This is a genomic window from Photorhabdus noenieputensis (assembly GCF_018448935.1).
Lineage (GTDB): Bacteria > Pseudomonadota > Gammaproteobacteria > Enterobacterales > Enterobacteriaceae > Photorhabdus > Photorhabdus noenieputensis.
Map to the genome: position 1 here is coordinate 1 of NZ_RCWC01000033.1, position 57,671 is coordinate 57,671.

General features: G+C 41.4%; 49 protein-coding genes (1 of these 49 running past the window's edge). 30 read left to right on the forward strand and 19 right to left on the reverse strand.

Annotation, left to right across the window (positions count from 1 at the left end):
- Positions 1-649: 649 nt before the first annotated feature.
- A complete protein-coding gene (locus EAE91_RS18410; RefSeq protein WP_214089755.1) occupies positions 650-1,219 on the forward strand; it encodes a hypothetical protein in 570 nt (189 codons plus the stop codon).
- Positions 1,220-1,484: 265 nt separating this feature from the next.
- Here the strand turns inward: EAE91_RS18410 and iclR are convergent, their stop codons facing one another.
- A complete protein-coding gene (iclR, locus tag EAE91_RS18415; protein ID WP_214089756.1) occupies positions 1,485-2,315 on the reverse strand; it encodes a glyoxylate bypass operon transcriptional repressor IclR in 831 nt (276 codons plus the stop codon).
- Between the two features lie 876 nt (positions 2,316-3,191).
- Between iclR and EAE91_RS18420 the strand changes: the two genes are divergently transcribed.
- The 7 genes from EAE91_RS18420 (at position 3,192) to EAE91_RS18450 (ending at position 12,289) form a co-directional block, all read left to right on the forward strand.
- Complete coding sequence (locus EAE91_RS18420) at positions 3,192-4,691, forward strand: M28 family metallopeptidase (RefSeq protein ID WP_214089757.1); 1,500 nt, start codon at positions 3,192-3,194, stop codon at positions 4,689-4,691.
- 664 nt (positions 4,692-5,355) lie between these two features.
- A complete protein-coding gene (locus EAE91_RS18425) occupies positions 5,356-6,192 on the forward strand; it encodes an alpha/beta fold hydrolase (protein ID WP_214089758.1) in 837 nt (278 codons plus the stop codon).
- Positions 6,185-6,568 (forward strand): hypothetical protein, encoded by a 384-nt coding sequence (locus EAE91_RS18430; protein WP_214089759.1) that lies wholly within the window; start codon positions 6,185-6,187, stop codon positions 6,566-6,568. Before EAE91_RS18425 ends, EAE91_RS18430 begins: the two co-directional genes overlap by 8 nt.
- 47 nt (positions 6,569-6,615) lie before the next feature.
- Complete coding sequence (locus tag EAE91_RS18435) at positions 6,616-7,512, forward strand: hypothetical protein (RefSeq protein ID WP_214089760.1); 897 nt, start codon at positions 6,616-6,618, stop codon at positions 7,510-7,512.
- 50 nt (positions 7,513-7,562) lie between these two features.
- The gene (locus EAE91_RS18440; RefSeq protein WP_214089761.1) at positions 7,563-8,609 is read left to right on the forward strand and encodes an acyl-CoA dehydrogenase middle domain-containing protein; all 1,047 of its coding nucleotides are present in this window, start codon (positions 7,563-7,565) and stop codon (positions 8,607-8,609) included.
- Between the two features lie 91 nt (positions 8,610-8,700).
- Positions 8,701-11,268 carry an aminotransferase class III-fold pyridoxal phosphate-dependent enzyme gene (locus EAE91_RS18445; protein WP_214089762.1) on the forward strand — a complete coding sequence of 856 codons (2,568 nt, stop codon included), beginning with the start codon at positions 8,701-8,703 and terminating at the stop codon, positions 11,266-11,268.
- Complete coding sequence (locus EAE91_RS18450) at positions 11,252-12,289, forward strand: DUF2156 domain-containing protein (RefSeq protein ID WP_214089763.1); 1,038 nt, start codon at positions 11,252-11,254, stop codon at positions 12,287-12,289. The genes EAE91_RS18445 and EAE91_RS18450 overlap by 17 nt, the downstream gene beginning before the upstream one ends.
- 156 nt (positions 12,290-12,445) lie before the next feature.
- Here EAE91_RS18450 and lysC read toward each other — a convergent pair whose 3' ends face one another.
- Positions 12,446-13,831 carry a lysine-sensitive aspartokinase 3 gene (gene lysC / locus EAE91_RS18455; protein ID WP_214089764.1) on the reverse strand — a complete coding sequence of 462 codons (1,386 nt, stop codon included), beginning with the start codon at positions 13,829-13,831 and terminating at the stop codon, positions 12,446-12,448.
- 298 nt (positions 13,832-14,129) lie between these two features.
- Here lysC and pgi point away from each other — a divergent pair, with 298 nt between their 5' ends.
- The 3 genes from pgi to ubiA all read left to right on the forward strand — a co-directional run bounded on the left by pgi (position 14,130) and on the right by ubiA (position 17,484).
- On the forward strand, positions 14,130-15,776 hold the full coding sequence (gene pgi, locus EAE91_RS18460; RefSeq protein ID WP_214089765.1) for a glucose-6-phosphate isomerase: 1,647 nt from the start codon (positions 14,130-14,132) through the stop codon (positions 15,774-15,776).
- 313 nt (positions 15,777-16,089) lie between these two features.
- Entirely contained in the window at positions 16,090-16,602 is a 513-nt protein-coding gene (ubiC, locus tag EAE91_RS18465) for a chorismate lyase (protein ID WP_214089766.1), read from the forward strand.
- 27 nt (positions 16,603-16,629) lie between these two features.
- On the forward strand, positions 16,630-17,484 hold the full coding sequence (gene ubiA, locus EAE91_RS18470) for a 4-hydroxybenzoate octaprenyltransferase (RefSeq protein WP_214089767.1): 855 nt from the start codon (positions 16,630-16,632) through the stop codon (positions 17,482-17,484).
- Positions 17,485-17,536: 52 nt separating this feature from the next.
- Here ubiA and plsB read toward each other — a convergent pair whose 3' ends face one another.
- Entirely contained in the window at positions 17,537-19,993 is a 2,457-nt protein-coding gene (gene plsB / locus EAE91_RS18475) for a glycerol-3-phosphate 1-O-acyltransferase PlsB (RefSeq protein WP_214089768.1), read from the reverse strand.
- Between the two features lie 129 nt (positions 19,994-20,122).
- Between plsB and EAE91_RS18480 the strand changes: the two genes are divergently transcribed.
- Both EAE91_RS18480 and lexA read left to right on the forward strand, forming a co-directional pair.
- Positions 20,123-20,494: a diacylglycerol kinase gene (locus EAE91_RS18480; protein ID WP_214089769.1), complete on the forward strand. Its 372-nt coding sequence runs from the start codon at positions 20,123-20,125 to the stop codon at positions 20,492-20,494.
- Between the two features lie 119 nt (positions 20,495-20,613).
- Positions 20,614-21,219 (forward strand): transcriptional repressor LexA, encoded by a 606-nt coding sequence (lexA, locus tag EAE91_RS18485; RefSeq protein ID WP_214055115.1) that lies wholly within the window; start codon positions 20,614-20,616, stop codon positions 21,217-21,219.
- A 155-nt stretch (positions 21,220-21,374) separates the two neighbouring features.
- On the opposite strand, the gene zur is transcribed toward lexA, so the two are convergent.
- Positions 21,375-21,884 carry a zinc uptake transcriptional repressor Zur gene (zur, locus tag EAE91_RS18490; RefSeq protein ID WP_214089770.1) on the reverse strand — a complete coding sequence of 170 codons (510 nt, stop codon included), beginning with the start codon at positions 21,882-21,884 and terminating at the stop codon, positions 21,375-21,377.
- 219 nt (positions 21,885-22,103) lie between these two features.
- Between zur and EAE91_RS18495 the strand changes: the two genes are divergently transcribed.
- Positions 22,104-23,246, forward strand: coding sequence for a DUF1266 domain-containing protein (locus EAE91_RS18495; RefSeq protein ID WP_214089771.1), 1,143 nt, complete (start codon positions 22,104-22,106; stop codon positions 23,244-23,246).
- A 221-nt stretch (positions 23,247-23,467) separates the two neighbouring features.
- On the opposite strand, the gene EAE91_RS18500 is transcribed toward EAE91_RS18495, so the two are convergent.
- Positions 23,468-24,658, reverse strand: a complete 1,191-nt coding sequence (locus EAE91_RS18500) for a lactate oxidase (protein WP_244868926.1) — start codon at positions 24,656-24,658, stop codon at positions 23,468-23,470.
- 497 nt (positions 24,659-25,155) lie between these two features.
- Between EAE91_RS18500 and EAE91_RS18505 the strand changes: the two genes are divergently transcribed.
- The 7 genes from EAE91_RS18505 (at position 25,156) to EAE91_RS18535 (ending at position 30,947) form a co-directional block, all read left to right on the forward strand.
- On the forward strand, positions 25,156-25,992 hold the full coding sequence (locus tag EAE91_RS18505; protein WP_214089772.1) for a gp53-like domain-containing protein: 837 nt from the start codon (positions 25,156-25,158) through the stop codon (positions 25,990-25,992).
- 2 nt (positions 25,993-25,994) lie between these two features.
- Positions 25,995-26,420, forward strand: a complete 426-nt coding sequence (locus tag EAE91_RS18510; RefSeq protein ID WP_214089773.1) for a tail fiber assembly protein — start codon at positions 25,995-25,997, stop codon at positions 26,418-26,420.
- Between the two features lie 164 nt (positions 26,421-26,584).
- Positions 26,585-27,163 carry a VOC family protein gene (locus EAE91_RS18515; protein WP_244868927.1) on the forward strand — a complete coding sequence of 193 codons (579 nt, stop codon included), beginning with the start codon at positions 26,585-26,587 and terminating at the stop codon, positions 27,161-27,163.
- Positions 27,164-27,189: 26 nt separating this feature from the next.
- Positions 27,190-27,462 (forward strand): NadS family protein, encoded by a 273-nt coding sequence (gene nadS / locus EAE91_RS18520; RefSeq protein ID WP_280520292.1) that lies wholly within the window; start codon positions 27,190-27,192, stop codon positions 27,460-27,462.
- Positions 27,463-27,912: 450 nt separating this feature from the next.
- The gene (gene dusA / locus EAE91_RS18525) at positions 27,913-28,950 is read left to right on the forward strand and encodes a tRNA dihydrouridine(20/20a) synthase DusA (RefSeq protein ID WP_214089776.1); all 1,038 of its coding nucleotides are present in this window, start codon (positions 27,913-27,915) and stop codon (positions 28,948-28,950) included.
- Positions 28,951-29,536: 586 nt separating this feature from the next.
- Positions 29,537-30,592 carry an N-acetyltransferase gene (locus EAE91_RS18530; protein WP_214089801.1) on the forward strand — a complete coding sequence of 352 codons (1,056 nt, stop codon included), beginning with the start codon at positions 29,537-29,539 and terminating at the stop codon, positions 30,590-30,592.
- On the forward strand, positions 30,570-30,947 hold the full coding sequence (locus EAE91_RS18535; protein WP_214089777.1) for an ASCH domain-containing protein: 378 nt from the start codon (positions 30,570-30,572) through the stop codon (positions 30,945-30,947). Before EAE91_RS18530 ends, EAE91_RS18535 begins: the two co-directional genes overlap by 23 nt.
- A 206-nt stretch (positions 30,948-31,153) precedes the next feature.
- On the opposite strand, the gene EAE91_RS18540 is transcribed toward EAE91_RS18535, so the two are convergent.
- Entirely contained in the window at positions 31,154-32,137 is a 984-nt protein-coding gene (locus EAE91_RS18540; RefSeq protein WP_214089778.1) for a quinone oxidoreductase, read from the reverse strand.
- Between the two features lie 169 nt (positions 32,138-32,306).
- On the opposite strand from EAE91_RS18540, the gene dnaB reads away from it, so the two are divergent.
- The 4 genes from dnaB to EAE91_RS24760 all read left to right on the forward strand — a co-directional run bounded on the left by dnaB (position 32,307) and on the right by EAE91_RS24760 (position 36,553).
- A complete protein-coding gene (dnaB, locus tag EAE91_RS18545) occupies positions 32,307-33,716 on the forward strand; it encodes a replicative DNA helicase (protein ID WP_011148449.1) in 1,410 nt (469 codons plus the stop codon).
- A gap of 39 nt (positions 33,717-33,755) precedes the next feature.
- Complete coding sequence (alr, locus tag EAE91_RS18550; protein ID WP_214089779.1) at positions 33,756-34,835, forward strand: alanine racemase; 1,080 nt, start codon at positions 33,756-33,758, stop codon at positions 34,833-34,835.
- 53 nt (positions 34,836-34,888) lie between these two features.
- A complete protein-coding gene (locus EAE91_RS18555; protein ID WP_214089780.1) occupies positions 34,889-36,088 on the forward strand; it encodes an amino acid aminotransferase in 1,200 nt (399 codons plus the stop codon).
- Positions 36,089-36,508: 420 nt separating this feature from the next.
- On the forward strand, positions 36,509-36,553 hold the full coding sequence (locus EAE91_RS24760; RefSeq protein WP_339919359.1) for a hypothetical protein: 45 nt from the start codon (positions 36,509-36,511) through the stop codon (positions 36,551-36,553).
- A gap of 164 nt (positions 36,554-36,717) precedes the next feature.
- On the opposite strand, the gene EAE91_RS18560 is transcribed toward EAE91_RS24760, so the two are convergent.
- Both EAE91_RS18560 and EAE91_RS18565 read right to left on the reverse strand, forming a co-directional pair.
- Positions 36,718-37,125: a type II toxin-antitoxin system HicB family antitoxin gene (locus EAE91_RS18560; RefSeq protein ID WP_214089781.1), complete on the reverse strand. Its 408-nt coding sequence runs from the start codon at positions 37,123-37,125 to the stop codon at positions 36,718-36,720.
- A 51-nt stretch (positions 37,126-37,176) separates the two neighbouring features.
- Positions 37,177-37,353 (reverse strand): type II toxin-antitoxin system HicA family toxin, encoded by a 177-nt coding sequence (locus EAE91_RS18565; protein WP_036778089.1) that lies wholly within the window; start codon positions 37,351-37,353, stop codon positions 37,177-37,179.
- Between the two features lie 565 nt (positions 37,354-37,918).
- On the opposite strand from EAE91_RS18565, the gene EAE91_RS18570 reads away from it, so the two are divergent.
- Positions 37,919-39,010 carry a PfkB family carbohydrate kinase gene (locus EAE91_RS18570; RefSeq protein WP_214089782.1) on the forward strand — a complete coding sequence of 364 codons (1,092 nt, stop codon included), beginning with the start codon at positions 37,919-37,921 and terminating at the stop codon, positions 39,008-39,010.
- A complete protein-coding gene (locus EAE91_RS18575) occupies positions 39,007-39,969 on the forward strand; it encodes a pseudouridine-5'-phosphate glycosidase (RefSeq protein WP_214089783.1) in 963 nt (320 codons plus the stop codon). The genes EAE91_RS18570 and EAE91_RS18575 overlap by 4 nt, the downstream gene beginning before the upstream one ends.
- Positions 39,970-40,014: 45 nt before the next feature.
- Here the strand turns inward: EAE91_RS18575 and uvrA are convergent, their stop codons facing one another.
- Complete coding sequence (gene uvrA, locus EAE91_RS18580) at positions 40,015-42,843, reverse strand: excinuclease ABC subunit UvrA (protein WP_214089784.1); 2,829 nt, start codon at positions 42,841-42,843, stop codon at positions 40,015-40,017.
- Positions 42,844-43,079: 236 nt separating this feature from the next.
- On the opposite strand from uvrA, the gene EAE91_RS18585 reads away from it, so the two are divergent.
- Positions 43,080-43,613: a single-stranded DNA-binding protein gene (locus tag EAE91_RS18585; RefSeq protein WP_214089785.1), complete on the forward strand. Its 534-nt coding sequence runs from the start codon at positions 43,080-43,082 to the stop codon at positions 43,611-43,613.
- Positions 43,614-43,852: 239 nt separating this feature from the next.
- Here the strand turns inward: EAE91_RS18585 and crtB are convergent, their stop codons facing one another.
- The 10 genes from crtB to EAE91_RS18635 all read right to left on the reverse strand — a co-directional run bounded on the left by crtB (position 43,853) and on the right by EAE91_RS18635 (position 55,489).
- Positions 43,853-44,779, reverse strand: a complete 927-nt coding sequence (gene crtB / locus EAE91_RS18590) for a 15-cis-phytoene synthase CrtB (RefSeq protein ID WP_214089786.1) — start codon at positions 44,777-44,779, stop codon at positions 43,853-43,855.
- A complete protein-coding gene (locus EAE91_RS18595; RefSeq protein ID WP_214089787.1) occupies positions 44,776-46,257 on the reverse strand; it encodes a phytoene desaturase in 1,482 nt (493 codons plus the stop codon). The genes crtB and EAE91_RS18595 overlap by 4 nt, the downstream gene beginning before the upstream one ends.
- Positions 46,250-47,425: a lycopene beta-cyclase CrtY gene (gene crtY, locus EAE91_RS18600; RefSeq protein ID WP_214089788.1), complete on the reverse strand. Its 1,176-nt coding sequence runs from the start codon at positions 47,423-47,425 to the stop codon at positions 46,250-46,252. Before crtY ends, EAE91_RS18595 begins: the two co-directional genes overlap by 8 nt.
- A 111-nt stretch (positions 47,426-47,536) precedes the next feature.
- Complete coding sequence (gene fni / locus EAE91_RS18605) at positions 47,537-48,568, reverse strand: type 2 isopentenyl-diphosphate Delta-isomerase (protein ID WP_214089789.1); 1,032 nt, start codon at positions 48,566-48,568, stop codon at positions 47,537-47,539.
- A 22-nt stretch (positions 48,569-48,590) separates the two neighbouring features.
- Positions 48,591-49,493 carry a polyprenyl synthetase family protein gene (locus EAE91_RS18610; protein WP_214089790.1) on the reverse strand — a complete coding sequence of 301 codons (903 nt, stop codon included), beginning with the start codon at positions 49,491-49,493 and terminating at the stop codon, positions 48,591-48,593.
- An 83-nt stretch (positions 49,494-49,576) separates the two neighbouring features.
- Entirely contained in the window at positions 49,577-51,004 is a 1,428-nt protein-coding gene (locus EAE91_RS18615) for a carotenoid oxygenase family protein (protein ID WP_214089791.1), read from the reverse strand.
- A 484-nt stretch (positions 51,005-51,488) separates the two neighbouring features.
- A complete protein-coding gene (locus EAE91_RS18620; RefSeq protein WP_214089792.1) occupies positions 51,489-51,818 on the reverse strand; it encodes a hypothetical protein in 330 nt (109 codons plus the stop codon).
- Between the two features lie 836 nt (positions 51,819-52,654).
- Positions 52,655-53,503: an S-formylglutathione hydrolase gene (gene fghA, locus EAE91_RS18625; RefSeq protein WP_214089793.1), complete on the reverse strand. Its 849-nt coding sequence runs from the start codon at positions 53,501-53,503 to the stop codon at positions 52,655-52,657.
- A 120-nt stretch (positions 53,504-53,623) separates the two neighbouring features.
- Entirely contained in the window at positions 53,624-54,733 is a 1,110-nt protein-coding gene (locus EAE91_RS18630; RefSeq protein WP_214089802.1) for an S-(hydroxymethyl)glutathione dehydrogenase/class III alcohol dehydrogenase, read from the reverse strand.
- A gap of 501 nt (positions 54,734-55,234) precedes the next feature.
- Positions 55,235-55,489, reverse strand: coding sequence for a hypothetical protein (locus tag EAE91_RS18635; protein WP_244868928.1), 255 nt, complete (start codon positions 55,487-55,489; stop codon positions 55,235-55,237).
- A 591-nt stretch (positions 55,490-56,080) separates the two neighbouring features.
- Here EAE91_RS18635 and dndB point away from each other — a divergent pair.
- Positions 56,081-57,166: a DNA sulfur modification protein DndB gene (dndB, locus tag EAE91_RS18640; protein WP_214089794.1), complete on the forward strand. Its 1,086-nt coding sequence runs from the start codon at positions 56,081-56,083 to the stop codon at positions 57,164-57,166.
- A protein-coding gene (gene dndC / locus EAE91_RS18645; protein ID WP_214089795.1) for a DNA phosphorothioation system sulfurtransferase DndC crosses the window boundary here: on the forward strand, positions 57,163-57,671 show its beginning. Its footprint extends 1,114 nt past the window's final position; only the first 509 of its 1,623 coding nucleotides appear in the window; it begins with the start codon at positions 57,163-57,165; the stop codon falls past the right edge of the window. The genes dndB and dndC overlap by 4 nt, the downstream gene beginning before the upstream one ends.

Sequence of the window (57,671 nt, forward strand, 5' to 3'; positions counted from 1 at the left end):
CCCAGAACATCCCATTCATCACACTGCGGTGTTCAACATGTGGACGTCCTGCCTGCCCTGAACGTACAGGGGGCAAACAAGATTCTATCAATATCCAAGCATCATCAGAAATGTCGTAACGTGCCACCATTTTGTTCCTGCATCGAAATCAATCAGATAATAATACTATTAATTGATATTAAGGGACACAGCCTAGATAGAAACTTACTCTATTGCCAAAGTTTCAGCCTGATTTTATTGGGAATTGGCGATTACTGTTAGAGATCGCCATTTTCACCAATAGCTAATATTATTATCCTCATTAAATTATTTCTCTAAATTAAATATAAATTCATTCCTATTTTTCTTGTACGGGGTATGAATATTCCTAATAAAAATAAACTTGGGATTCAATATAATATATATTTATTATTAGGAAGGCATAATTGGAATGTGAGTTAAAAACATATATTTAATGGTTTCTTTAAGAAATAAAAATAGATCCACTTATTTGTGGAGGTTCTATAATTTTATAGAGTTTGGGAGTCAAGGGTTTTTAGCCATGACTAGTGGTTGTAAAAATAATTGATATTTTTGACTCGTAATTAAATACATGAAAATTCTCATATAACAAACATATAACTTTACGAAAATATTTAAGGATATAATCATGGCTAGTGTAATTTTGTACGGCGATAGTATTCATATTAAAAACAATTTTAATAATGGAAATGGTGGTTATCTGGACACTAATGGTTATGCAACCGCGCAAGGCGCAAAATATAACGTATACACGGCTACTTCGCCGAACCGCGCTCCGGGTACAGGTACGGGTACATGGCAAATTTTGTCTGCGAGCGGAAAAAGTGTAGGGCAAGAGATTTATAGTGGTGAAATTGTGTTTCTTTTCAATCTTTACCAGAATAATGGGGGATATCTCGGCACTAATGGTTATGCGCCATCACCTGAACTCTACAATGTTTATACGGCGGATAAAGCAGCACGCCCGGTTGAGACCCTGACATGGTACATTTTTTCAGATACAACCAGTGGATATGATGGTAAAGTTCGTGAAGGTGATGTTATCCGTTTTCTGAATGGTTATAATAGCGTACGTGGAGGATTTCTCGATACTTGTTTCAATGCTACTGTTCCTGGCGAATTATATAATGTATATACTTCACGTCTTTCTAATCGAGGCAATGGAACAGGTACTTGGAATTTATCAAAAGTGATTTAATCAGAATAATATTCATCGATTAGTGTTCCATTAACTAATCCTTCTATATATGTAAGAGTCCGGAAATATAGTTATTTTCGGATTCTTTATCTGATTTTTCATTGATATTATTTCTAAACGGGCTAAATAATTTCGTTGTTATTCTATTATATTGCCGATAATATTTTCAGCGGGATGATAAACTAAGTTAAATTTATTGGTTTGAAAAGACAGGGCACGAAAAAATCAATGCCCTGAGAAGAATATGATAATTTAAGAAAGAGAATTAACGAATACCGCCATATTCTTTATTGATCTCTTTGGCTGCACGGATCACCAAAGCACCAAGTTCAGTGATACGATCATCAGTGATCCGTGAGACTGGTCCGGAAATGGAAATAGCCGCAAAAGCTTGGTGATGCTCATCATAAATACAGGCAGCGATACAGCGCAGACCTAAAGCATGCTCTTCATCATCGAACGAATACCCTTGTTTACGTGCGTGCTCCAGATTTTCTTTTAAACTCGAAGGGGTTGTCTTGGTATATTGAGTGTAAGAATGAAGCCCTTTCTTATGCAGTAATTGAACCAGTTGGTTATCTGATAATGTTGAAAGAAATGCTTTGCCAGCACCGGAAGCGTGCATAGGCAATTTACCTCCGATAGGGGCGGACATTCTCATCAATGCATTACACTGTACCTGATCGACAATAACCGCTTCATATTCACTGTGATCAAGAATGGCTAAATTGACGGTTTCACCGGAATCTTCCATCAAGCGGCGGAGGATCGGGTGAATGAGTGCCAATAAATTTCGGCTCTGTAAGAAACTGCTGCCGACAATAAAAGTGTGTGAACCGATAACCCACAACCCTAAATCGCCAATCTGACGGACAAAACCGTGCTGTTGCAAGGTGGTCAAGAGGCGGTGAGTGGTGGAATTTGGTAATCCGGCTTGTTGGGCTAAATCAGTTAGGGCGATACCACCGGGTGACTCGGAAATATATTCCAAAAGAGTCAAGCCGCGACTTAATGACTGTACTTGCCCGTTAGCAACAGCATTATTCGCCGTAATCTTAGTCTTTTTTGTTTTTTTACTGGTAACGGCAGTGCTCATCGAAATACCCTCTGAATAATAAGATGGAATTCATTTTCATTTCTCATTATGGACGATAAACCTGAAAAACACTCATCCGATGTGTGGAAAATGCTACCTATCATTGAGATTTAAAGAAATCTCAAGATATTGCCCAGAATCGGCAACGCTGGTTTGGGACTTGTAGCAAATATGAGCCGGATATACAGAAGTGGCGAATGGTCAGTAATCGCATATTTTAGTTACCTGCTGATTGCTGCTTTTCCGGGTTTGTATTTCTTATCGCTTCGTGAGTTTATGATAGTTAATTCACTATAAATATACAATATTATTAATATTAAGATGGTTTCCTCTCTATAGATATATACCCGCCATCTTTCAAGTTGCTTCTTTGTTGGCTGCACTCACTCACCCCGGTCACATAGTTATCTATGCTCCCGAGGATTCGCTCCCTTGCTGCCGCGATGCATCTTGAAATCCATAGGGTATAAAGATCTAACATTATTGGTTTAGTGCGATATAAATTGCTAAAATTTTGTGAGTATTTTCTGTATGTGAGATTGAATTCCTGTTATCCAGGTAATCTTCGTGGGATGGAATAATAGATATTTTTAGGAATTAGCTAATTATATTAATAGTTTCTCAACATAGAAAATGTGTAAATAATACCTTGGGGTATTTATAGGAAATATGATTTTTATCTAACTATTTTTTGATTATATAATTATAAAAGAGCGTCTGTTATTGTTATAAATAATGTTTTATATTGTTTTAAATTAGCCTGAATTATTATAATTAATTTTTTATATTTTTATTTTAATTGTGAAAATATAAAAAAACATTATTAATTATATCAACGATAATATTTTGTTATTATTGTAGGAATGGGAGAATTGAATGAAACGTATTTTTTTGATTGTCTGTTTTTTAGCAGCTTTAATTGTTGCAATTATTCAGGGTATCGGTTTGGTACTTCCTGATAAAGTCCCTGTTGAATATTTCAAAGAAAGTGGATTTAAGAATGTGATGAGAACACTCGGTGTTATTGCCGCGGAACCTCATCCTGCGGCTTCAACACGGCAAGCGTTAGTTCGGGATTACCTGATTAACGAAATGAATGATATGGGATATAGCGTCACTGAACAGACATTTCATTACAAGGCGGATGATTTAGCCTCTCGACAGAAGAGAATATATTCAGGCTTCAGTAGTCAACAACGTCGAGCTTTTGATAAAGAGTTTGCCAGGGTAAATACAGGCAACTTTGCAAAACAAGTGGCGGATCAATCAGAATTAACCGGAACGAATCTTATCGCAAAGTTGGAGGTTCCTTCGCCAAAAGGAACTTTATTATTCGTTTCGCATTATGACAGTGTTAGGACTGCGCCAGGAGCCAGTGATAATGGTATGGCCGTCGCTTCGGTACTCCAGTTAATGCGGGATCTTGCTGAAAGAACGGATATAAAAAACAACGTTATATTCTTATTCTCTGATGCTGAAGAGTTGGGATTACTCGGTGCGTATCACTTTGTTAAGAATATTAATGAGATCGCTACTCAACCAATAGATGTTGTTTTTAATTTTGATGCTCGGGGAAATAATGGCGTGCCACTGTTATTTGAGACATCAGCAAAAAATCTTGCTCTTATTGCAGAATGGAATCGGAGCGCTTATAAGCCAGTAGCTTTTTCATTTAGTCCCATTGTGTACCGAATGTTGCAGAATAACACAGATTTTAGCGTCTTTCTGGATCGAGGGTTTACTGGGATGAATTTTGCTACGATCTTGGGTTACGAGCATTACCACCGTATGAGTGATACTGTTGAGAATCTTAGCCTCGGAACTTTGTGGCGATATCAGCGAACGGTTCGGGATTTGGGAGCGCATTTTGTAGTAAAAGATGAGATTAACCTGTTTAAAGAAAGTGTAGATGCAGTTTATTTTCCTGTTCCCTATATTGGGCTTATTATCATGTCTGTATTTGCCGCTTTCGCTACAGGTATTTTAACATTTTTACTCTCTATCTCATTAGCGATAAGAAATATATGGTTTTCATCTTCACCCCGAACGGTATCAAATATCCAGAGCATTTTAAGGATACTCGCTGGATTATTTAGCCTTATCGCAGCATTAATTGTACCTACTGCATCTTATCTTATTACGTTACCTGTTTTGTTGTTTTTATTAACGGATTTGATGTTGCGGGAGTTCAATAAATTTAGCGTTGCATTGATTTTATTAATTATCTGTACCTACATTACATCTATTCTCTATGTTCCAATTATATACCTTGTTGCTATCGGATTACATGCTCCGATAGTGGGTAGTATTATCGCTCTTCTGCCAATACTTATTTTAGGATCTGGTATAGTCGGTTTTTGGAAACGAATAGCTTAATTATATACAATTAGTCTTTATAATTAAAACTAATATAAAACCAGTCGTAGAATAAAAGAATAGAATGGCTGGTTAATTTCATTAATTAAATAGTGGTAATGATATAATTCATGGATATTAATAATATCGCCATGTAAAATATATATAAAAATAATATAAACGAATTTATGAAAATAATGTTGGGAAATGATTTTTTGAATTGATTCATAAATAAATTTCATTTTTCTTATTTATTCTTTAAACTAAGATTATCTCTTTCTGCTATTAACTGTTTGTTTTATATGTTTATAGCTTTATGTCAATATTGTTTCATGTAAATTCAATACATTTAAAATTGATATTTTATTATTAACTTATCACTTATTTATTAATATTTAAATGGTATGATTTATATTTGAAACTAAATTTTTCTAATGTGTAAAATAATTTTTCCAGAAAATAATTTGTAAAATAATATATGTTCCTTGATTTATCCATAGCCTGTTACTAAGAAAGTATAAGGGGGATTTTATATTGGTTAATAACAAATTAGAAAATCACTAATAGCTCGGCGAGATGGACAACTATTTGACATCTATCGCATATTAAAACATAAAATTTTTTTGCGGATTTATCGCTAATGCCAGTCACTGGAGCGTGATGTAGTTGTTGAGAGCATATAGATATGAAAAATAATATTAACGGTAATCATTTTAAAGTGGCTGGTAATTTTCTCTGTAATTATAAAGTTTATCAGGGAAATAGTCATGGCAGAGTTATTATATTGTTACCTGCTATTGGGGTGGAAATCAGGAAATATGAAACTCTAATACAGCAACTGGTAAACGAGGGTTTTCAGGTTGTTACTGCTGATATGCCAGGCTATGGAGACAGTCAACCTAAACCAAGTCGAGAAAATGACTATAACTATTCCGATCTGTTGCGGGATTATCTGCCGGCAATGCTAGACAAGGCTGTTGAATTAAATAGCAATGAAATTCCTATTGTCTTTGGTCACAGTCTTGGCGGGCATATTGCGACACTCTTTGCCTGCTCAACTGACAGACCATTTTCTCTGTTTTGTGTGGCAACTGGGAACGTGTGGTATAAGAATTGGCAAGGAATGGGGAGGGTACAGATAATAACAGCAGCGATTATTTTTAATGTTTTGACTGCGTTATATGGTTATCTCCCTGGGAAAAAGATTGGTTTTGGTATAAGAGAAGCTAAGGGATTAATGCGGGATTGGGCCAGAACTGCTTGTACGGGAAATTATCATCATGTCCGTGCTTATAAGGGTAAGGAGAATAAAAATTTATCTAAGGCTGTTTATATCTGTTTTAAAGGAGATGATTGGGCTCCGTTGAAGTCCACTCAAGTATTAGCAAGTCTTATACCTAACGCAGAAGTTAGGGAAATAACTTTATCTTTCAAAGGTAATCCTCATAGCGCCTGGATTAAACAGCCAGGAGATGTTATTGCAATCATGAAAAGAGAAATAATGGAGAATAGCGATGATTAATACATTGAAAATTCTGCGTTGGGAGTTTCTAGGATTGTTTTTTATCAGTTTATTTCTGACCTGGCAGCTTGAAAGTTATATAAATTGGTGGCAATTTATTTTGTTATTTTTTCTGATTGATATTATTGGTTATTACCCAGGGCGGATCTGGAGTTTGCTAAATAAAAAAGAAACTCCTCCTTCAGCTTTTTATACCATTTATAATATTTGCCACAATGTATTCACACTCAGTGTGATTAGTTTGCTTTGGATCTGGTTCTTTAAGGACAATTACAGTGTGATTGCACTCTTTGTCCATATCTGCCTGGATCGTGGTGTACTGGGAAATTTTCCTAAGTTATCTATTAATATATTTAAGCAACCCACTGTTCATTGAAATAGATCATTGTAGAGAGATAACTTACTTAGAGAGGCATTTATATTATGAGTTTAATTAAACAGGCATCAGAAATAGAGATGCAGGCAAAAGATTGGGGCTTGGATGAATGGTTTACTGAGCAGATAAATGTTGAACAAAGAAAAAGAACCGATTATGCCAATGATCCTAAATTAACCTATTTGCCGGGCGATTTACGGGAGTCTCTGATCAGGGAACTCTCTTTTAAATCGATTTCGGAATATGAAGCAACGAAAGCATTATTGTTACTCGCAGATAAGGCACCTGACAATATCAACTTCGACTATATGTTGACTCAGATATTTGATGAAGGTAGACATGCTAAATTATTCAGAGAACATCTGGTCAGAATAGGCTTTGCGGATATCGACAATGTGGCTGGAAAGATGGAAAGCCTCTTACGAGGAAAAATGACCAATATGTTGGAGACATTGAGAACCTATTTTGATAAGTGGGTGGTGTTGAGAAATGATTATATTGCAGGCGTGCTAATCATTACTGTCGTGCTAGAAGGCGTGCTTGCACCAACTTCTGAGCTTAGTGAGATCAAGTGGCGACCTTTTGATATTGCGGCGGCTGAGACCCAGGCCAGAGCTAATGCTGATGAATTAAGACATCTGACGGTGTGTGCAAATATCGTCAAGATGGCGCTCGAAAATGATAGTTCTCTAAAGCCATCGGCTCTTGAGTGTATAGAAGAAGGATTGGCGTTATGGAACCAAGTATCTGTTGATGATTTGTTTGTAGAGCGTGAAATGTTCTATCAACGGGGTATGCAGAACCATTTGCGCTTGATTGAAGGTTATGAATTGGTGCCTGGGATGTTGTTGTCCGATTCTACGGTGGAGTCTCGCCTTGAACTATCTCATTCCTTAGTTGAACAGATGCAGCAGTCACGCCTTAAATATATGGGCTTAGCGTAGATATTGGCCTTATTCAGCAGGTTGTTTGAATAGGCTAAGGAGAATTAAAAATGACAAATATTGTTGAAGAACTCAGGAAGAATAGTGGGAAATACCAACATTTGACACCAGATAGATTGAAAAGATTGTTATTAGGTTCTGAGGCCGCCTCACAATGCCTGCGTTTGATGGCTCAATCCAGTATGGATGGGCTTTATCAAGTGGGTAATACTATCCGTGAAGCTTCTGCGTGGCTTCCCGCTGTTGGGATTGCCTTAACAATGCATAATCATATTGTACTGGCTTGCAGTAAATTTCCTGACATATTCGAAGACAGCAACGTATTATTGAATGAAGTGATGGCATCAAAAGCGTTGGTTGCTTCTGCTTTTGCTGAGGGGCTACCTGGAACGAATATTTTTACACCATCACTTAAAATGCATGCAAAAGGGGGAACGCTGTTTGTTAATGGTTCGAAGAAGCCTTGTTCTCTATCTTCGATTGCCGACTATTATGTGTTATCAGTCAGCGATACTGATCATGATAATGAGATGAGAGTCGTGCTGATTTCTAAATCGGCGCAGAATCTTAAGGTTATTCCTTTTTGGAAATTGGGAATTTTAACTGAAAGTGATAATCAAGAAATCAAATTTTTGGATGCCGAAGTATCACCTAAACGACTTTCTCATTATAAGGGAATTGAACAACAGATGGTGCTTTCCTACGGTTTATCACTATTTAATTATTTTGCTGCAAATGCTTATTCTGGAATTCTTGATGGGCTTACTCACTTTATTCCTGAGAAAGTAGTAGAACAGCAGCCCATTAAATATAATCTGACTCAAGCTAATTATAAAATTAATGTTATTCTCGATCAGATGTTGATCATTGCCTTTTATGCTAGCCAGGATGAAAATGCCGTCCATAAGATTCTCGCGTTACGTTATACCTTGGAAAAGATCCTTGAGGAAACTGCCAGTTTCATATTCCGATGTTGTGGTGGGATTAAAGTAATGACAACACCAGAAATTATGAATTTCTATTTGGCAGTACAGTTATTCAAATTTCATCCGATAGGAGAATTCCAAATGATTAACCAGATCATGCAACAAGATTAATTACTTTTTAGAATCACCTATTTATAACTCAAGGACTTTTCCGTGCTGTTTACAGCATGATTTTGTGCACCTAAAAAAAAGAGAGAAAACTATGTTTGTTAATCAATATCGTGAGAATTTATTAAACTCTGTGGGCCTTGAACTGGACATTAAGTCTGCTCAAGATAACCGGCTTACATTATCGGACGGCCGGGTTGTTAAGGATTTTTTGGCTCAATATGGTGCACTGCCATTTGGGCATAACCCTGATTTCGCTATCGCTGAAATTAATAGATTCACTGAAAATAAAGAGCCTATCTTCTTTCAGCCTAATATTCACAAAAAGGTACGGCTATTAGCTGAAATGCTTGCAGAGCAAATAGATAAGGAAAAATATACCCACTGTACTTTTACTAACAGTGGTGCTGAAACAGTAGAAGCTGCGATTAAATTTACCCGTCTGTTTACTGGCAGAAAGCGTATTCTGAGTTTGCATCGCAGTTTTCACGGTAAAACCTATTCGGCATTATCCGCTACGGGATCACATCGGTTTAAAGCCGATTTCATTTACGATGATAAATTATATGAGCAGGTTGATAGTGAAGATTTGGATGAAATAAAAAGAAAACTGGAGAGCCGGGAATTTGCCGCATTTATCATTGAACCGGTGCAGGGAGAAGGTGGAATGAAAGTCATTCCACCAGATACGTTGTCCAGTATTTTGGCACTGTGTAAAAAAAATGGCACATTGTCAGTATTTGATGAAGTTCAGACGGGTATCGGTAGGCTTGGGGCATTCTGTGCGGCCACACTCTACGCTTTGAAACCGGATGTGATCCTGTTTTCCAAGGCGTTAGGGGCCGGTATCTCGCCGATTGGTGCGATGTTGTATTCAGAGGAGCTTTATTTATCCGAGTTCGATAGGAAACATAGCTCTACTTTTGCCAATAACGTCTTGGCCGCAACGATGGGAATTGCTGTTATTGAGCATCTGACTAAAGATGACGGTAAGGCGTTAACCCATGTTCAAGAAGTCAGCCATTATGTTGATGAATGTCTTGAACAGTTGTCTGCTAAATACCCGAAGCATTTTTACTGGCAAGGAACTGGGTTGATGCGTGGTCTTGAAATACAGGACAGCAAAGCGGCTTCCAATATCTTTATCAATTTCAGTCAAAGAAGCGGTGGTCTGGCTTATATCATTTGTAGTTTCTTATTGAAATATTATGGCCTTTTCACCATGCCGTTAATGTCTCGCCCTTGTTCTGTACGTTTTGAACCACCGCTTAACGTTTCCAAAGAGGATATTAAGACGTTTTTCACGGCTTTTGATGAGGTATGTCAACTGGTTCAGAATGGACGATATGACATTCTTTTCTCACACTTGATAGACATACCTGTTGCGAATCTCCCTCCATCTTCGGTGAGTTACCCAATTTCAAGGAACAATAATATTGCTCGGATTAAAGCGCCTATCTCTGGATTGGTGGAGGGTAAGAAATTCGCTTTCTTGATGCATACTACTTCGGTCAATGAGCTTGCTCACACTTATTGCCTGTCAATAAAGGAGAATTACACACTGGAGCAGCAGAAACAGCTCAGTGACTGGATCATGCAGGTTTCCTCGATTGATTTTAATCCTGATGTCGCTATTGAATTTGGTGTTGAAAGTTCAGCGGCATATGCCAATGGTATGCTCCTTTTCTCACCTATCAGTCCCGAAGATATGATGGCATTATCAGCGAAAGAAAGAGCGGTATTGATGAAGGAGTATCTTGATGTGGCAGAGAGAAATGGCGCTGAAATCGTCGGCTTAGGTGCTTATACCTCGGTTATTACTAACGGTGGTAATAGCTTGGTGAATAATCGGCAAGGCCGGATATTGACTAATGGCAACTCTCTGACAGCGGTGGCGGTGATTGAGGGGATACGCTCAATGTTGACGGAAAATGCATCCCGGCAAACATTGGCGGTAGTGGGTGCCAGAGGCTCCGTAGGCAGGCTTTCAGTCACTGGCTTAGCGCATAACTTTGGCCGGATTATCTTGGTTAGTCGTCCTAATAAAGCGCGCGTATTGCTCTCTGAACTGACCAAAGCGCTTCTCTCCGCGGTGTTAAGAACGCATGATGTTATTCAGCCAGATTCGGTTATGGATAAGATGAGAAAATGGCTTTTCAAACAAAATCCGGGGGTGACAGATGCACAAGTATTACATCAGCAAGTTCTTGAGGTCGTTGGTACCTTTGGTTTGGAAGCAATAGAGAGTTATGAGCACTCCTTGAGTCAGGCGGATTTTATCGTTTCGGCAACGAGTGAAGGTAAGCCTTTCTTGAATACGCATTACTTGAAAGATTCCGCTATCGTTTTTGATGCGGCCAGACCTTTTGATTTCATTCGGGATGGCAATCGTCAAATTTACGAGGGAGGATTGGTCTATCAGCCTGAAAAAGTGACTTACAGTGATTGCAACGTGATCGATGTACCTGCGGGGGTAAACCTTGCCTGTTTATCAGAAACGATCGCTGTGGCGCTTGAAGGGGTGAGTGTTCATCAAAGCATCGGTAAATCTATTGATTACAATGATGCATTGGCGATTCGGGATATCGCCAGAAAGCATGGGTTCATCCCTGTCCAGTATTCCCGAAATAATCAAGGTGAGCGTTATGAGCATGTTGCTTGATGCTCCTCAGATTATTGCCACCGGGAACGCTCAGGATGTTCTTGGCAACAGTCATCTCAGAAAAATGCTTTGTTATGCAAAGCACCCATTGAGTAGCCTGTTGTTCAATAGTGAAACATATTGGTTTACTAATCAAAAGGGGGCTATTGGTTTCTTTCAGGACAAAAATCTGCATATGTGTGTAGGCGGTATTTTGGCTCCTGGCGAAGAACGAGCTGCACTTTTGCACTCTTTTCTCAACTTCACCAGAGAAAAGCGGGCTTTCCCGGTTTTTCTGCACGGTGATGAGAGCGATTTTGTATTGTTGAAAAATAATGGCTTTTCTGTGAATCAGCTTGGAGCGAGTTATTCATTGAGTCTTGATGGATATGATATGAAAGGCAAACGGTTTCAACAGCTTAGAAATAAAATCAGTAAATCCAGAAGAACGGGGATTTCCGTTCGAGAGATCTGCTCGCAAGAGGAATATTATCGATTTAAACCACAACTAGAACATATTAATCAGCTTTGGTTGAAAGAAAAACACGCGAAAGCCCTGAAAAAATTGGTGATTGATTTCAACACCGTAGAAGTGAGTTCAGGCGAGCATAGAGTCTATATTGCAACACAGGGAGAACAAATTCAGGCATATATTGTTTACAGTTACACTTGGGGGGAGACATCGGGATGGTTTCATAACCTATCTCGAAAAAAACCGGATATACCCGACGGCACTATGCAATTTATTAATGAAACTGCGATTAATGACTTCCTGAAAGAGGGCGTAGTTTCCTACCTTCATTTGGGCTTCACCCCTTTGGTGGAATTCGGTGAGGAGGGATATATTAATGACTCAGCAATCTTTTATAAAGTTGCTAAGTGGTTGTCATCAAAAGGCGGCATTGTTTATCCTGCTGCTTCGCAACGTCAATATAAAATGAGCTGGCGGCCGTCGTTGATTGAACCGGAATATATTGCTTTCCCCAGAGGAAAGGCCATGAAAGCATTATGGTCAACATTGCGAACGACTAATAGTATCTAAGTTATAAAAAGTCTGCTTTTAATGCTAGGTAACAGGTGATCAGTCGGGGCTAAAAATACCGGCCTGATCACCTATCATAGCTAATATTGCTTATTTACTGATATATTTCCATGGTAAATCTATTTTCACTAAGCGAGGTATTAACTACCTGAAAAATTATACTTGCTCAAACAAACGCTGATGAAGCGTTTGAACAATTTGTTCTGCATCTTTGCCTTGAACAAGCAAGCACAGGTTATGGTTACTGGCACCATGACTGATCATGCGGAGATTGAATCTTTCCAGCACGCTAAAAACCTTTTTTCCTAATCCGTTGGTTTGAGAAAGCTGATTACCAATAATTGCCACCAGCGCCAGATCTTCTTCCACTTCAACCCGACACAGTGTCGAAAGTTCCGTCATCAGTGCATTGGTCAGCAGGCTACCGTTTGTGCTAGTGGAGCCAGTCGTGTCGAGTGTTAATGCCACATTGACTTCGGAGGTGGTGATCAAATCCACTGAGATATTATGGCGTGACAGAATAGTAAATATTTCGGCCAAAAATCCCTGTGCGTGCAGCATTTTCAGGCTGTGTAATGTCAGTAACGTCTGTTTCTGGCGCAGGGTGATAGCGCGGAACTGTGGTGGGGCTTCGGTAGTATCACAGACTAGCGTGCCGCCGGCCTGTGGGTTTTTACTGGAACCAACAAATACTGGAATGCCACAGCGAATAGCAGGAAACAGTGTTGCAGGATGTAGGATTTTGGCACCAAATGTTGCCATCTCCGCCGCTTCATCAAAGGCAATCTTATCAATTCGTTGGGCGGTTGGAACAACTCGCGGGTCAGTGGTGTAAATGCCCGGAACATCTGTCCAGATATCAACGCGTTTCAGGCCAAGGGCTTCTCCTAAGAGTGCCGCAGTATAATCGCTGCCACCGCGCCCCAGTGTAGTGGTGCGACCGTTCTCTTCACACCCAATAAAACCTTGGGTGACAATCAGGGTATTTTTTAGCTGTGGTAAGAGATGTTCTGTTGCCAACGATTGAAGTTGTTCATGGTTTGGTTCTGCACGGCCAAAACTATCGTCGGTATACATCACTTTACGTATATCAAACCATTCGACATCTTTACCACGCTGGCGAAGCAATTCGGTAAACAATCGTGTGGACATCAGTTCACCGTGGCTGACTAATTCATCTGTCAGAGCCGCAGAGGTTGCCAGAGATGCAGCTTTAGCAAGGGTTTTAATATTTTCCAGTAGATGATTAATCTCTTGACGAATCGTATCGGATTCATGCAAGCGATCAATAATTGCGTATTGAATGGTGTGAATCTGTTTCAAGTAGTCAGCCCGCTTATCTGCATTGCAGCCTTCCGCTAATGTAACTAGTAAGTTGGTTATACCGGCAGAAGCAGATAGCACAACCACGCGTACTGCTTTATTTGCCAGTACGATATCTGCACTGTTATTCATGGCATCGAAATTTGCCACGCTGGTACCACCAAATTTTGCGACTACATGCCCGCCAATTTCTGGGCATTGGGATGAAACAGCACTCATTGCGATAACCTTCTGTTAACTGGATAGTCTTTTAGAAATATCGAGTTAACGGGTTTGAGTCAACGGAGTGAAGAGTGACATCAATATCTTTCATGACGCGATGAGAATCATAAAATAAATTGAGGATAGTAGAGAGAGGCAATTATTTTTTATACACCTCAGTAAATAGAACTAGAAAAACCTAATCGTTTTGACCAATATCAGCGATTAAAGGAAAAGAGGCTCGAATCATAGAATTACAGGTTACAATCTTTCTTTACTCCCAATTAATTACAGTCAGTTGATAGAGAGCATAGCTATGAAAAATATCAATCCTAGTCAAACCTTAGCTTGGAAAGCGTTAGAACAGCATTTTGCGCAGATAAAGGATATTCACATACGTGAATTGTTTGAACAGGAGCCAAATCGTTTTGCTAAGTTCTCAGCGACATTCGATGACCAGATCCTGGTAGATTTTTCAAAAAATCGCATCACAACGGAGACATTAGAAAAATTACAGGCGCTTGCTAAAGAGACGGATGTTGCCGAGGCTATTCGCAGTATGTTTTCTGGTGAGAAAATTAACCGCACGGAAGATCGCGCTGTACTGCATATTGCGTTACGTAATCGCAGCAACACCCCGATTGTGGTTGATGGGGAAGATGTTATGCAGCAGGTCAACGCGGTGTTGGCAAAAATGAAAGATTTCAGTGAGCGCGTGATTAATGGCGAGTGGAAAGGTTATACCGGTAAGGTGATTACTGATGTTGTGAATATCGGCATCGGTGGTTCGGATCTTGGCCCTTATATGGTGACGGAAGCGCTGAAACCTTATAAGAATCACTTGAATATGCATTTTGTTTCCAATGTTGATGGAACCCATATTGCGGAGACCTTGAAAGTACTTAACCCGGAAACGACGCTGTTTCTCATTGCTTCCAAGACGTTCACTACTCAGGAAACGATGACCAATGCTCACTCTGCCCGTGACTGGTTCCTAAAAAGTGCGGGTGATGAAGGACATATTGCAAAGCATTTTGCAGCGCTTTCCACAAATGAACAGGAAGTTAAGCAATTTGGTATTGATACCAAAAATATGTTTGAGTTTTGGGATTGGGTTGGCGGCCGTTATTCATTGTGGTCAGCGATTGGTTTGTCTATTGCGCTCTCTGTCGGGTTTGAAAATTTTGAACAATTGCTTAGTGGGGCACACGCAATGGATCAGCATGTTGCCAATACTCCATTTGAGCAGAATATTCCTGTATTGCTGGCGTTAATTGGTATTTGGTACAACAATTTCTTTGGCGCAGAAACTGAAGCGATTCTGCCATACGATCAGTACATGCATCGCTTTGCTGCCTATTTTCAGCAAGGCAATATGGAATCCAATGGTAAATATATCGATCGCAATGGTCATCCAGTGGATTACCAAACCGGCCCAATCATCTGGGGAGAGCCTGGAACAAATGGTCAGCACGCGTTCTATCAGCTTATTCATCAGGGAACTAAATTGATCCCCTGCGATTTTATTGCGCCAGCCATCAGCCATAACCCATTGAGTGACCATCACAGCAAATTGTTATCTAACTTTTTTGCTCAAACAGAAGCATTAGCCTTTGGTAAATCTCGTGAGCAGGTGGATGCTGAATTTGTCGCCAGTGGTAAAACTGCGGTTGAAGTTGAACATGTTGCGCCATTTAAAGTATTTGAAGGAAATCGCCCGACTAATTCTATTCTGTTACGTGAAATTACCCCATTTAGTTTGGGGGCGTTGATTGCCATGTATGAACATAAAATATTTGTACAAGGCGCGATTCTCAACATCTTTACTTTTGATCAGTGGGGAGTTGAATTAGGTAAGCAATTGGCTAACCGTATTTTGCCAGAACTTAAGGATGATAATAGGGTTGTCAGCCACGATAGTTCGACAAATGGGTTGATTAATCGTTTTAAAGCATGGCGTTAGTCACTTATTCTGAGTCAGGTATTTAATCGATATAGGCGAACTATGTTCATCATAATTCGCTTATTTTTAGTCAACAATATTTATAGAGTCTGTTATACCCGTCATCTTTCAAGTTGCCTCTTTGTTGGCTGCACTTGCTCACCCCGGTCACATCGTTATCTATGCTCCCGGGGATTCGCTCCCTTGCCGTCGCGATGCATCTTGAAATCCATAGGGTATATAACTTTTTATTCTGTATACCTACAACGTGGTATTCTCTACGGTCATCAATTGTACTGTCGGATAAAAGAAATTTGTCCTAATGGAAAATCGTATGTTAACTGACTCAATATTAACAACGGAGCCTATTCAGTGGCTTTCGGTGGATTCGCCCATTTTGTCTGATGAGGTTTTAGACTGGTTGATGGAATTGGGCTCAATGACCCGCCGTTTTGAGCAATATTGTAACCGTGTGTGTATCATACCATTCAGAGAATGCTTTATTACCGAAGAACAATTTTCTGATGAAAGTAAGTGTTTGCCAACGAGTCAAAGATATTGGCTGCGTGAGATCGTACTGTGCGGTGATAATATCCCCTGGCTATTGGGGCGAACGTTAATCCCTGAAGCAACATTAACCGGCCCTGATGAAAGTTTGGTTGATTTAGGAACAGTCCCACTGGGACGGTATCTTTTTAGTGGTAATAAATTGACGCGGGACTATATTCATGTAGGGCAGCAGGGGAACCGTTGGGCAAGACGATCATTGCTGAGGTTATCAGGCAAGCCATTATTATTAACCGAAGTCTTTTTACCTGAATCACCTGTATATAAAGGTAAAATTTAAAAGGGGGAAACAGAAGTGGCGGGAAGTATGGCGCAAAGTAAATGGCTGGCCTATTGCCGTTTAATGCGTATTAATAAGCCTATTGGTGCATTGCTGTTGTTGTGGCCGACTTTCTGGGCCTTGTGGATGGCCGGTAAAGGTATCCCGGACATGCATATATTATTGGTCTTTACTGCCGGTGTGTTTCTGATGCGTGCGGCAGGGTGTGCAATCAACGATTTTGCTGATAGAAAATTTGATGGTTATGTCGAACGCACAAAAACACGTCCCCTGCCGAGTGGTGCTATCAGCGAAAAAGAGGGTAAGATCCTGTTTGTCGTGTTGGCGTTGATTTCTTTCGGGCTAGTGTTGACCTTGAATAAAATGGCGATCGGGTTATCAGTTGTCGGGTTGGCTCTGGCTTGGTTTTACCCCTTTGTTAAACGGTTTAGTCATCTTCCGCAGTTTGTGTTAGGGGCAGCTTACGGTTGGGCCATTCCTATGGGATTTGCTGCGGTTAGTGAGTCCTTACCACTAGAGTGTTGGTTATTATTCCTGATTAATATCTTCTGGTCAGTTATTTATGATACACAATATGCAATGGTCGATCGAAACGATGATATAAAAATTGGCGTTAAGTCCACTGCTATCCTGTTTGGTCGTTTCGATAAATTGATTATAGGTTTATTGCAACTCGTTATGTTACTGGTATTGGTGCTGGTGGGTTATATGATGAATCTGGGCGGTATCTACTATTGGTCACTGTTGCTGGCGGGTACTCTGTTTATTTATCAGCAAAAACTGATCGCTGACCGGGAAAGAACACTTTGTTTTCAGGCATTCCTCAATAATAACTATGTAGGTTTGGTGTTATTCCTTGGCATCTTCTTTAGCTATGTTTGAAGCATCTGGTGATAATGTGAAGAACACCCATTATCACCAGTATTTAAGAAGATTATCCTTCCTTGGCACTCTCTTCGGTATCGTTATGCTCTGGTGGCAAACTGACACTCTCGATAGTAAGACGAATCTCAGGTGACATCAGCTCACCTAATACCTGATACAGATCGTGGGTATTTGCTGTAATCGCATTACCACTGTCACTGATATAACCTTCTTCACGTAGTGTATTTACCGAGGTAGTAAATACCGCCTTATCAAAGAATTCAGGTGCGTTGATGCCATGCAATACCGACAGACGTTGCGCTAACATCCTGCTCTCTTTTTCCAGCGCTCCCCGGCTGATTATTGGGTTGGCGTTCAGTAAAGAGAGTGTGATGGCATAACGTTGCAGTGTTTCACGGATACCGGCTGCCAGCAATTGCAGGGGGCGGATACGTGCTGGATTAAGCACCAGCATGCCATGCTCCTTGTTGCAGATAAGGCACTGGCGGGTCAGTTCGTTGATCAGCGTATTAACCACTTCTGGCAGCTCTGCTTTGCTATAACGCATAAACAACTCGGCTTTAAGGAGTGGATAAATGATTGCGATTTGGTTTAACAACGCTTCACGGCTGATACGGCGATGATGAATAACGATGCAGGCAATCAGTGATGGCAGTACTAAGAGATGTTGAATATTGTTGCGGTAGTAGGTCATCAAAACTGCACGCTCACGTGGCAGAATGATAATGTCACCCATACTGTCTTTGTCTACCTCGAACTTATCCATTTGCAGAGCGTGTTCTAACAACTCCTCCGCGGTTTTCTTGGGTACAGTGACATCGGTAGTGTAGGGCGCATTGTGCATGAGTTGTATATAACAATCCAGTTGCTCAAGCAGTTGCTCACGAGTGAGTGCTCGCTGACGTGACGAAAGCAGGGCAGTTGAACACAAGTTGATTGCGTTAGCTGCCGCAGTGTTGTTGATGTTTACCATGATCTTCTCAGACAGTTGATTGACTGTCGGGTTGAACCATTCGGGGCGATGGAATTCTATTGGATCAATAGAATCGCGCCAGCTAGGAACATGGTTGTTAAGGTATTGGATCAACGGGATGGGTTCGCCAAAGTTGACGTAGCCTTGCCCCAGATTACGAAGTTTGCGTAAACCGCGTATCATCTGGAAAAAGCTCTCTTTCTCTTTGGTTGCGCCACGCAGCTCTTTGGCATAGGTGGCAACTTCCATCACATGTTCGTAGCCGATATAAATCGGAATAATGGTAATTGGGCGTGATTCGCCTCTCAACAGCGCCTGTAACGTCATGGACAGCGTACCCGTTTTGGGATCGAGTAAACGACCTGTCCTGGAGCGACCGCCTTCCATAAAGTATTCAACAGAATAACCTCGGGCAAATAACTCACCTAGATATTCCCGGAATATCGTGGCGTAGAGTTTATTGCCCTTGAACGTGCGGCGGATGAAAAATGCACCAAGGCGGCGGAATATTGGTCCTGCCGGCCAAAAATTCAGGTTGATGCCCGAAGCGATATGGGGCGGTACCAAGCCTTGATGATAGAGCACATAAGAGAGCAGCAAATAATCCATATGGCTACGGTGGCAGGGAGCATAAACCAGTTCGTGGCCATCCTGTGCCAGACGGCGGATGCGTTCAGCATTGTGAACATTGATCCCTTGATACAGGCGGTTCCAGGTCCAACCCAGTACACGGCCTGACAGCCGTACCGTTTCATAAGAGAAATTCGCAGCAATCTCTTCCATTATGTTGATGGCATTCTGTCGGGCTTTCTCATGTGAGATTTTCTTGCTGCGGGCCTCATCAGAGACGACCTTTTCTATTGCTTTCGATGCCAGTAATTTGTTAAACAGCTCCTGACGAACCGGCAGGCGTGGTCCAACGGCTGCCAGGCGTTGACGTGAATAGTGCATTCGTGCCACGCGAGCCAGCTTATGGGCAATAGTCTTGTCAGTGCCATGCTCAGTTGCCATATAGCGTAGCGATACTGTGTTTGAAAAGCGCACAAAACTATCTCGGCCTAGCCAAAGAATGGCAAAGAATTTTTGGATACCATTGAGTAGCCGCAAATGTGGAGCGCTCTGTCCTTCGCGCCCGGGGGAACGGCCGAACATGACAGAAACTGGCAGCAGTTGGATATCCAGATTTGGATTATTGCGATGCAGATCCAGATAATCATGGAAAATTTTTACGGATTCTTGCTTTGGCGCACAATAGCGGAATACACGTGGGCCATTATCGATAAATACATAGCTAGGAAGTTCAGTGTCACCGATTTCCAGTGAATTTAATGGGTCCGGCAGATCCTGCTCAAGACATTGCTGACGTAATGCCAGTAAGTCTGCTTTGGAGTGATACGGCAGTACGTACAGAATCGGGCGTGTCGTATCGAGCCGCAATTCAGTAATCGGATCTGTGGGGATAAGTTTGCTCTTTACCAGTATTTTTAGTGGTAAATTCAATAATTTATAATATATTTTACGCCAACTTGACATAAATATCTTGAAACCTCTTGTTAGCAACACGTTGCCAGCATATCAGAAACGGGTGTTGAGATCTGTTGTGTTAAGACAATAATAAAAGGGGAAAGTGTCAAATAACCTCATATTTGGTGTGAATAATTTATGGCGAATCAATCTAAGGGCTTGACCCGTATCATTAAAGCAATCGTATATTCGGTGAAGGGCATTAGGGCAACATGGAAAAATGAAGCGGCTTTCCGTCAGGAAATAACTTTAGCGATATTGGCTATAATGGTTGCATTTTATCTGGACATCGGCGCAATTGAGCGCATTTTACTGATTGGTTCCGTGATGCTGGTGTTGATTATGGAAATCTTGAATAGTGCTATTGAAGCAGTGGTTGACCGTATTGGCAGTGAGTTCCATGAACTGTCCGGTCGCGCGAAAGATATGGGATCGGCGGCTGTCTTTCTAACGATGATTCTGTCATTAATTGTCTGGGGAACCATCCTTTGGCGCTATTTTATGGCCTGATTTAGTTTAATAGTTAGGTATTATATTATAATTGGCTAATTTTCTACCCTGGTAGGTTCCCAATCGTTATTTAGCTGTATATACTCACATATTGACTGTATAAACAAACAGGGGACGAAATGAAAGCACTTACCGCAAGGCAGCAGCAAGTTTATGACTTGGTGCGTGACCATATTTCGCAAACAGGTATGCCGCCGACGCGTGCTGAAATTGCAGCACGTCTTGGCTTTCGTTCACCTAACGCGGCTGAAGAGCATTTGAAAGCATTGGCTCGTAAAGGGGTGATAGAGATTGTCGCTGGGGCATCTAGGGGTATCCGTTTGCTGGTTGAAGAATCTGGTTTACCGTTAATTGGCCGTGTAGCCGCAGGTGAACCACTGTTGGCGCAGGAGCATATTGAAAGTCATTATCAGGTTGATCCGGCACTGTTTAAGCCAAGTGCGGATTTCCTGTTGCGAGTCAGCGGCATGTCTATGAAAGATGTTGGGATTATGGATGGTGATCTATTGGCCGTGCATAAAACACAAGATGTTCGTAATGGGCAGATTATTGTTGCTCGCATTGAAGATGAAGTGACGGTAAAACGTTTTAAGCAGACTGGAAATAGAGTTGAATTGCTGGCAGAAAACCCCGAATTTAAGCCAATTGTGGTGGATTTGCGTGAGCAGAGTCTGACAATTGAAGGATTGGCGGTTGGGGTAATTCGTAACGGCAACTGGTCTTGATAATAAAATATCAAATTGTTGTTTTTGAGATTATTAAAGAATTGCAATATTCCGGCAGAATCATGTTGTTGAATTTATCGTTGTGATTATCTTAAACGTGATTCTGCGGTTGTTTATTTCAGTCAGGCTTTGTACCAAAAGTAAGTATTTACTTACTATTTCTTTTTTACTTCAATGCTGTGGTCATGCTGGCATTCATCTCGCTTAGCACAGGATTCGATCTCTTCACAGGATGAGCATAATCCATGCGCTTCGATGATGGTATGGCGTAAACTGAACCCGGCTGTTTTTGCGAGTTGTTGGATGGCGGATTCGACGGTTCCACCATCTCGTTCCGTAACAGAACCACAACGGTCACAAATAAACATCGCTGAAGTGTGACTTGGTTGTTCAATATGGTGACATAGGACATAGCTGTTGGTGGATTCTATTTTATGAATAAACCCCTGTTCCAACAGAAATTCCAGTGCCCGATATACGGTGGGCGGTTTGGCCTGCGGTTCTGCTTTCCGTAGCAAATCCAGTAAATCATAAGCACTGATTGCCCCTGGCTGCTCTGAAATGAGACGCAAAACCTCAAGCCGCTGCGGAGTAAAGCGGACTCCACGAGCCTGGCAAATAACTTCGGCTTGTTCCAGTAACTTTTTTTGATTAATCAATTTCATTGCGCCCCTTACAACCAGTACGATAATAATATTGTGATGTTATCATGTTTCTTCAATAGAAAATATTATCCAGCGAAGTTCATTGTGATTGTCCCCTGATGGAGTTAATTTGACTAAATTGGTACTTAGTAGCAAAAATAATGTTTTCTTGAAGTTTATGATAATACAGACAAGAATTATCGTATATGACAGATAATTTTCGGAAAGGAAGCATTTGTGATGAAAGAGCTTTTACAAAATCAGCCTCATTATAGACAATTCCCAGTTAAAGGCTATCAGGTAATGAAACATATTATCTGTGAAAAAAGAAAGTTACCTTTTCTCAGAGCATTATATGCATTGATTAATATTTTATTTGTAATTGCAGTATGTATGGGTATTGTATTATCTGTAGCAATTGTTTTATTTATAATAGGTAATGTATCTGTCCCTGATGCTGATTATTTACTTCTTGCACAAGTAGGAAGTGTAGCATTATTAGGTGTAATGTTACTCTCTGTGATTATTTATCGCATTGTTAAGCGTCCTGAATGGGAACAACGGCGTTATTATCAACAAGCAGGTTTGTCTCTTTTACCAGAAGATAAGCGCCAGGCATTACGGTTAAATATTGTTAGTGACTATTGGCTAGGTTTTTGGAGTGAAACTCTAGAGCATTATCCTCTACAGTCACGGGTTGCTCATGATAACTATCGTTACTGCCTGCTTCCATTATCTTTGACCCAAGAACATCAATCCCAATTATATAGCGACTGGGGAATTATTGATGAAGAAGGGTATATGAAAATGCTAACGGGTTTGTGGGAAGGGATACATTCAAAACATTTTGCTATTGATGCTGCTCTTAGTGATGGGAAAATGTTTAAAGTGCTTGCCAAATTAGTTGAAGTAACACCCGACTATATTCATAAATGCGCCAAACCTATTAATAAACGCCCTCCTGCATTAGTGTGGGGATTTGATTTGTGGCTGGCAATCGTTTTAAGTCGCAACTGTTTTTGTGCCGGTTATATCAGTGAAGAAATGGCATGGAAAAATATGTTGAAAACCGCTGATTATGTTTATGAAATCTTCGGTAGTTTTGATGAGTTTTATACAAACTTTCGGCTAGGCAATGCTTACTGGAGTAATGATTTTGATCGGTCTAAAGAACGGCTGGAACAATTTAATTATTATAAGTCACATTGTGACTGGCCAATTGCTAGTTTGCCGTGGCCTGAACCAAAAGGCATTATTATGGAAAGGCAGATGATGACAGGTTTTTCTGCATTAGTAGAAGATGTTTTACGCAGTAACATGGAAGAACAACAAAGTTATGAATTTGATATTACTGAACTGTCAGCGTCTCGTGTACTCCATTAATATTTACATGAAAATGTTTCCCCTTGAAGAACATTTCGAGGGGAAATAAGTAATTAATATTGCATTCAGCATAATTAAAATATCAAAATGGTTTTAAGTGAGAGAACGAATTTTTTCATTATGGTACCTATTATTTCTAAAGGTAACATAATTTACCCCGTTTCCTGAAATCACTTGTTTCAAATGAAACGGGGCCAATATTTGCTTTATTAGTTGATGGGCTAAATCAAGCTAATAAATTTTCTCTCTATATCTTTAATGGCCGCACATCCTGCTAGCTTCATGCTAAGTTTCAACTCATCCTTTAGTAGGTTTAAAATGGAAGTTACGCCTGGTGCTCCACCTAATGCCAGCGCATATAAAATGGGCCTACCGATAGCGACAGCTTTGGCACCTAATGCGAGAGCCTTGAACACATGGGTACCGCGGCGGATGCCTCCATCTAAATAGACCGGAATTTTAGATCCAACAGCTTCAACAATGTGCGGTAATGAAGCGATTGCTGCCGGGACACTATCCAACTGCCGACCACCGTGGTTAGAAACTTGAATCGCTGTGGCACCATGTTCAACACATTCTTTAGCATTTTCGGCGGATTGAATACCTTTTACGATGATTGGCAGACCTGATTCTTTGGCGAGGAACTCCAGGTCATTAAAATCAAGATCCCGTTTAAATAGCGCTGTAATCTCTGATAAGCTTGCCCCTGCGGGAACGCCTGGAATATTAGGAAATGGTAATGAATGTGGGAAAACAAATTTATTACGTTTATCGGTTTCTCTGTTACCACTCCACTCTAAATCGACCGTAAAGACGATTGCAGTTGCCCCCATCGCTTTGGCTCGGCGTATCATTTCGCGGTTAATGCCCATATCTTTGGTAAAATAAATTTGGAACCATTTGGGGCCATTACTCACTTTTGCTATCTCTTCAAGAGATGAATTAGCCAGAGTTTGTGCGGTAAACAGTGTACCGGCATCGGCAGCGCCTCTTGCTGTTCCCAATTCAGCAGTAGTATGAGATAGCCCATGTGCGGCCATTGGGGGAATGAAAATAGGCATATCCACTTTACTGCCGAGTAATTCGGTTGTTGTGTCAGGCTCTTTTACTCCTGCGAGATAGCGGGGAATAATTTGAAAATCGTCAAAGGCTCTAGTGTTTTCACGTAGCGTCCATTCATCACCTGAACCGCCGCTGATATAGCCAAATTGGGGCGCAGGAATCAATTTACGCGCTTCATCTTCCAGGTCATAAAGATTAATAATATCAAGGGATTTTTCTGCACTATTTGTTTTGTATGCTCCTGTCAGTTTTATGTTAGCAGTTGCAGCGTTGGCTGAGGATACAGCGGATAGCGTACCGGCAGCAGCAAGACTTAATCCTCCAACTATGACGTCTCTTCTTGATGGCATATAATTTTCCCTTACTTAGTAGGTTTAATAAGTATTGACAATAGAATTTGTCCTCATATTAAGAATAGACCTATTCTGGATAATTCAAGCTAATAAATCCTTGAGAATGTTTTTATAAGCTGACAAAGCCTATTGGGACTGGCGATTCTTTGTTGTGAGAGGAACATCACAAAACTCAGAATAAGGTATGGTGGCTTATTTTATTTGCTTACCTGAATTTTTGGGGAACAGTTCAAAAAGATGGACTTTGGATGTTGAATGTAAATGAGAAACTTGGTGTAAATTTTATTTAAAACATTTAATTGTTATCTTGATTAATTATAATAAAATAGTTAATTTCACTAAGTTATAAAAATATTTCATCATTCATTATCAGAAAAAGGCTATTATTGAAAGGCGTTCTAAAATTATATGCGATGAACAGGTGGATATTTTAATTTTCATTATCTCAAAGTCTTATTTAATGAAAACATAAGTTTTTTCCTTAAGGAGAACTCATGAGTAATAAGAATGACTTTAAAGCCTTTTCTATTGGCCCGGATGCGAATATTGTTTCTCAGGAAGAATATGAAGAAAGTCAGGAATTGAATATGGGTATTTTACCCAATGTTATTTCCATTGATTTATTAAATAAGGTCTTGCGTCAATCGTCAACTATATCATCAGTAGTAGCTAATTTTATCTCTACACAATGTGGTGATGATGTTTTGGATGATGGTGATATAGACAAACTCACTAGCCAATTAAATACAGCTTTAGAGCAAAAAGCTTTAATAGAAATTCCAAGTGCTTCATTAACACAAAAAGGTGTTATTCAACTTACAGATGTACTTGGTGATAGTGACGTGTTAGCTGTTACGCAAAAGCTTGCTCAGGGAATAGTAAATTCGCTTAGTGAAAATATCAATAGCAGAGTGCCCAACATTCGGCAAGTGAATGGTAAGGAATTATCTGAGAATATTGATCTGGATGCTGTGGATATTGGGGTATACACAAAAGAAGAAGTAGATAACCAAGTTAATGCTAAAGGTAATAAGAATACTGCCAGTAAAGCGATTAATGGCTGGTGGAAATGTGGAGATACAGGCGTTATTTACCAATGGGGGCGTACTAAGGTCATTGACGCTGGCCATATAGAGCGTATTCAATTGCCAATTAGTTTTTCCAATACGCATTACGCCGTCAATATTAATTCTATTCAAAGTAAAATGGGTTTTATGGGGGCATCTGTTGGCTATGTAAATGTAATTGATCATTCATCTTTCGATTTATTAAATTCTTGGGTAAATGCCAAATGGGATAGCCCATTCTTTTGGATAGCGATAGGATATTAATTATGTATTATTACAGTGCAAAAACAAATGCTTTCTACCCGATAGAACTGAAACAAAATTATATTGCTTCTGGCTCACTGCCGGATGATATTATAGAAGTCAGTAATGATATTTATCAGGAATATGCTGCTAATCATGCGCCAGAAGGCAAACATCGTGTAGCAAATAAAAACGGTTTGCCGGAGTGGGCAGATATTCCCCCGCCAACGAAAGATGAATTACGGCAACATGCTGAATTCCAAAAGCAACAACTCATTGCTGAGGCAACCAATCAAATTGCACCACTGCAAGACGCTGTTGATTTAGGTATTGCGATTGAGGAAGAGAAAACAGCTTTATTGGCATGGAAAGAGTACAGAGTCATACTTAATCGGATAGATGTTTCACAGGCAATGGATATTGATTGGCCGGAAAAACCAAAGGGATAAATAGACGCAATTTTTAAATCCACCCCCAAAATTGACCTGTTTGATTTTTGGGGGATATCCGGTTTTAAACTTAAATCTTAATTGTTGATTATCTGCTGTAAGCTAGTTTTATTATTTGTTATTTTAGATGAAATTATACTCTATATAAACTAATGGAGAAAATAATGATAGGCTTTAAAGGATTAGGTCATATTAATATTGTTGTAGATGATATGATGGCAGCAATAGACTTTTATAAAAATCTATTTGGGGCAATACCAAGACAATTCTTTCCTCATTTTAAAAATAAGGGTTTTGCAAAATCAGCCGGTTTTATTAATAACCCTGAACAGGTTGATGTATCAATGGCATTTTTGGAAATTCCTAGAGCTAGGGTTTTTATTGAGTTAATGGAATATCACAGCCCAATTGGAATAAAAAGGATTGAAATAAAAGAAGTTAATGATATTGGTGGTATTGGGCATATTTGTCTTAGAGTAAAAAACATAGATAGTGTATTTGAGCATATAAAAAACTCGCCTGATGTCAGATTGATAAATTCATCACCATTATATAAGCCATACAAAATAGATGAAATCATCCGTGATGAATTTATGTTCTTTAAAGAGGAGGATGAAAAGAACTCTGTTTTAAAACAAGAAACTTGCGAGATTATGGGCAAGATAAGATATTTTTATTTTATCGACAAATATAATATTCAATGGGAATTCGAAGAAGGCCATGATGATATTGGCACGGATTAAGTAGTGCTTAATAATTATTTGCCGATCTGCTGGCCAGTGTAGAAGAAATGGTGAAAATTGAGAATGGTGAGCTGACACCGAAACCGGAACATGTTCATACTTTCATCGAAATTGATGTTAAAGCAATACGCGAAGCTACCGGCTTGAAGCAGCAAGATTTTGCTGTGGCGGTCGGGGTAAGTTATGACTTGGTGAAAAATTGGGAAAGCCAACGCCGTTATCCCACTGGCGCATCAAGAAAACTGTTGTTGTTGCTTCAGGCGAACCCTTTTATTATCAACCAGCTTAAAATGATTTAATTGAGCGGCGATGCGCCTGTATGCTGTATGGGCGTGTTTTCGTTATTGTGTCAGATATTTGATAATCAACTCTTCTGCCATCGGCAGTCCTTCCGCTGAAAATTTTAAAAGTTAGCGCTGAGTGTAATCCACTTATGGTCTAAGTTCATTCGGTCTTGTCGATCGAACTGGTGAACATGGGCAATATACTGAAACTTACCAACAAAATAGAGGTCAGAGCTCTGTTGGTGTTCATCTTGGTTTTTAGGTACGTGTGGTACGTAATTTGCGAGTTAAAGTGACGTAGCTGAGGCTTACGGGAAGCAAAACCTGATAGTTCCATCAGTACGAGGGCTTTTTACTATGTTATAGTAAGCCGTATTCCAGTTAGTTCCTGCATCCGAGTACACCATGTATATGATGTACTTAATGGGGTACTGAGAATGTCAAAATAATCTAAAAAGTATAGCAATGCATCAAAGTAAAGAAATTGAAAAAACGTTTAAATTCAGCGAGAAAGATAAAGAAACGGTTAAATATAGCCCTAACCGTTTCTCCGTCGCCCCGATGCTCGACTGGACAGATCGTCACTGCCGTTATTTCCATCGTTTATTAAGTCAGCAAACGCTGTTATATACCGAAATGGTGACAACCGGCGCGATTATTCATGGTAAAGGCGATTATCTGGCATATAGCGAAGAAGAACATCCGATAGCATTACAACTGGGTGGCAGTGATCCGCAGGCGTTGGCGCATTGTGCGAAGATTGCTCAGGAACGTGGCTATGATGAAATTAACCTAAACGTCGGTTGTCCTTCTGACCGGGTGCAAAATGGCCGTTTTGGTGCTTGCCTGATGGGGGAAGCTGAACTGGTCGCTGATTGCGTCAAAGCCATGCAGGATGTGGTTAATGTGCCGGTGACAGTTAAAACCCGTATTGGTATTGATGAACAGGACAGTTACCAATTCCTATGTGATTTTATTGATGTTGTTGTGCAACGCAGTGGTTGCAATATATTTACCATTCATGCTCGTAAAGCTTGGCTTTCTGGTTTAAGCCCAAAAGAAAATCGTGAGATTCCACCGCTGGATTACCCACGAGTTTATCAATTGAAAAAGGATTTCCCTCAATTAACGATTGCTATTAATGGCGGTATTAAATCGCTGGAAGAAGCGAAACAGCATTTACAATATGTGGATGGAATTATGGTCGGGCGTGAGGCTTATCAGAACCCGTCTATTCTGGCACAGGTTGATCATGAATTATTTGATACTTCAATGCCGGTGGTTGATACTGTTGCAGTGGTCAGAGCTCTTTATCCTTATATAGAGCAGGAACTATCAAAGGGAACATATCTGGGGCATATTACCCGCCATATTTTAGGTATTTTTCAAGGAATTCCGGGAGCACGCCAGTGGCGTCGTCATCTTAGTGAAAATGCCCACAAACCGGGTGCGGATATTTCTATTGTGGAACAGGCGTTAGCTATGGTGACTGAGCGGATGTAATACCCGCTCATTTTGCTGTTAAAGGCACAGTCATATATGAGACTTAAACATTAAAATATTTATGGATGTCGCGATTTTTTGCCGTGCTGTAATCTGTTTTTTCGGGTTATCTTTTCATTATCGGACAAAAACAGATATCCATATATCTTTGCGAAATCTTGTGATGCTGTTCGAATAAATTAATTTTGTCATATTGGAATCTGGACAACTGTTCCGGGCAATAATATCCCAGTTTACGTGATTCGTGCTGATAGTAAGTACATAGCAACCAGTTTGTTAGGTATTATCCAGAACGGAAGGTATGAGCATTAGGCATTTCTATTTTTTCGATAATGATATATTATGATTATTAACAGTAGACAAGGACTAAGGTATCCAGAAATTATTGATTTCTTAATGGATATTAAATAAATATCGAATAGTAAGGTAAGTAACTAATGATAGCTTGTAAAGAAGAGACGTTATTTAAGATGAAACTTTTATGTTTGGATAACATTAGAATACAAACATAAGAGCACTGGTGTTAGTAAAACCACTAGGCTATTACACCAAAACGAAAAATTACCCTTGTGGAGGCTAGATGTTTATGGATAGTTTAAGGTATGAAAAATTCAGCTATTTCAATCATAATGATGCCTTTTTCGATTCATTAAAAGAAAGTTATATTGAGTTTCCAGACTGGTTAAATAAGAAAGCTAGAAATAATGAATCAGCTTATGTATTGTATGATACTGCTGGGAAAATAGAAGGGTTTCTTTATTTAAAACTTGAGAATAATGTTTCAGATGTTGATCCTTCTTTACCTGGTAATACTCATCTTAAAATAGGTACATTTAAATTTGAATCAAAAGGGACATTGCGTGGACAGCGTTTTATAAAGAAGGTATTCGATACAGCAATAGTGATGGAAGTTGATAATATCTATGTGACTGTTTTTGAAAAACATGATTACCTTATTCGCTTATTTGAAAAATATGGTTTCTATAAGCATGGCGAAAAACATACAGACAATGGTATAGAGTTTGTATATGTTAGAGACTTAACATTGACAAATGGTGATATTTTTCTTGATTATCCGTTGATAGTTCATAAAACAAAAAATAAATACTTATTATCAATATATCCAGAATTTCATACACGCCTTTTTCCTGACTCTCGGCTTTTAACTGAGTCACCTGATATTGTTCAGGATGTTTCACACACTAATAGTATTCATAAAATATATATATGTGCAATGAAAGATGTTCTTCATATGAAGAGAGAGGATATTATTGTTATATATAGAACGGCTGATAAGCAAGGGCCAGCACGGTATAGATCTGTGATTAGTTCACTTTGCGTTGTTGAAGAAGTCAGGTGTATTAATGAGTTCTCAACGTTAGAAAGCTATATTGATTATTGTAGTAAATTTAGTGTCTTTAGTGAAAATGAATTAATTGAAAAATATAAAATAAGAAAGTACCCGTACATAATAAGATTTACTTATAATATGGCTTTACCCAAAAGAATTATTCGTGATAGACTCATTAATGAAGTCGGTTTAAACAGTAGTGATTATTGGGGTATGATGAAATTAACCGATGATCAATTTAATAAAATCATCAAACTGAGTGAAATTAATGAAAGTTTTATTATCAATTAAGCCTGAATATGTTGATAGAATACTTGATGGTTCAAAGAAATTTGAATTTAGGAAAGTTGCTTTTAAGAATAATCAAGTTCAATCTGTTGTTATATATGCAACTATGCCGATAGGAATGATTGTCGGTGAGTTTGAAATTAAAGAGATCATTTCTAACTCTCCTTCCGTTGTATGGGAAATGACTCATAAATTTGCAGGTACAACAAAGGATTTTTTTGATAGTTATTTTGAGGGAAGAGAAAAGGCTATCGCAATTAGTATTGGTAATGTTAAAAAATACGATAAGCCTTTGCCTTTAAATATGCTTGGCCAAGGGATAACAGCGCCTCAATCTTATCGTTACTTATCTGCATGAGGTATGATATCCCTACCAATAGGAGTATTGCTTTGTTTATCTCCTATACCCTATGGATTTCAAGATGGATCGCGGCGGCAAGGGAGCGAATCCCCGGGAACATAGATAATTATGTGACCGGGGTGAGTGCAGCCACAAAAGGCAACTTGAAAGATAACGGGTATATTAGACTTGCTGGCTTAGTTAATAACCCACTTATCTCACCATTAAGGGATCAGTAAACTTGATCCTTGCGTTGCCCGACTTTCCAGAATCTGATGTGCCCTTGTCGCTTCACTTAACGGGAACTTCTGATTTTCTGGTACGTCCACATTAATTTTGCCGTTGGCAATCAGATCAAATAATTCTTTGCTCGCCTCATCCAACTCTTCGCGCGTTGAAATATAGCCGGCGATAGAAGGGCGGGTAACAAACAGTGAACCTTTCTGATTTAAAATCCCCAAATCGACACCGGTAACTGGCCCGGATGCATTGCCAAAGCTAACCATCAACCCGTGGCGTTTCAGGCAATCCAGTGAATCCAGCCAGGTCGATTTACCAACAGAATCATAAACTACACCGACTTTTTCGCCGTTGGTGATTTCATAAATTCGTTCGACAATATTCTCACGGTTATAGTTAATAACCTGCCATGCACCGGCATCTTTAGCGCGTTGTACTTTCTCTTCAGAACCGACTGTTCCAATCAGTTTTGCACCCAAAGCTTTTGCCCATTGGCAGGCAATTAACCCAACGCCACCGGCGGCGGCATGAAACAAAAAGGGTTCGCCGGGCTGGATTTTGTAGGTACGGCGTAGAAGATAGTAGACTGTCAGCCCTTTTAGAAAAGAAGCAGCAGCTTGTTCGAAGGAGATGGTATCCGGCAGAACAGCGACTCTGTTTTCCGCGATATTATGCACTTCACTGTAAGCGCCTAAAGTTGATTGCGCATAAACTACACGGTCACCCACTTTTATGGTCGTCACAGCGGAACCCACTTTGGTCACTACGCCTGCGGCCTCAGTGCCCAAGCCGCTTGGTAATTGTGCCGGTGGATACAGCCCGCTACGAATATAAGTGTCGATGTAATTGATTCCAATCGCTCTATTTTCTACTTGTACTTCATTGTCAGCAGGAGCTTTGGGGGTGAATTCACAATATTGGAGAACTTCCGGGCCGCCAATAGAGGAAAATTCGATATGTTTTGCCATGACTCAACCTCATCAATGTAAGGGGAATGTATGCACGTAGTAATTGAATTCATTGTAAATGGGCTTTAATGTGCCAGAAATAATTACAAACTATATGTAATTACTCAAGGCACTTCATAGCGTATACTCTGTGCTGTTGTAAATTTATCAGTGGATTATTGCGGGATTCATGGCGGGAAAAAAATCAACTCACAACAAAATGGCTGAACCAAAAGATCGCCAAATGGAAGGGCTGAAACTTCCGCCACACTCTTTGGAAGCAGAGCAGTCTGTGTTAGGTGGTTTAATGCTAGATAACGAACGTTGGGATAATGTTTCCGAACGTGTTACTAGCAATGATTTTTTCAGCCGTCCACATCGGCGCATTTTTGCTGAAATGCAGCGGTTGCTGGAGATGGGTAACCCCATCGACCTGATTACATTATCGGAATCCCTTGAGCAGAGTGGAGAGCTGAATAATGTAGGGGGTTTTGCTTATCTGGCTGAATTATCTAAAAATACGCCAAGTGCAGCTAACATTAATGCTTATGCGGATATTGTCCGCGAACGTGCTGTTGTCCGCGAGATGATCGCTGTCGCGAATGAAATTGCAGATGCAGGTTATGATCCTCAAGGCAGGAGCAGCGAAGAATTATTAGATCTGGCTGAATCTCGGGTGTTCCAGATCGCTGAAAATCGTGCCAGCAAAGATGAAGGGCCGAAAGGAATAGAACAGATCCTTGAAGAAACCGTCGAGCGTATTGAACAACTCTATCAACGCCCTCATGATGGTGTAACCGGTGTTTCAACCGGTTATCAGGATCTGGATAAGAAAACCGCAGGTTTACAAAAGTCAGACTTGATCATTGTGGCTGCGCGCCCTTCTATGGGTAAAACCACGTTTGCCATGAACCTGTGTGAAAATGCAGCCATGATGCAGGACAAGCCTGTTTTGATCTTTAGTCTTGAGATGCCCGGCAACCAGATCATGATGCGTATGCTGGCGTCCCTTTCACGGGTGGATCAAACCCGTATCCGTACCGGTCAGCTTGATGATGAAGACTGGGCGCGGATCTCCAGTACGATGGGGATATTGCTGGAAAAGCGCAATATGTACATTGATGATTCGTCTGGCCTGACACCTACCGAAGTCCGTTCCCGAGCTCGGCGCGTCTTCCGTGAAAATGGTGGATTAAGTCTAATCATGATCGACTACCTGCAATTAATGCGGGTTCCGGCCTTATCCGATAATCGTACTTTGGAAATTGCGGAGATTTCCCGTTCACTCAAAGCCTTGGCTAAAGAGCTTCAAGTGCCGGTGGTTGCACTTTCTCAGCTCAATCGTAGCCTTGAACAGCGGGCAGATAAGCGCCCGGTTAACTCTGATTTACGTGAATCCGGCTCTATCGAGCAGGATGCCGACCTCATTATGTTTATCTATCGTGACGAGGTTTACCATGAGAATAGCGACATGAAAGGTGTGGCTGAAATCATTCTTGGTAAGCAGCGTAACGGCCCAATCGGTACAGTTCGTCTAACGTTTAATGGTCAATGGTCGCGGTTTGATAACTATGCCGGACCAAGTTATGACGACGAATAAGTATTAACTACCAAAGAATGAATAAATTTAAGGAATAGAATGAAAGCGGCAACCGCAATTATTGACCGCCGCGCTCTGCGACATAACTTGCAACGGGTAAGGGAGCTTGCACCTAAAAGCAATCTGATTGCAGTTGTGAAAGCAAACGCTTATGGCCACGGTTTACTGGAGACAGCACATACGCTGGACGATGCCGATTGTTTCGGTGTAGCGCGAATTGGTGAAGCATTGACATTGCGTCATGGTGGTATCGTTAAACCGATTCTGTTACTGGAAGGATGCTTCGATGCGGCTGACCTGCCAGTACTGGTTGCTAACCATATTGAAACTGTGGTTCACAGCATTGAACAGTTGGAAGCACTGGAGCAGGCTAAGTTATCTCATCCGGTAAAAGTATGGATGAAACTGGATAGCGGGATGCATCGCTTAGGTGTAAGGCCGGAAGATGCCGAAGAATTTTATCAACGGCTAAGTCGTTGTAAAAATGTACAGCAGCCTGTCAATATTGTCAGCCATTTTGGCCGTGCTGATGAGCCAACGGTAGACACAACTTGCCAGCAGATAGCTTGTTTTCAGGCTTTCTGTGCTGACAAACCGGGAGAAAAATCCATTGATGCATCGGGAGGTATCCTGTTGTGGCCGGAAGTCCATCAAGATTGGGTGCGCCCTGGGCTGATTATGTATGGTGTATCGCCATTGTCTGATAAAACGGCCGTGGATTTTAACCTGATCCCAGCAATGACCTTAAAGTCGAGCTTAATTGCTGTTCGTAAGCATAAAGCTGGTGAGTCGGTTGGCTATGGTGGGGCTTGGGTCAGTGAACGTGATACTTGTCTTGGGGTTGTGGCTATCGGTTATGGTGATGGTTATCCGCGCGGTGCGCCTTCGGGAACACCAATATATATTAATGGCCGAGAAGTGCCGATTGCTGGTCGTGTCTCGATGGATATGATCTCTGTTGATTTAGGGCCAGATGCGATAGATAAAGTGGGTGATGAAGTCGTGCTCTGGGGAGATGTGCTGCCGGTGGAACGGATTGCTGAATGCACTGGTATCATCACTTATGAGCTGGTGACCAAACTCACTTCCAGAGTAGTGATGGAATACCTGGACGAATAATGTTGTAGGTTATATTGTTTATTAAATAACTGACTGATAAGGAGTAGAGCCTGATGTTCCAGAATGTTGATGCTTATGCTGGTGATCCTATTCTTTCGCTGGCTGAAGAATTTCAAAAAGATCCTCGTGCGGAAAAAATTAATCTGAGCATCGGGCTGTATTACGATGAGCAGGGTGTGACTCCGCAATTGCAGGCCGTGGCTACCGCAGAAGAACAACTTAGAGCGTTGTCACAGACTGCTTCTCTTTATCTGCCGATGGAAGGATTGGAATCCTATCGTCTTGCGGTTCAGGAACTGTTATTTGGTAAAGATCATCCGGTGTTGAAACAACGGATAGTGGCAACGATTCAATCATTAGGCGGTTCTGGTGCCCTTAAAATTGGTGCTGATTTTCTGCGTCGCTATTTCCCTGATTCAGAAGTGTGGTGTAGTGATCCAACTTGGGAAAACCACGCAGCTATTTTTGCGGGGGCTGGTATTAAGGTGAACTATTACCCTTATTTTGATACACAGACTAAAGGGGTAAAATTTAATGAAATGCTGGAGACATTCAGGAAATTGCCGGCGAAAAGCATTATTGTGATGCACCCTTGTTGCCATAACCCAACCGGATCGGATCTGACCTATGATCAATGGGATCAAGTTGTTCAGATTGTTAAAGAGAGAGAATTACTGCCGTTCCTTGATCTTGCTTATCAGGGGCTTGCGGATGGTATGGAAAAAGATGCTTATGCTGTTCGTGCTATGGCGACAGCCAGTTTGCCTTGTCTGGTGAGCAACTCTTTCTCCAAAATATTTTCTATGTATGGTGAGCGAGTGGGTGGCTTGTCTGTTATTTGTGATGATGAACAGACCAAAGAGCGGGTATTGGGACAGTTGAAAGCGGGTGTGCGTCGCGTCTACTCTAGCCCACCAAATTTTGGTGCACGGGTTGTGGCGAAAGTACTGACTGATCCTGCTTTGAAGGCACAATGGTTGACAGAAGTTGAACATATGCGCTTGCGTATTTTGGAAATGCGCACGGTGCTGGTGGATGCTCTGAAAACTGCATTACCAGAGAAAAACTTTGAGTATTTCCTGAAGCAGCGCGGGATGTTCAGCTATACCGGTTTTAGCCAGAAACAGGTGGATCGCTTGCGCCAAGAATTTGCTGTTTATCTAGTCGGTAATGGCCGAGTCTGTATGGCGGGCGTCAACCATCGTAATGTTGCACGTATTGCTGAAACATTTGCGGCGGTAAATAAGTCATAAATTTTAATGTAAATGTTTTGCTATCGATGATAATGATCGACAATTTTGTAAGATAGCAGTAAACACCTCCTTAAAGCGCGCTACTTACGGTGCGCTTATTTTCCTTCCTAATATTAATTTAATGTGTCGAATTTATAGAAATTTCATTCACATATTCTTTTCAGTTTTCAATTCTATACTGAGTTAGTAACGAGTATTATTAATCTTAAATGGTGTTTATTTTTGTATAAATAATGACAATCATTATTGTTTGAGATCAATTTGTTTCTACTTTAATTATCTGTGTTTATATATGAAGTGAATTATGGGATTAAAATTAAACATTATATGATTTGATAGAAAAAAGAAAGAATTTATCGGCGAGGGTATTCTGGAGATCTGGTTAAAAATGGTTAAGTAATAGAAAAATTAGAACTTCCCATTGAAAATAATATTAATAATGGTAGGTTCGATGTAAAAAAATAATTTGTGCCAATCCTTGAGAATATTTTAATAATAAAATTGAAATAGATAAATGTTGGTATTAAATAATCATTAGACTATCGAAATAAATGGTCGTGAAGTTGTAATTTAAATTTAGTTACTTAAACCTTGCTGCGGCAAGGTTTAAGACTATTTGATGGAGATGTTTAAATGGCAACAAGTTCCAGATGTTTGCCCAAGGCATTTAACGCATTCGCGATAGTGTCAATTTTAGTGCTATGACTTAATGACACTATACGTTGAATTTCTTGTGGTCTAGTTCCCAATAACCGTGCAAGTTCCGCGTTGCTTGTTTTTGTTTGAAGCATCGTATTCAACAGTAAAACCTTAGCCGCTATACTGGCTGGTACTTCGACAAAAGCTTCACCTTTAGTCGATGGTGTTGGTATTTCGCGCCGGTCTTCAAAGTAGAAATCAAACGCAGTAACCAGAGCATCCTGCGCCATAGCTAATGCTTCTTCTCTGGTATCTCCGCCTGTTAAGGCTTCTGGGATATCTGGGAACATCACAGCCCAACCTGTTTCGTCATGTTCGAATTTTACTGGGTATCGCATATTTTTACTCAGTGAATTTATGCGAGTAACCAGCCCCTTGGGGCCGGTCTGTCATTTGATGCCTAGCTGTTTTAATATTAATTTCCTCAGTGGTTCTGGGATTTCTTTACTAGGGTGCCTTGGCATCGTGGTTTGCTTACCGTTCAGGAAAACTTTCAAGTGGTTAGTCCCATCTTTGAATTCTGCTCCTTGAGCTTTAAGCCACCGGCGAAACTCGCTTTGCTTCACTGCCTCCTCCTGTTTGTTTAACTTGAAAATAAATATAAACATTTTTGTTTATATCATCAAGAGGTTTATAAGCATTTTTGTTTATAAGCGTAATAAGAGTTATAAACATTTATACTTATTCTTTATAGGATGAAATCTGACGTGAAAATTATTCTAATTGCAGCGTATATAGTTTGTTCACGGATATTTTCGGCGATGAAATATGTTTTTTAATGTGAAACAGATCAATTTTTTATGAAACGTGTTTCAGATGGTGAAAATTATTTTTCACCATTTCAAGGTATACCCAAACATTTGTTAGCTTTCGACAAGGATTTACTTAGTGCTTTGTTTTATTGAATTTATTTCTAATATAGAACACCGGTTGATTATTAATATGCAAAAAAAAAAGATTTTTCAACAGGATTTAACTTGATGGTTATCACATAAAATAGAGTTGGTAACCCAGTTATAGACTCTTACGATCGTTCTCCCAACTTCGTTGCAAAGTAAAAAATCCCACTTTACTATTTTTCCTTTAACACATAAAACAAACGCGTGTTTAAGAACAAACAAGTGTCCAAAAATGACGAATCGGGAAAAACAAATATTGCAACTTCTGAGACGAGATCCGTTGATCCCACAGCAGGAAATTGCCGATATTTTAGGTATAAGTCGTTCCGGTGTTGCTGGCCATATTATGAATTTGATGAATAAGGGATATATAAAAGGGAAAGGTTATATTTTATCTGATCATAATTATGTGGTGACGGTTGGTTCTATTAATATGGATGTTTGCGGTTATGCATCGGGTAAACTTATTTATCAAGATTCTAACCCAGGAAAAATAAAATGTACCCCTGGTGGTGTAGGAAGAAATATTGCCCAAAATATCGCGTTATTAGGTAAAGAATGTCATCTTATTTCTGTTGTTGGCGATGATTTCTATGGTAGCACTTTACTGGATCAGGCCAGATGCGCAGGTGTTAATATCGACTACTGTTATAAGCTTTATGGTGAAAATACCTCGACATATGTCTCCTTATTAGATGACGGTGGGGAGATGTTGGTTGCCATTAATGACATGCATATTTTGGAAAAATTGACACCATCATTGTTAGCGAATCATTATGATCTTATTAAACATGCCGGCGTACTGGTTATTGATTGCAATTTATCTGAAGAAGCTTTGGTTTGGCTGTTGACTAATGCCGGAACGGTACCGGTATTTGTGGATACAGTATCCGCATTTAAAGCGCCTAAGATTAAAAACTGGCTTTCCTATATTCACACCTTAAAACCTAATTGTCTGGAGGCGGAAGCACTGAGTGGAATGAAAATTACCCAACCTACCGATGTTCCGGCAGTGGCGCGGTGGTTTCACGATCAAGGTGTGCAGCGGTTAGTGCTCAGCATGGGCGTAGAGGGTGTCTACTTTAGTGAAAGCGATGGTGTGGCAGGTTGGTCACTTCCCATCAGTATCAAGATTGTCAATGTAACAGGTGCTGGAGATGCCATGATGGCTGGGTTGGTGAACTGCTGGCTAGAAAATATGACGCTGGCAGAAAGTGTTCGTTTTGCTCAAGGGTGTTCCGCGCTCACGCTCTCTTGTGAACTTACCAATAATCCAAATCTGTCAAATGGCAGTGTCCAAAAACTGTTGGAATTACAATTATGAAAAATCATGCTATTAGCAATAAATATTTGGATATTTCCCCGGAAGTTGCAGAGGCTTTAGAGAATAACCGACCGGTTGTGGCGTTGGAATCGACCATTATTGCTCATGGAATGCCTTACCCGCAAAATGTCAAGACTGCGCTACAAATTGAACAGAAAATCAGAGAAAATGGCGCTGTTCCTGCAACAATTGCTGTTATCAATGGGATGATGAAAGCAGGTTTGTCGCATGAAGAAATAGAGTTTTTGGCTAGCGAAGGCGGCAAGATAACTAAAGTCAGTCGTCGTGATTTACCCTTTGTTATCGCGGCCGGAAAAAATGGCGCGACGACGGTTGCTTCTACCATGATTATTGCGGCAATGGCTGGGATTAGAATCTTCGCTACCGGCGGCATTGGTGGTGTGCACCGTGGAGCGGAACAGACTTTTGATATTTCTGCCGATTTACAGGAATTAGCGAAAACCAGTGTGGCGGTAGTCTGTGCTGGTGCTAAATCCATTTTGGATCTTGGCCTGACAACAGAATATCTTGAAACTCATGGTGTGCCGCTGATTGGCTATCAGACTCATGCTTTACCGGCGTTTTTCTGTCGTACCAGCCCATTTAACGTCAATATTCGTCTGGATTCCCCAGAACAGATAGCTCAGGCGATGGCAGTAAAATGGGATACAGGATTACAGGGCGGTTTAGTAGTTGCCAATCCGATCCCTGAACCATACGCCATGCCGGAAGCGGAGATCAATGCTGCTATCGAACAGGCAGTACGCGAATCCATAGAACAGAGAGTAAATGGCAAGGAGTGTACGCCATTTTTGTTATCCAGAGTGGCTGAATTAACTGGGGGTGATAGCTTGTCTGCCAATATTCAGTTGGTACTTAATAACGCTGAACTGGCAGCGAAAATTGCCTGTTGTTACTGGGAAAACAGTCGTTACAGAAAACAGAGAACAGGAAACTGAACACAGGAAAAAGGGGCTTAAATCGCCCCTGTTTGCAGATTATGCTTATTTCTTCAATATAGGTTTCAGGAAACGTGCAGTATGTGATTTCTCACATTTGGCGACCTCTTCTGGTGTACCAGAAATCAGAATCTCACCGCCGCCGCTACCTCCTTCTGGGCCAAGATCTACGATCCAGTCAGCGGTTTTAATCACATCAAGGTTATGTTCAATAACCACGATGGTATTCCCTTGATCGCGTAACTGATGCAGAACCGCTAATAGCTGCTGAATATCAGCAAAATGCAAACCTGTGGTTGGCTCATCAAGAATATATAACGTCTGCCCAGTTCCGCGTTTGGATAGTTCACGCGCCAGTTTTACTCGCTGCGCTTCACCACCTGATAACGTTGTTGCTGATTGACCCAGACGGATGTAAGAAAGACCGACGTCCATGAGAGTTTGTAGCTTACGGGCCAGAGCAGGAACTGCATCAAAGAATTCACGCGCTTCTTCGATCGTCATATCCAATACTTCATTGATATTCTTGCCCTTATATTTGACTTCCAGTGTTTCACGGTTATAACGCTTACCTTTGCACTGGTCACAAGGTACATAAATATCAGGCAAGAAGTGCATTTCTACCTTAATTACGCCATCACCTTGGCAAGCTTCACAGCGTCCACCTTTAACGTTAAAACTGAATCGTCCGGGTGTGTAACCACGGGCGCGTGATTCAGGTACGCCAGCGAATAATTCACGGACTGGTGTAAATACGCCGGTATAAGTTGCCGGGTTAGAGCGGGGAGTTCGGCCAATCGGGCTCTGGTCAATATCAATCACTTTATCGAAATGCTCTAGCCCTTGAATATCGATATAAGGGGCAGGGGTGATATTGGTCGCGCCATTTAACTGGCGTTGGGCAATCGGGAACAGCGTATCATTGATTAGCGTTGATTTACCGGAACCAGAAACCCCGGTAATACAAGTAAATAACCCAACTGGCAGATTGAACGTCACATTTTTCAGGTTATTACCTTTCGCTCCGATCAGTTTCAGCACCTTTTTCGGATCTGCCGGGATACGCTTCTCTGGGATGGCAATTTCACGCTCTCCACTCAGGAATTGGCCTGTTAGTGAATCTTTGCTCACCATAATATCTTTAACTGAGCCTTCCGCGACGATTTCACCACCATGTACGCCTGCGCCGGGGCCGATATCAATGATATGGTCGGCAGCTCGGATGGCATCTTCATCATGCTCAACCACAATCACGGTATTTCCCAGATTGCGCAAGTGGATTAGCGTTTCCAGCAGGCGTTCATTATCCCGCTGATGCAACCCGATAGAAGGTTCATCAAGTACATACATCACTCCCACTAAACCAGCGCCAATCTGGCTGGCAAGGCGGATACGTTGAGCTTCGCCGCCGGACAGGGTTTCGGCGGAACGAGAGAGCGTCAGATAATTCAGACCAACATTAACCAGGAATTTCAGACGGTCGCGGATCTCTTTCAGTACTTTTTCAGCAATTTGTGCACGTTGACCACTGAGTTTAATGTTTTGGAAAAAATCCATCGCATGGCCGATACTAAAATCTGAAATTTCCGGCAGAGTGGTATTCTCAATAAATACGTAACGGGCTTCTTTACGTAAGCGAGTTCCGTGGCAGGAAATACATGAACGATTACTAATATATTTCGCCAGTTCCTCCCGAACGGCGGTGGATTCCGTCTCTTTATAACGGCGCTCCATATTATGCAGTACACCTTCGAACGGATGGTTACGCACTGTAGTATCGCCACGGTCATTGGTGTATTTAAATTCGATGGATTGTTTACCGGAGCCGTACAACACTATTTTCTGAATATTGGCGCTGAGGGAATTGAAGGGCGCTTCGATATCGAATTTATAATGTTCTGCCAATGAACGTAGCATTTGGAAATAGTAGAAATTACGGCGATCCCAACCACGAATTGCACCGCCGGCCAGAGAGATATCACCATTTTGAATGACTCTATCAGGATCAAAAAATTGCTGAATGCCTAAACCATCACAAGTCGGGCAAGCACCGGCAGGATTGTTAAAAGAGAATAAGCGAGGTTCCAGTTCACTCATGCTGTAGCCACATGCAGGACATGCAAAGTTAGCAGAGAAAATCAGTTCTTCGACTGTATTATCATCTATATTGGCGACAATAGCGGTGCCGCCTGAAAGTTCCAGCGCAGTTTCAAAAGATTCAGCCAGGCGTTGTGCCAGATCGGCACGAACTTTAAAGCGATCAATGACCACTTCAATGGTGTGTTTTTTCTGTAATTCTAATTTCGGCGGATCAGATAGATCACAGACTTCACCGTCAATACGGGCGCGGATATAACCTTGTGCTGCCAGATTATCCAACAACTTAGTATGCTCGCCTTTCCGCTCTTTGACGATCGGTGCCAGCAACATCAGACGATGACCTTCTGGCAGTGTTAGCACATTATCCACCATTTGACTAACAGTCTGTGCCGTTAATGGAATATCGTGATCTGGGCAACGTGGTTCACCTACGCGGGCAAACAGCAAACGCAGATAATCATGAATTTCGGTAATAGTCCCCACGGTTGAACGTGGGTTATGGGAAGTCGATTTCTGCTCAATAGAAATAGCCGGGGATAATCCTTCAATATGGTCAACATCAGGTTTCTCCATCAGGGACAGAAACTGGCGCGCATAAGCTGAAAGTGATTCCACATAACGACGCTGCCCCTCGGCGTAAAGCGTATCAAATGCCAGAGAAGACTTACCTGAGCCGGACAAGCCCGTGATAACGATCAGCTTGTCTCGGGGAATTATCAGATTGATATTTTTGAGATTGTGGGTACGTGCGCCCCGAACTTCGATGTTGTCCATGAACCATTTCCCGGGTTATTCATACGTGCATAAATAATAATAAGTGAGTTATTATTACACAGAGTTGACTGATTAGATATACAGTATTTAAGTGAAATAATGTAATAAGTACGGAATTAAATTACGGTGAGCTTCGCAAAGTTCGTTCTAAAGCGGCTACGTTTCATTTTTAGTATCGCATGTTAAACTGTGTTGCTTAATAATTGTAGAAATTCATTTCATCAGGAGTATTCCCAATGGCCAGCAGAGGCATAAACAAAGTTATTTTAATCGGTAACCTGGGGCAAGACCCGGAAGTCCGCTATATGCCAAACGGCGGTGCAGTGACTAACATTACTCTGGCGACTTCTGAAAGCTGGCGCGATAAACAGACTGGCGAGATGAAAGAGAAGACTGAATGGCACCGGGTTGTTTTGTTTGGCAAACTGGCGGAAGTCGCGGGTGAATACCTGCGTAAAGGTTCACAGGTTTATATTGAAGGTTCTCTGCAAACCCGTAAATGGCAGGATCAGAACGGTCAAGAGCGTTACACCACGGAAGTAGTGGTAAACATGGGTGGTACCATGCAAATGTTGGGTGGTCGTGCTGGTGGTGGTAGTTTCCAGGATAGCCAACCGCAAGGCGGTGGTTGGGGACAGCCACAGCAGCCACAACCACAGCAACAATCTCAGCAGTTCAGCGGCGGCGGCGCTCCTTCGCGTCCAGCTCAATCCTCTGCTCCACAAAGCAATGAGCCACCAATGGATTTTGATGACGACATTCCGTTCTGAGTTCGATATTTTTCTTTATAAAACAAGTGATTATCATATTTCCTTATGATAATCATAGGCTGTTGGAGTGCCTATTGAGAGCCTGACTAATTCTTACTCAATCATGGGTTTGCACTTTGAAAGAGGTAGGAGAGTGTAGCATGTCAGGAAAAGGCTGGTTGCGGGGAAATAACCTACTTTGCGCCAGCCACTCTTGTTTTACATAAACAGATTCTTTTACCACAAAGTGGAGTTAATTTTTAATGAGGTCGCTGCCACAATTTGGGATCGCGAGGCGTTGTTGTCGCCACCCGAGACATAAGCGCCTTCATTGCGCCGGCCATTAATAAGGTAACCTTCTCTCCACGATTAGTTTTTTGTCTGCATTCCCAGGCCCGTACTCCTGCTTGTTGCACTTTAATGCCGATTTTACGATAGATACCATGAGCAGAAGCGATGACCCAGGCTGAACGCAAAGGTAAACCAACAAGTCCTGTTAGAGCGGAGGTATAATAAGACTCCGCTTCTACAATCAATCGGGATGCCACCCGAGCTAACGCAGGACGGTTTTCGGGATAAATAAGTGTGTCTGGCATTAGCCCTTCTTGGTAAAGCCATTCTAGCGGAAGATAGCAACGCCCGGCCTTCGCATCTTCAATAATATCCCGAGCAATGTTAGTTAACTGAAAAGCAATTCCTAGATCGCAGGCCCGATCCAGCACACTCGCCTCGCGAACCCCCATAACCCTCGCCATCATCAGCCCAACCACTCCCGCGACATGGTAGCAATATCTCAGAGTATCATCCAATGTTCTGTAAGGCTCACAGAGTACATCCATTGCGAACCCTTCCAAATGCTCGAAAGCCTGTTGTTGAGGGATTTCATTACTCAGAGCGACTGTCTGAAAGGCTGCAAAAGCAGGTTCGGTCATCGGCAAACCGTCATAAGCCTGTTTCGTCAGGGATTGCAGCATTTGAAGTTTCTCGCGGGCGCTATATTTATCAACACTGCTTATTTGTCTCCCCAGCTCTTGACCGTCTATTATATCATCACAATAACGGCACCAGGCGTACAGCATCATTGTGCTGTGTCGTGTTGCTGTATCGAAAAGTCGGGTGACACTGGCAAAACTTTTTGAGCCTTGCTCCATTATCTGAGTAACGTGTTTAAGTAGCGCGGGATTCATCTAGCGATATCCTCTAGCATCAATGTGGCTGTGGCTTTTGCTGATCCAATCACGCCGGGAATACCTGCTCCAGGATGCGTGCCTGCGCCGACAAGGTACAGATTATCAATGCGGCTGTCCCGATTGTGTGGTCGGAACCAAGCGCTTTGTGTCAGTAATGGTTCAAAGGAGAAGGCTGAACCTAGATGGGCATTGAGTTGGTCACGAAAATCAAATGGGGTAAAAATACGATGAACGACTAACTGCTTGAGCAGACCGGGCATATAGTACTTTTCCAGATACGCGAAAATACGGTCACGTAAGCGTGGCCCCTCTATATCCCAGTTTAAATTAGCTGTCCCCAAGTGTGGTACAGGGGCCAGAACGTAGTAACTTGCGCATCCTTGGGGAGCAAGGGATGGGTCAGTAACAGAGGGGGCATGAAGATAGAGTGAAAAATCTTCCGCCAGTCGATCATGATGAAAAATATCTTCGATGAGTTCCTTATAGCGTGGACCAAAGCAAACTGTATGATGGGCTAATTGCGCATGGTGATGGTTCAGGCCGAAATAAAGCACGAACAGTGAGTTGCTCATTTGTTTACGCACCAGTGTTCGGGCGCGGGTTATTCCGACCGGATGCTGACCCAACAGGTGCTTATAGGTATGAATAACATCGGCATTTGAAGCAACAACGTCACATGTCATATTTCGTCCATCAGTTAATTGGACGCCTGTGACCCGATTGTCATGGGTGGTGAAGTGTTCTACCTTTGCATTAAGCTCAATTTCTCCACCAATGTCAGTAAACAATTTCACCATTGCCTCAACCAGAGCGCTGGTTCCTCCACGCGGAAACCAGACTCCCCATTCTCGTTCCAGTGCGTGGATCAAAGTATAGATAGAAGATGCAGCAAAGGGGTTACCTCCTATCAATAGCGAGTGAAATGAAAATGCCTGGCGCAGGCTCTCATCCTTGATAAAGCGTGCCACCTGACTATAAACACTACGCCATGCGTGTAGACGTATCAACTGTGGAGCCGCATTCAACATGTCGCGAAAAGAGAGGAAGGGCACCGTTCCAAGTTTCAGGTAGCCTTCATTAAAGGCTTCCCGGGAATAGTCCAGAAAGCGTCGATACCCATTAACATCTTTTGGATTGAACGTATGGATTTGCGCTTCCAGATGTCGCTGATCATTGTCGTAATCAAACATCTTACCCGACTCCCAACAGAGCCGATAAAAAGGGCGTACGGGAAGTAAATCGACGTAATCAGCCATACGTCTACCAGCCTGTGTAAACAATTCTTCAATGACATTGGGAGCGGTGATTACGGTGGGGCCGGCATCAAAGGTGAACCCCTGTTCCTTATAAACATAAGCGCGTCCACCTGGTTTATCCCGTTGCTCCAAAATACATGTCGGAATCCCCGCGGACTGGAGCCTTATTGCCAGTGCCAGCCCACCAAAACCAGCACCAATTACCAGCGCTTTAATCATGATAAAAACCCTGAAGCTTCTTGTGTTGTTTAAACATTGCCTTTAAGGCACCCTTTATCGGCACTGGTGGTTTACCTATGAGAATCCGGGCCTTATCGACGGAATTAAGTTGCTCCGCATAAAAACGCGCAATCAGATCTGGGGAAAGTTGATAGAAACGTTGCATTACCTGCCAACGTTGTTGTGGCTCCCCAGCCAGGAAGAGCATGCGATTTAGAAGACGGAAAAAGCGCTGGTGTTGCCACTGCTGCCGTGCGTAATCCCTGAGGGTAATGAATAAGGAGGTATCGGTAAACTCCGGCAGAGCAACAATACGATCTGCCAACCGAATGGCGTGTGGCAGAGAGTAGCCTGTTGTGGGGTGAAACAAAGCTGCACGTAACCCACAGGTGGGCTGTCCTGCTAGCTGTGCCCAGAAAGAGGTAAAATCTCCCGTAAGTGTAATTGGAAGACAACCGCTCTCTTCTCGAATGAGTTTACCCAGTTTCCAGCCATGTTTTTTCGCGTACTCTGCGATAGTAGCCTGCGACAAAGCCTTATCAGGTGGCCCCTGATCAACGTAATGAGTGTCCTCTATCAGCAGACGAGTTGAGGTGAACGGCAGGACATAGATAAATCGATAACCTGTATCCTGCCCCACACTGGTATCCATTAAAATCGGGTGGGTTAAAAAGTGCGACTCTTCCAGCTCCCATTCCTGACCAAAAAATGCCTGGGTACCACTCCCCATAAATGGTCCTGGTCGCCAGCCTCTCCCATCAATGACTGCGCCTGCACTTAGAGACGTGCCGTCTTGTAAGTAGACTTTCTGTGGAGTCAGATCCTGTACCAATAAATCAGTCTGTATACGCTCGCCCAAATACGCATGGAGTGTGTTTGCAAAGTGTTGGGATGTGATACTGAAATATGAATGTGGCAATGTGCGTTGAAATGCTGGAAAAATGACGTCGTAACCTGACCAGTGATAGGTGATCAGCGGCGCGATCCACCTATGTTCCTCCTCAGTAAGATCATGTTGATGAAATGACCACGTGTGATTGCCTCCTATTGTTTCTGCGCTTTCAATAAGCAACACTCGCAAATGTGGTTTACACTGCTGGAAACGCATTGCGATCAGTCCGTTGGCCAATCCTCCTCCCACCAAAATCAGATCCCAGTCGTACATCATTTTGTTGATCCTCCGACAATCACAAAGTTATTAACCTCACCAAGAGTCACATCCATCACGGAAATTCGTGTTTGTTGAAAGAGATTTAAGATATTCAGTCATAGCGAAGGCTCATGTTGGTAGCAAAATAGCTGTACGCAGCGCAGCAATATCGGCGCTCCCTGTGCAAAAGCAGGCGATTTTTATCTGCTCAATAATTAATTGGAAATGTTCTATAACTGCATCAGTGGAGAGGGCTGCGCTATGTATGACGGCAGCGGCTTGGCCGACCAATTGTGCCCCCATGCAATAAGCTTTGGCAGCATCAACACCATTTCTGATACCGCCAGAGGCGATCAGTGGCATATTTGGAAGTGCCTCGCGTATTTCACGCAGTGCTGTCGCGGTCGGAATTCCCCAGTCAGCAAATGCCATAGCTAATGCGCGGTGATACGGTGTGGATGCTCGTTCTGCTTCAATCGCTGCCCAACTGGTTCCCCCAGCCCCGGCTATATCCAGCATACTGACTCCAGCTTCTGCCAATTGGCGTGCGACAGGAAGCGATAAACCTGAACCTACTTCTTTAACAATTATAGGAACCCCAAGTTTTGTTACGAGTTGTTCAATAGCATATAGAATATGGCACCAGTTACGGTCTCCTTCCTGTTGCAGCGCCTCCTGTAGCGGATTCAGATGGATAATTAGAGCATCGGCTTCAATCATCTGTACTGCTCGCAGAGCATAATTAAACCCACGCTCGCCACGAATTTGGGCTGCCCCGAGATTAGCGAAAAGGGGAATATCAGGAGCTATCTGGCGTAGTGAGCGACTAAGCCCATCGTTTGCTTCATTTTCAAGAGCAACACGTTGCGACCCGACCCCCATTGAAATTCCCAGTACTTGAGCTGCTTCTGCAAGATGATGATTAATCGCATGAGCACGATGAACCCCTCCGGTCATAGAGCTTATGAGCAGTGGTGCCTGCAAAATTTTTCCAAAGAGGGAACACTTAAGATCTATACTGTCTAGATCCAATTCTGGCAGAGCACAATGCTGAAATCGCCACTCAGCAAACCCCGTACTTACTTGGGACTCAGTTTGAGGAGGACGGAATATAATATCCAGATGCTCATTCTTGCGCTGAGTGTGATCGATCTTTTTCATTTTTTTCGGGCCAAGGTTGAAATTAATTAAACATCGCAATATTTTTATCAAACCAGTGTCGTATAAAATATCGTGAAGCTAAATTTCTGCGATACACCACCGCCAAATATTTATCAATGTATCTGATGTGCCTGCGTAATTGTTTATGCACTTTAGATTTTCCGAGCAGCGTAACCATTGTTAACTTTTCCTTATCCTGATACATATCTTTCCCTGTATTATTCAAGTCATCGCTCAAGTCATCCAGTAATTGAAACGCTTGCCCCAGATGTTGTGATACATGACGCAATGCTTGGCGAATTATATCAGGTGCATTCACAGCAATTGCTGCTAACTGAAATGTTGTGTCGAAAAGCAAACCCGTTTTTAAATCGTTGGTGGTAGCAATGGCATGATAATTACCAGCACATAATGTATTGTTCAGATCGCGAAACTGCCCTTGGACAAGACCGTTTAAACCCACTGCATGGGAAAGTATGGCGACAGCAGCAGATTTATCGTATTCAGAAAGGTTTGTTTCTACAATGAGGCCAAAAGCCCGGCTCAGCAAGGCTACAGCCGCTAGGATCGCTACACTTTCACCATACTGCCGATGAATAGCCGGGCGTCCGCGCCGATACTCGGCATTATCCATACAGGGAAGATCGTCTAAAATTAATGAGGCTGCATGCACTATTTCAATTGCGGATGCCAGTTGTAGAAAGTCAGTCTTCCTAGGGTTTTCTCCAAGATCCAGGACTATGAGTAGCAATAAGAGGGGGCGGACACGTTTTCCAGAAACTAGTGTACTTTCTCGCATGGCTGCGCAGACTTTATCATCTGGCGCTCCTGAAGGAAGTACCAGTTCTAGGTGCTGTTGTAGCGCACTCTGTAGCTCCAGTAATGTCTCTTCGTAATTCATAGCTCGTGCAGTACTGACGTTCATAAATATTTCCCAAATCACGTAAATAATTTCGCTAAGCCATTTGAAAAACAATGATAAGCTTATTATTACAATAGGCTTCCGGCTTATAGCATAACTTCATTTATCCAGCAGTGATGCATTCCCATTGGAATATGGTGCGGCAAACGTAATCTGCACGCCATTGAGAGATCATCAGCATTTAAAACTACGACATCTGTACAGTGCAATTTTTCGACATAAACCTTAAAAATAAGCCAACCATCATCTTCTTTAACCGCACCCGGTTTGGCTACAAAAACAGGTTCTTCCGGAAAATCATTATCAAAACTGTGGCTTAATACACTCTTATCAAAACAATCAAATTTAATTATTGATCTCCCTTCACTTTCAGAATCCCCCCAACAAACGAACCAGGCATATCTGTGCTGTCTACCACAGACTGTAGGGTTTATGGCTGGGAAATCAGTATTCCCCCTGAATAAAATTTCTTTATCAACATTCCCGGATGCAGTGCATAAAGTAAAACGACAAAGTTCTGAACTATTATTTTTAAATATGTTCTGTGTAAATACTGGGAATGACCTCCAAAATGAGGCGTCGAAAATCACATTTCCATCGGCATCTTCATAACCATTTGCGAAATGAAAAATAAATCCAGGAACTGCATCATAGAATTTCGCATCATGGCATTCTCTTGAAACTAAAAGAACCCGGCCATCTTCACTTTCACGTGAATTCATGGATGCAAGGATGCTTTCATTGCCAATTACATTCCTCAACTTAAGATTGATATGCGGCCCACCTAAAAAAAATAAAAAGTAATTTTTTGTCACTATGAAATCATGAATTAAATACCTTTTCTTAAGCGGAATGTTGCGTATAACCATCATGTCGCCGGCACTGTCTATTTTGTATAGCGTCAACTTAGATCCAATACCATATGTCACACCAAATCCATACAAATTATCATCGTTTGGTATTTTTTTAGGATGTGCTGTAAATGGTACTTCACGAAGGTTAAGTTTGGGAAGGAAAGAAAATCGTGCTCTTAGCTTTCCAGAAAAGTCATATTTTGAAATTGTCTCAAGAGTTACCGGATTAATTAAATGTGGCATCCCTCCTTCCCATAACGCCAGAAGTTTATGAGAGTGATACACAATATTTGTATTTGCTGGATTTTTAATAATAAAAAATCTCATCCTGAGTTTTAGTTTTCTGGGGACTGTTCCAATCGAGCGATACAGTAACCTTTGAGCTTCTTCCTCTTTTAAATATTCCTTTGTTAACACATGTCTGTTTCTATAGAATATCCCATTATCACTGAACGTTATTTTAAATATCATCCCATCCCCATCAAATGGATGATTATAATATTCGTCTCCTCTATGCAGGCGACCGGGACCAATTCTAAAGAAAGTACCTTTTAACTCTGAAGGAACCTCTCCCTCAATAGGAACTAATTTTGAATCAAGTTCCTCCAACTGAGATTGAAAGGGGTTAATATGGTTTTTCGAGAATACAACGTTGCTCAAGTCTTCACCTCTATATTTCCAACCGAATAATAGGTAATGATTTAATACCGGAGCTCTATAAGAAGATATAACTATACTAAAATAACAGTACTGTATTGAAGATGAACAGAACTATTTTTTTCCAAAGGGATTTTTGTAACTGAAATCACGAGGAAGAATTTTTCTATAACTATAAACAGTAACACACCTTTGGTGTGATGGCGTACATGTAGAAGGGTGACTGAAACATTAGGAGTAACGCCAGATAAACGTGTACTCAGGCTTGGAACATGAGAGAGTGCAAGCATGAACTGTTCCCCAAATGTTGGACACCAACCCGTACATAGGGAGACAGTTTAAAAATGGAAGGTTTATGTATACCTTATAGATTTCAAGATGCATCGCGGCGGCAAGGGAGCGAATCCCCGGGAGCATAGAAAACTATGTGACCGGGGTGAGTGAGTACAGCCAACAAAGAGGCAACTTGAAAGATGACGGGTATATATTACAAAATATCGATCAAACCAAGATCATTGCTTAATGTCGTGCCACTAATATTATAGCTGGCAAGTACTTGGCTTCCTTTTTTGTATAAAAAAGCTTTACGGGCTTCATTATCATTTCCCCATACTACAAACACATGCATAAAAACTATTGAGCCATCAGGAACTCCAAGATCGCCAGGGTCAACAGTATCTGTTAATCCAAGAGTAATATTATTACCTTGTTTACTTAAATGCTTTTCGCCGTCGCCATCCATATAACTAAATTGGATTCTTGCAACAAATCCACCTGAATTTTTAAGACTCATCTTGCCAATTTCTTGTAATGTCATTACAGTCTCCTTTTGAGAAAAAATTAATAACATTTAGCTATTCAATTACATAAGCCGTCTAAGATATGTTAAATAAAAGTAAATCTTAATCTGTGAAATAAATAACACATTAAAACCACTAGGACAAATAATTGTTATGTGTGTTTTATAAAAAACAAAAATTATTTTAACAAGGACTAAAATGAGTAATTTTCTTTCATTAGATATGTAATATGGTTCCTATTTTTTCTTTACAACACAATAAAATGAGATATTTATTTTTATACAACATGACTTTATTGTTTTGATTAGTAATAATTTCAATTTATAATGCTTAGTGGTTTTGCATGGTAATTGCAACATAATTACACCGTGAGTAAATAATTTCGTGTTTCTTTAATAACTTATTAGATGTTTTATATCCTGATCTTTTCTCGGTAGATTATCTCATTGGTTTATGACAATGATTTATTTCTTAACATTTAATTAAAGTCTGTATATTTGCATAATAAGCTAAAATGACTTTATCTAAAATTATAAGATAATTTTTTAATTTAAAAATAATTCATTAGGTGTTTAATATCCTAATTCCTGATGTGGGAGATTATTCAGTTTATTCATAACGAATCTTATTTTCCATTTTGTCACCGATAAAAAGTTTGTTCCTAATATCTTCTTCCCTTATTAAGCTATTCGAGTAACTCCTCATAAAGTTGTTGCAAGATTTGGTGGGATGCCGCTGGAGAACGCACTTCAAACCAGCGGCCTGCTCTACAGGATTGGCCCAAGGTAAATAGGGAAAAAATTTCTTTACTACCTTGTTAACCTAGGGCTTTTTGTCTGAATTCGTATGTAATTTATTGATTATCAGAACAAGTTCCCTTCAATACGTTGGCATGATATGCGATATGCTCGCCGATAAAACTGGCGACGAAATAGTAGCTATGATCATAACCGGTGCGTAGGTTCAGCGTGTAGGAATGCCCACTGTTTTCGCATACATTCTTCAACAGCTCAGGACGTAATTGCTCTTCAAGAAATGGGTCGTCGGTACCGATATCAATTAGCATATGCAATGATTTGGCACTATTGGTTAGCAGCTCGATTGTGTCATAGGCTTTCCATGTGTCACGATCTTCGCCCAGATAAGCACGAAAAGCTTTTTCTCCCCAAGGAACCTGAGAGGGAGCAACAATCGGTGAAAAGGCCGATACGCTGTGGTAACGATCTGGATTGCGTAGCGCGATCATCAGTGCGCCATGACCGCCCATAGAATGACCACTGATGGCCCGAGCGGTTGTTACCGGAAAGTGTGCTTCGATCAGTATTGGTAGCTCTGACACCACATAATCATACATGCGATAGTGCGGTGCCCAAGGATCTTGTGTTGCGTTGAGGTAAAAACCGGCTCCCTGACCCAAATCATAGGCGTCATCATCTGCAACTTTCTCACCGCGAGGGCTGGTATCTGGGGCGACAAGGATAATACCCTGTTCGGCTGCGTAGCGTTGAGCTCCCGCTTTTGTGATGAAATTCTGTTCATTACATGTTAAGCCTGAGAGCCAATACAGCACCGGTAATTTTTGATGTTCAGCCTGAGGAGGAAGGTAGACTGCAAAATTCATGGTACAGCCAAGCACGGTCGATTCATGCTGATAAACATCCTGCCATCCCCCAAAACAAGCGTGGCGTTCAATCCTCTCCATTCTTTTTCCTCTCTGTAAAACTTACAGGTTCACTCATTTGACGGTGAACCTGAGGCTATCGTTTCCTGTTTTGTTAAAAACCGCTTATTACAGCATGGTCTTTAACTCCCTTAGAACAGCTTAGTAATGGATAACTGTACGAATGGATTTTCCCTCATGCATTAGATCGAATGCTTCATTGATGCGTTCGAGCGGCAAGGTGTGAGTCACAAAAGGCTTTAACTCAATTTCACCTTTCATTGCCTCTTCCACCATTTTAGGCAATTGACTGCGGCCTTTGACACCACCAAAGGCGGTGCCTCGCCACGAACGACCAGTGACCAGTTGGAATGGTCGGGTTGATATTTCTTGTCCTGCGCCGGCCACACCGATAATCACTGATTGCCCCCAACCACGGTGTGCGCTTTCGAGCGCGGCACGCATCACATTGACATTACCAATACACTCAAAGGTATGATCCACTCCCCATTCCGTCATCTCGATAATGACTTGTTGAATAGGTTTGTCGTAATCATTTGGGTTCAGGCAGTCGGTTGCACCGAACTGTCTTGCCAGCTCAAATTTTGCCGGATTTGTATCGATGGCAATGATCCTGCCAGCTTTTACCTGACGAGCGCCTTGGATCACGGCAAGGCCAATGCCGCCGAGCCCAAAGACGGCAACGGAATCACCGGACTGTACTTTAGCGGTATTATGCACGGCACCGATGCCGGTAGTGACACCGCAACCCAGTAGGCACACTTCCTCATGATTTGCTGCTGGGTTGATTTTTGCCAGTGATACTTCGGCTACGACTGTGTATTCGCTGAATGTGGAGCATCCCATATAATGATAAATAGGCTGCCCTTTGTAGGAAAAACGGGTTGTGCCGTCCGGCATTACGCCTTTTCCTTGAGTTGCTCGCACGGACACACACAGATTGGTTTTTCCTGATTTGCAGAACAGGCACTCTCCGCATTCTGCGGTATAAAGAGGGATAACGTGATCACCGGGTTTGACGCTGGTGACGCCTTCACCAACCTCAATGACTACGCCGGCACCTTCATGCCCGAGTATGACAGGAAAAACGCCCTCCGGATCATCCCCTGACAGGGTGAAGGCATCCGTATGACACACACCGGTATGACTGATTTTGACCAGCACTTCACCGGCTTGGGGCGGGGCTACATCGATTTCAACGACTTCAAGGGGACGGCCCGGTCCGAATGCAACAGCAGCTCTTGATTTCATAAATTCTCCTTCTGAATAGACAGTGCTACGCGTTTGCGGATACAGATTAATAAAGTCAATCGGGTTATCAGCGAAGATATCTTTGTAATAGTTTGTTAAGAATATGATTTCGCATCTGTAGAAATGGTACAAAAATTTTAACATTAATACGTGTTTTGAAAATAGCTTACTAGAGATAATTGGAAAACTATGATTAGTCATGGTCATAGATGTCCTTTCAGGAAAAGGCGGGCTGTGGAGAAAAACTTAACTTTGCACCGGCTATTGCGAGTTCCATAATATTCAATATAGTTCTACTGGCTGGCAAAGTATTGGTTAAGCAATAAGATTCTTGGGAGTTATTCACTAAATAAGCTAGAGGTGTTTACTAGACTAAGGGGAGTCCAATGTTTCCACAGAGTTAAATTTCTAGTTTTATCAGGTGTGCTGTAATTGAAGGGATAAGATGTGAAATGTAATTAATTTATAAAAAATCCCTCATAAATAGAGTGCCTATATGTATTACGCAACATCGATCAAGCCGAGATAATTATTTAATGTCGTACCATTGATAACATAACTCGCAGTCAATTGACTTCCTTTTTTGTATAAAAAAGTTTGACGAGCTTCATTATCATTTCCCCATACTACAGACACATGCATAAAAATCATTGCCCCATCAGGAACACCAAGAGCGCTTGGGTCAGCAGTTTTTGTTGCGCCAAGATTAATATCATTACCTTTATTACTTAAATGCTTTTCACCGTCGCCATCCATATAACTAAATTAGATTCTAGCAATAAATCCACCTGAGTTTTTAAGACTCATCTTTCCAATTTCTTGTAATGCCATAACAGTCTCCTATTGGTATTTTGGAGAAAACAAAAATCATCTTAATTAGCACGAAAAATAAGTAATTTTTTTGTTAGGTGTTTAATATAGTCACCATTTTTTCTTTATAATGCCAATCTAATGAGATATTTTTTATATAATAATATTTTCATTTTTTTGATTGGTATGGTGATACCGCTGTGCTGTGGGTTGCGCAGAAGGCCAGCTCCACTGCTCGTTGGGTTTTATCTTGATCTTTTGGTTAAGTAACCAGAGGATGGCAACCGTCTCGTGTAGTTGTTCCGGAATATTTCAGCATAAAACTGCTTTTCTGTGGAGAAAGCTCGCTCAGTGGTTTTTAGCCCCGACAACATCATACGCTCCCGCAGTTACTGGCTGAATGGATTTGTTGATCTGTATCTCCTACACCCATCAAGGTTAAAAAAATTTCATTTTTTAACGTAAAAAAGATACTATTCGTTTAAAAATACGTAATTTATTACGTAAATTCAATACTAAGTTAGCCAGGAAGCAAGCATGGTATATTTTGATACAGACTATTTCTACTCATTCCCCGCAGTGCGTGGTGTTCAGGCTGGACGACCGTTCTATATCGCCACTTGCCCGATGCGCATTATTCCTAAGATTTTCAGTTTTGATGAGAATGAAGTGCCTCCTGAATTACGAGCACAACGTACACTGAACAAAGCTCGTATCCCTGAGATGGTTCGTTACTTGCTTGAAAATCCGAGGGACTATGTATTCTCGGCCTTAACTGCATCTATAGCTGTTGATGTACAGTTTGATGAATTTCCGAGGTCTAACAACCTCGGGACATTGCGTGTTCCCATGGAAGCACAAATTTTAATCAATGATGGTCAGCACCGTCGTAAAGCGATTGAGGATGCATTGGAAGAGCGCCCTGAGTTAGGACAGGATAATATTCCGGTCCTGTTTTTTGTGGATGAAGGGCTTAAACGAAGCCAACAAATGTTTGCTGATCTGAATAAATACGCCATCAGACCAAGCCCTTCGCTTTCAACACTTTACGACCACCGGGATATTAGCTCAAACCTAGCTCGTTATCTGGCAATGTCTGTAGAACCCTTTATTGGATTAACAGAGCTAGAAAAGTCCAGCATAAGCACATTGTCTAATAAATTGTTTACATTGAGTAGCATTAAACAAGCTACCCGAGCTCTGTTAGGGCGAGACCCCAGAGATAGTGATATTGAAGAAAGCACCCACATTGCTACTCTATACTGGCAGACCATTTTTCAGGTTATGCCTGACTGGCAACTTGCAGCCAAAAAAGAAGTGTCTCCGGCACAGTTACGCCAAGAATTTGTTCATGCGCATGGTATCGGCCTCCAAGCTCTGGGGTTACTGGGACGTAGCTTGCTACTTGAAGCACCGGAGGACTGGCAACACAAAATCACCAGTCTTAAATTATTTGACTGGCGTAAAAGTAATCCCGAACTAATCAAGCGTGCGATGCAACACGGAAAACTAAGTAAAACCAATACCGCTATTCAGCTAACCTGCAATGCGCTGAAAACCGCACTTTCACTCCCTCTTACTCCGGAAGAGCAAGAGCTCGAAGCTCAAATGGTTGTCTCATGAGTAAACTGATTCAAGCCCACGATCTGGGTGATTTTGAAGATTTTATTAACGATGAAAAATTTGCCGGACGACCTCTGGCAGAATATGTTTCCGAAGTGCAACGCATCTATTGTACAGACAAACGTCCATGGGTAATTGGTTATAGTGGTGGGAAAGACTCCAGTGCAGTTATAACACTGGTTTATCTGGCATTGTTGGGGCTTCCACCAGAAATGCGCAATAAAGATGTTTTTGTTGTGTCATCAGATACATTGGTGGAAACACCTGTTGTAGTCGATTTGATCAAGAAAACTATGCAACAAATAGAGTCGGGAGCAAGACGAGATGGGCTACCGATAACGCAACATCCAGTCATGCCGAAAACTAATGAAACATTCTGGGTTAACCTACTTGGTAAAGGCTATCCAGCACCGACCCGCAGTTTCCGCTGGTGTACTGAGCGCATGAAAATCAATCCGGTAAGTGATTTTATTAAAGAGAAAGTCAGCCAATTTGATGAAGTTAT

Coding starts and splice junctions, on each gene's coding strand:
- EAE91_RS18410 (WP_214089755.1), top strand. CDS start 650: ATGGCTAGTGTAATTTTGTACGGCGATAGTATTCATATTAAAAACAAT.
- iclR (WP_214089756.1), bottom strand. CDS start 2,315: ATGAGCACTGCCGTTACCAGTAAAAAAACAAAAAAGACTAAGATTACG.
- EAE91_RS18420 (WP_214089757.1), top strand. CDS start 3,192: ATGAAACGTATTTTTTTGATTGTCTGTTTTTTAGCAGCTTTAATTGTT.
- EAE91_RS18425 (WP_214089758.1), top strand. CDS start 5,356: ATGAAAAATAATATTAACGGTAATCATTTTAAAGTGGCTGGTAATTTT.
- EAE91_RS18430 (WP_214089759.1), top strand. CDS start 6,185: ATGATTAATACATTGAAAATTCTGCGTTGGGAGTTTCTAGGATTGTTT.
- EAE91_RS18435 (WP_214089760.1), top strand. CDS start 6,616: ATGAGTTTAATTAAACAGGCATCAGAAATAGAGATGCAGGCAAAAGAT.
- EAE91_RS18440 (WP_214089761.1), top strand. CDS start 7,563: ATGACAAATATTGTTGAAGAACTCAGGAAGAATAGTGGGAAATACCAA.
- EAE91_RS18445 (WP_214089762.1), top strand. CDS start 8,701: ATGTTTGTTAATCAATATCGTGAGAATTTATTAAACTCTGTGGGCCTT.
- EAE91_RS18450 (WP_214089763.1), top strand. CDS start 11,252: ATGAGCATGTTGCTTGATGCTCCTCAGATTATTGCCACCGGGAACGCT.
- lysC (WP_214089764.1), bottom strand. CDS start 13,831: ATGAGTGCTGTTTCATCCCAATGCCCAGAAATTGGCGGGCATGTAGTC.
- pgi (WP_214089765.1), top strand. CDS start 14,130: ATGAAAAATATCAATCCTAGTCAAACCTTAGCTTGGAAAGCGTTAGAA.
- ubiC (WP_214089766.1), top strand. CDS start 16,090: ATGTTAACTGACTCAATATTAACAACGGAGCCTATTCAGTGGCTTTCG.
- ubiA (WP_214089767.1), top strand. CDS start 16,630: ATGGCGCAAAGTAAATGGCTGGCCTATTGCCGTTTAATGCGTATTAAT.
- plsB (WP_214089768.1), bottom strand. CDS start 19,993: ATGTCAAGTTGGCGTAAAATATATTATAAATTATTGAATTTACCACTA.
- EAE91_RS18480 (WP_214089769.1), top strand. CDS start 20,123: ATGGCGAATCAATCTAAGGGCTTGACCCGTATCATTAAAGCAATCGTA.
- lexA (WP_214055115.1), top strand. CDS start 20,614: ATGAAAGCACTTACCGCAAGGCAGCAGCAAGTTTATGACTTGGTGCGT.
- zur (WP_214089770.1), bottom strand. CDS start 21,884: ATGAAATTGATTAATCAAAAAAAGTTACTGGAACAAGCCGAAGTTATT.
- EAE91_RS18495 (WP_214089771.1), top strand. CDS start 22,104: ATGAAAGAGCTTTTACAAAATCAGCCTCATTATAGACAATTCCCAGTT.
- EAE91_RS18500 (WP_244868926.1), bottom strand. CDS start 24,658: ATGCCATCAAGAAGAGACGTCATAGTTGGAGGATTAAGTCTTGCTGCT.
- EAE91_RS18505 (WP_214089772.1), top strand. CDS start 25,156: ATGAGTAATAAGAATGACTTTAAAGCCTTTTCTATTGGCCCGGATGCG.
- EAE91_RS18510 (WP_214089773.1), top strand. CDS start 25,995: ATGTATTATTACAGTGCAAAAACAAATGCTTTCTACCCGATAGAACTG.
- EAE91_RS18515 (WP_244868927.1), top strand. CDS start 26,585: ATGATAGGCTTTAAAGGATTAGGTCATATTAATATTGTTGTAGATGAT.
- dusA (WP_214089776.1), top strand. CDS start 27,913: ATGCATCAAAGTAAAGAAATTGAAAAAACGTTTAAATTCAGCGAGAAA.
- EAE91_RS18530 (WP_214089801.1), top strand. CDS start 29,537: ATGGATAGTTTAAGGTATGAAAAATTCAGCTATTTCAATCATAATGAT.
- EAE91_RS18535 (WP_214089777.1), top strand. CDS start 30,570: ATGAAAGTTTTATTATCAATTAAGCCTGAATATGTTGATAGAATACTT.
- EAE91_RS18540 (WP_214089778.1), bottom strand. CDS start 32,137: ATGGCAAAACATATCGAATTTTCCTCTATTGGCGGCCCGGAAGTTCTC.
- dnaB (WP_011148449.1), top strand. CDS start 32,307: ATGGCGGGAAAAAAATCAACTCACAACAAAATGGCTGAACCAAAAGAT.
- alr (WP_214089779.1), top strand. CDS start 33,756: ATGAAAGCGGCAACCGCAATTATTGACCGCCGCGCTCTGCGACATAAC.
- EAE91_RS18555 (WP_214089780.1), top strand. CDS start 34,889: ATGTTCCAGAATGTTGATGCTTATGCTGGTGATCCTATTCTTTCGCTG.
- EAE91_RS18560 (WP_214089781.1), bottom strand. CDS start 37,125: ATGCGATACCCAGTAAAATTCGAACATGACGAAACAGGTTGGGCTGTG.
- EAE91_RS18570 (WP_214089782.1), top strand. CDS start 37,919: ATGACGAATCGGGAAAAACAAATATTGCAACTTCTGAGACGAGATCCG.
- EAE91_RS18575 (WP_214089783.1), top strand. CDS start 39,007: ATGAAAAATCATGCTATTAGCAATAAATATTTGGATATTTCCCCGGAA.
- uvrA (WP_214089784.1), bottom strand. CDS start 42,843: ATGGACAACATCGAAGTTCGGGGCGCACGTACCCACAATCTCAAAAAT.
- EAE91_RS18585 (WP_214089785.1), top strand. CDS start 43,080: ATGGCCAGCAGAGGCATAAACAAAGTTATTTTAATCGGTAACCTGGGG.
- crtB (WP_214089786.1), bottom strand. CDS start 44,779: ATGAATCCCGCGCTACTTAAACACGTTACTCAGATAATGGAGCAAGGC.
- EAE91_RS18595 (WP_214089787.1), bottom strand. CDS start 46,257: ATGATTAAAGCGCTGGTAATTGGTGCTGGTTTTGGTGGGCTGGCACTG.
- crtY (WP_214089788.1), bottom strand. CDS start 47,425: ATGATGTACGACTGGGATCTGATTTTGGTGGGAGGAGGATTGGCCAAC.
- fni (WP_214089789.1), bottom strand. CDS start 48,568: ATGAAAAAGATCGATCACACTCAGCGCAAGAATGAGCATCTGGATATT.
- EAE91_RS18610 (WP_214089790.1), bottom strand. CDS start 49,493: ATGAACGTCAGTACTGCACGAGCTATGAATTACGAAGAGACATTACTG.
- EAE91_RS18620 (WP_214089792.1), bottom strand. CDS start 51,818: ATGACATTACAAGAAATTGGCAAGATGAGTCTTAAAAATTCAGGTGGA.
- fghA (WP_214089793.1), bottom strand. CDS start 53,503: ATGGAGAGGATTGAACGCCACGCTTGTTTTGGGGGATGGCAGGATGTT.
- EAE91_RS18630 (WP_214089802.1), bottom strand. CDS start 54,733: ATGAAATCAAGAGCTGCTGTTGCATTCGGACCGGGCCGTCCCCTTGAA.
- EAE91_RS18635 (WP_244868928.1), bottom strand. CDS start 55,489: ATGGATGGCGACGGTGAAAAGCATTTAAGTAATAAAGGTAATGATATT.
- dndB (WP_214089794.1), top strand. CDS start 56,081: ATGGTATATTTTGATACAGACTATTTCTACTCATTCCCCGCAGTGCGT.